The sequence below is a fragment of the Roseovarius sp. genome, from assembly GCF_040223625.1.
Taxonomy (GTDB): Bacteria; Pseudomonadota; Alphaproteobacteria; order Rhodobacterales; family Rhodobacteraceae; genus Roseovarius.
The window spans coordinates 1-41,987 of the sequence record NZ_JAVKFX010000052.1; the positions used below are offsets into that span (position 1 = coordinate 1).

34 protein-coding genes are annotated in these 41,987 nt (G+C 67.5%); 16 read left to right on the forward strand and 18 right to left on the reverse strand.

Annotation, left to right across the window (positions count from 1 at the left end):
• Positions 1-30 precede the first annotated feature (30 nt).
• From RLN94_RS16175 to RLN94_RS16190, 4 genes are all read left to right on the forward strand, one after another.
• Positions 31-777: an acetyl-CoA C-acyltransferase gene (locus tag RLN94_RS16175; protein WP_350158585.1), complete on the forward strand. Its 747-nt coding sequence runs from the start codon at positions 31-33 to the stop codon at positions 775-777.
• The gene (locus tag RLN94_RS16180) at positions 774-2,834 is read left to right on the forward strand and encodes a 3-hydroxyacyl-CoA dehydrogenase NAD-binding domain-containing protein (protein WP_350123857.1); all 2,061 of its coding nucleotides are present in this window, start codon (positions 774-776) and stop codon (positions 2,832-2,834) included. The genes RLN94_RS16175 and RLN94_RS16180 overlap by 4 nt, the downstream gene beginning before the upstream one ends.
• Positions 2,827-4,653 carry an acetyl-CoA hydrolase/transferase C-terminal domain-containing protein gene (locus tag RLN94_RS16185; protein WP_350123854.1) on the forward strand — a complete coding sequence of 609 codons (1,827 nt, stop codon included), beginning with the start codon at positions 2,827-2,829 and terminating at the stop codon, positions 4,651-4,653. The genes RLN94_RS16180 and RLN94_RS16185 overlap by 8 nt, the downstream gene beginning before the upstream one ends.
• A gap of 119 nt (positions 4,654-4,772) precedes the next feature.
• The gene (locus tag RLN94_RS16190) at positions 4,773-5,354 is read left to right on the forward strand and encodes an exopolysaccharide biosynthesis protein (protein ID WP_350123851.1); all 582 of its coding nucleotides are present in this window, start codon (positions 4,773-4,775) and stop codon (positions 5,352-5,354) included.
• A 3-nt stretch (positions 5,355-5,357) separates the two neighbouring features.
• Here RLN94_RS16190 and ligD read toward each other — a convergent pair whose 3' ends face one another.
• The 6 genes from ligD to coxB form a co-directional block, all read right to left on the reverse strand.
• Positions 5,358-7,787, reverse strand: coding sequence for a DNA ligase D (gene ligD / locus RLN94_RS16195; RefSeq protein WP_350123848.1), 2,430 nt, complete (start codon positions 7,785-7,787; stop codon positions 5,358-5,360).
• A gap of 113 nt (positions 7,788-7,900) precedes the next feature.
• The gene (locus tag RLN94_RS16200) at positions 7,901-8,902 is read right to left on the reverse strand and encodes a c-type cytochrome (protein ID WP_350123845.1); all 1,002 of its coding nucleotides are present in this window, start codon (positions 8,900-8,902) and stop codon (positions 7,901-7,903) included.
• Positions 8,899-9,471, reverse strand: coding sequence for a cytochrome c oxidase assembly protein (locus tag RLN94_RS16205; protein WP_350123842.1), 573 nt, complete (start codon positions 9,469-9,471; stop codon positions 8,899-8,901). The genes RLN94_RS16200 and RLN94_RS16205 overlap by 4 nt, the downstream gene beginning before the upstream one ends.
• Complete coding sequence (locus RLN94_RS16210; RefSeq protein ID WP_350123838.1) at positions 9,468-9,872, reverse strand: hypothetical protein; 405 nt, start codon at positions 9,870-9,872, stop codon at positions 9,468-9,470. Before RLN94_RS16210 ends, RLN94_RS16205 begins: the two co-directional genes overlap by 4 nt.
• Complete coding sequence (gene ctaD, locus RLN94_RS16215; protein WP_350123835.1) at positions 9,869-12,442, reverse strand: cytochrome c oxidase subunit I; 2,574 nt, start codon at positions 12,440-12,442, stop codon at positions 9,869-9,871. Before ctaD ends, RLN94_RS16210 begins: the two co-directional genes overlap by 4 nt.
• A complete protein-coding gene (gene coxB, locus RLN94_RS16220) occupies positions 12,439-13,386 on the reverse strand; it encodes a cytochrome c oxidase subunit II (RefSeq protein WP_502949400.1) in 948 nt (315 codons plus the stop codon). The genes ctaD and coxB overlap by 4 nt, the downstream gene beginning before the upstream one ends.
• A gap of 195 nt (positions 13,387-13,581) precedes the next feature.
• Here coxB and RLN94_RS16225 point away from each other — a divergent pair, with 195 nt between their 5' ends.
• Positions 13,582-14,466 carry an alpha/beta fold hydrolase gene (locus RLN94_RS16225; RefSeq protein WP_350123829.1) on the forward strand — a complete coding sequence of 295 codons (885 nt, stop codon included), beginning with the start codon at positions 13,582-13,584 and terminating at the stop codon, positions 14,464-14,466.
• Between the two features lie 5 nt (positions 14,467-14,471).
• On the opposite strand, the gene RLN94_RS16230 is transcribed toward RLN94_RS16225, so the two are convergent.
• Positions 14,472-16,094, reverse strand: a complete 1,623-nt coding sequence (locus tag RLN94_RS16230) for a class I adenylate-forming enzyme family protein (RefSeq protein ID WP_350123826.1) — start codon at positions 16,092-16,094, stop codon at positions 14,472-14,474.
• Between the two features lie 190 nt (positions 16,095-16,284).
• Between RLN94_RS16230 and RLN94_RS16235 the strand changes: the two genes are divergently transcribed.
• Positions 16,285-17,661 carry an aminotransferase-like domain-containing protein gene (locus RLN94_RS16235; protein ID WP_350123823.1) on the forward strand — a complete coding sequence of 459 codons (1,377 nt, stop codon included), beginning with the start codon at positions 16,285-16,287 and terminating at the stop codon, positions 17,659-17,661.
• A gap of 17 nt (positions 17,662-17,678) precedes the next feature.
• On the opposite strand, the gene RLN94_RS16240 is transcribed toward RLN94_RS16235, so the two are convergent.
• Genes RLN94_RS16240 through RLN94_RS16260 form a run of 5 tightly spaced genes read right to left on the reverse strand, consistent with a single transcriptional unit; the run spans position 17,679 to position 23,541 of the window.
• Positions 17,679-18,881 carry an acetyl-CoA acetyltransferase gene (locus RLN94_RS16240; RefSeq protein ID WP_350123820.1) on the reverse strand — a complete coding sequence of 401 codons (1,203 nt, stop codon included), beginning with the start codon at positions 18,879-18,881 and terminating at the stop codon, positions 17,679-17,681.
• Between the two features lie 2 nt (positions 18,882-18,883).
• A complete protein-coding gene (locus RLN94_RS16245; protein ID WP_350123817.1) occupies positions 18,884-20,332 on the reverse strand; it encodes a 3-oxoacyl-[acyl-carrier-protein] synthase III C-terminal domain-containing protein in 1,449 nt (482 codons plus the stop codon).
• Positions 20,329-21,909, reverse strand: a complete 1,581-nt coding sequence (locus RLN94_RS16250; protein ID WP_350123814.1) for a rhodanese-like domain-containing protein — start codon at positions 21,907-21,909, stop codon at positions 20,329-20,331. The genes RLN94_RS16245 and RLN94_RS16250 overlap by 4 nt, the downstream gene beginning before the upstream one ends.
• Complete coding sequence (locus RLN94_RS16255; protein WP_350123811.1) at positions 21,909-22,370, reverse strand: FAS1-like dehydratase domain-containing protein; 462 nt, start codon at positions 22,368-22,370, stop codon at positions 21,909-21,911. The genes RLN94_RS16250 and RLN94_RS16255 overlap by 1 nt, the downstream gene beginning before the upstream one ends.
• 13 nt (positions 22,371-22,383) lie before the next feature.
• Positions 22,384-23,541, reverse strand: coding sequence for an acyl-CoA dehydrogenase family protein (locus tag RLN94_RS16260; protein WP_350123808.1), 1,158 nt, complete (start codon positions 23,539-23,541; stop codon positions 22,384-22,386).
• 186 nt (positions 23,542-23,727) lie between these two features.
• Here RLN94_RS16260 and RLN94_RS16265 point away from each other — a divergent pair, with 186 nt between their 5' ends.
• On the forward strand, positions 23,728-24,237 hold the full coding sequence (locus RLN94_RS16265) for a flavin reductase family protein (RefSeq protein WP_350123805.1): 510 nt from the start codon (positions 23,728-23,730) through the stop codon (positions 24,235-24,237).
• A 19-nt stretch (positions 24,238-24,256) separates the two neighbouring features.
• On the opposite strand, the gene RLN94_RS16270 is transcribed toward RLN94_RS16265, so the two are convergent.
• On the reverse strand, positions 24,257-24,478 hold the full coding sequence (locus RLN94_RS16270) for a biotin/lipoyl-containing protein (protein WP_350123802.1): 222 nt from the start codon (positions 24,476-24,478) through the stop codon (positions 24,257-24,259).
• 104 nt (positions 24,479-24,582) lie between these two features.
• Between RLN94_RS16270 and RLN94_RS16275 the strand changes: the two genes are divergently transcribed.
• The 6 genes from RLN94_RS16275 to RLN94_RS16300 all read left to right on the forward strand — a co-directional run bounded on the left by RLN94_RS16275 (position 24,583) and on the right by RLN94_RS16300 (position 31,603).
• On the forward strand, positions 24,583-26,121 hold the full coding sequence (locus RLN94_RS16275; protein WP_350123799.1) for an acyl-CoA carboxylase subunit beta: 1,539 nt from the start codon (positions 24,583-24,585) through the stop codon (positions 26,119-26,121).
• Positions 26,118-27,695 carry an FAD-dependent oxidoreductase gene (locus RLN94_RS16280; RefSeq protein ID WP_350123797.1) on the forward strand — a complete coding sequence of 526 codons (1,578 nt, stop codon included), beginning with the start codon at positions 26,118-26,120 and terminating at the stop codon, positions 27,693-27,695. Before RLN94_RS16275 ends, RLN94_RS16280 begins: the two co-directional genes overlap by 4 nt.
• On the forward strand, positions 27,692-28,396 hold the full coding sequence (locus tag RLN94_RS16285; protein WP_350123794.1) for an enoyl-CoA hydratase/isomerase family protein: 705 nt from the start codon (positions 27,692-27,694) through the stop codon (positions 28,394-28,396). Before RLN94_RS16280 ends, RLN94_RS16285 begins: the two co-directional genes overlap by 4 nt.
• Before the next feature lie 170 nt (positions 28,397-28,566).
• Positions 28,567-29,103: a TRAP transporter small permease subunit gene (locus RLN94_RS16290; protein ID WP_350123791.1), complete on the forward strand. Its 537-nt coding sequence runs from the start codon at positions 28,567-28,569 to the stop codon at positions 29,101-29,103.
• Positions 29,103-30,410: a TRAP transporter large permease gene (locus tag RLN94_RS16295; protein ID WP_350123788.1), complete on the forward strand. Its 1,308-nt coding sequence runs from the start codon at positions 29,103-29,105 to the stop codon at positions 30,408-30,410. The genes RLN94_RS16290 and RLN94_RS16295 overlap by 1 nt, the downstream gene beginning before the upstream one ends.
• A 77-nt stretch (positions 30,411-30,487) precedes the next feature.
• Positions 30,488-31,603: a C4-dicarboxylate TRAP transporter substrate-binding protein gene (locus RLN94_RS16300; RefSeq protein WP_350123785.1), complete on the forward strand. Its 1,116-nt coding sequence runs from the start codon at positions 30,488-30,490 to the stop codon at positions 31,601-31,603.
• A gap of 91 nt (positions 31,604-31,694) precedes the next feature.
• On the opposite strand, the gene RLN94_RS16305 is transcribed toward RLN94_RS16300, so the two are convergent.
• From RLN94_RS16305 to RLN94_RS16320, 4 genes are all read right to left on the reverse strand, one after another.
• On the reverse strand, positions 31,695-33,074 hold the full coding sequence (locus tag RLN94_RS16305; RefSeq protein WP_350123782.1) for an acetyl-CoA carboxylase biotin carboxylase subunit: 1,380 nt from the start codon (positions 33,072-33,074) through the stop codon (positions 31,695-31,697).
• A gap of 85 nt (positions 33,075-33,159) precedes the next feature.
• Positions 33,160-33,564: a MaoC/PaaZ C-terminal domain-containing protein gene (locus RLN94_RS16310; protein ID WP_350123778.1), complete on the reverse strand. Its 405-nt coding sequence runs from the start codon at positions 33,562-33,564 to the stop codon at positions 33,160-33,162.
• A gap of 10 nt (positions 33,565-33,574) precedes the next feature.
• Complete coding sequence (locus RLN94_RS16315) at positions 33,575-34,777, reverse strand: acyl-CoA dehydrogenase family protein (protein WP_350123775.1); 1,203 nt, start codon at positions 34,775-34,777, stop codon at positions 33,575-33,577.
• Positions 34,778-34,781: 4 nt separating this feature from the next.
• The gene (locus RLN94_RS16320) at positions 34,782-35,555 is read right to left on the reverse strand and encodes an SDR family NAD(P)-dependent oxidoreductase (RefSeq protein WP_350123772.1); all 774 of its coding nucleotides are present in this window, start codon (positions 35,553-35,555) and stop codon (positions 34,782-34,784) included.
• A 445-nt stretch (positions 35,556-36,000) separates the two neighbouring features.
• On the opposite strand from RLN94_RS16320, the gene RLN94_RS16325 reads away from it, so the two are divergent.
• The 3 genes from RLN94_RS16325 to RLN94_RS16335 all read left to right on the forward strand — a co-directional run bounded on the left by RLN94_RS16325 (position 36,001) and on the right by RLN94_RS16335 (position 40,994).
• Complete coding sequence (locus RLN94_RS16325; protein WP_350123769.1) at positions 36,001-37,260, forward strand: MFS transporter; 1,260 nt, start codon at positions 36,001-36,003, stop codon at positions 37,258-37,260.
• 99 nt (positions 37,261-37,359) lie between these two features.
• Positions 37,360-38,466 (forward strand): 3,4-dihydroxy-2-butanone-4-phosphate synthase, encoded by a 1,107-nt coding sequence (gene ribB, locus RLN94_RS16330; RefSeq protein WP_350123766.1) that lies wholly within the window; start codon positions 37,360-37,362, stop codon positions 38,464-38,466.
• Between the two features lie 188 nt (positions 38,467-38,654).
• Complete coding sequence (locus tag RLN94_RS16335) at positions 38,655-40,994, forward strand: mechanosensitive ion channel domain-containing protein (RefSeq protein WP_350123763.1); 2,340 nt, start codon at positions 38,655-38,657, stop codon at positions 40,992-40,994.
• 18 nt (positions 40,995-41,012) lie between these two features.
• On the opposite strand, the gene eda is transcribed toward RLN94_RS16335, so the two are convergent.
• Positions 41,013-41,654, reverse strand: coding sequence for a bifunctional 4-hydroxy-2-oxoglutarate aldolase/2-dehydro-3-deoxy-phosphogluconate aldolase (eda, locus tag RLN94_RS16340; protein ID WP_350123760.1), 642 nt, complete (start codon positions 41,652-41,654; stop codon positions 41,013-41,015).
• Between the last annotated feature and the right edge of the window lie 333 nt (positions 41,655-41,987).

A 41,987-nucleotide genomic window follows, 5' to 3' on the forward strand; every position in this document is an offset into this window, starting at 1 on the left:
CCCAGATTGCTGGCAAATTGAGGCCAAAGGATACGGCACGGGGGCCGAAAATCTCGGACCCTTGTTGACGAGCGAAGCGCGCATTCACCCCAGAGGCAGAACAACGTTCCTGAGCGCCGACTAATTCAGCGGCCTGTTAAGGGTGAGGTCTTCCCCGCCTTCGACAAGGACGGCACGGCGCATGAGCACGATGATGGCGTTCGCCCCGACAGCTCCATCGACAAGCTCGCCAAGCTGAACCCGGCCTTCGAGAAACCCTACGGCAAGGTCACCCCCGGCAATTCCAGCCAGATCACCGACGGCGCCTCCTGGACGATCCTCGCCTCCGAAACGGCGGTCGAGGCGCATGGCCTGACCCCCATCGCGAAGATCGTCGACAGCGAATGGGCCGCTCTCGACCCCGGCATCATGGGCCTCGGCCCGGTGCTGGCCTCGACCCCGCTGGCCCAGCGCCACGGCCTCTCCGTCGACGATGTCGACCTGTGGGAAATCAACGAGGCTTTCGCCGCGCAGGTTCTGGCCTGCCTCGCGGCTTGGCAGGATGACGATTTCTGCCGCGATGTGCTTGGATACGACAACGCCTTCGGCCGCATCGACCACGACAGGCTCAACGTCGACGGCGGGGCGATCAGCCTCGGCCATCCCGTGGGCACCAGCGGCAACCGCATCGTGCTTCACCTCGCCAACGCCCTCAAGGCCCGCGGCGCAAAACGCGGCATCGCCACCGAATGCATCGGCGGCGGACAGGGCGGCGCCATGCTTCTGGAGGCCGCATGACCGACGTACTCGACAAGATCACCCCCGACGAGACCACCGATGCTCCCACCGCGCCCGATGCCCGCCACTGGCGCAAGGAGGCGAAGGGCGACCTGACCGTCCTCTGGCTCGACTGCGCCGATACGGGCACCAACGTCATTTCCGAGGCGGTGCTGCGCGAGCTCGACACGCTGCTCGACCACGTCAAGGCGGCCCAGCCCAAGGCGCTGGTCATCCGCTCCGCCAAGCCCGGCGGATTCGCCGCCGGCGCCGATATTGACGGCTTTGCCGGCCTGCGCGACGACGACGCCGTGCAGATGCTGCAACAGGGCCACGCCGTGCTCGACAAGCTGGCCGGCCTGCCCTTCTCCACCGTGGCCGTGGTCCACGGCGCCACGCTCGGCGGCGGGTTCGAACTGGCTCTCGCCTGCGACTACCGCATCGGCATCGACGGGGTGAAGCTCGGCTTCCCCGAAATCCAGCTCGGCCTGCATCCCGGTCTCGGCGGCACCTTCCGCCTGACCAACCTCATCGACCCGACCGAGGCGATGCAGATGATGCTGACCGGCAAATCCGCCCATGACCGCAAGGCCAAGAAGCTCGGCATCCTCGACGCGCTCGTTCCCGACCGCCATGTCGACGCCGCCATCGACGCCGCCGCCAATGGCAAGATGAAGCGCGAACACGGCGGCTTCCGCGCCTCTGCCATGCGCACCGGCGTCGCCCGCAACCTCGCCGCCACCCGCATGCGCTCGGAAAGCGAGAAGAAAGCCCCCCGCGCCCATTTCCCCGCCCCCTTCGCCCTGATCGACCTGTGGGAAGACCACGGGGACGACGCGGACGACATGCAGAAGGCCGAGATCACCTCCTTCGCCAACCTGCTCGGCACCCCCACCGCCCAGAACCTGATCCGCGTCTTCTTCCTGCGCCGGACCCTGAAATCCGCCGGCAAGGGCGAGGAAGGCATCGCCCATGTCCACGTCATCGGCGCCGGCGCCATGGGTGCGGAGATCGCCGCCTGGTCCGCCATGCAGGGCAAGCGTGTCACCCTCGAGGACGTCAAGCTCGACCCGCTCGGCTCTGCCATCAAGTCCGCCGCCCGCATCTACGACAAGAAGCACCTCAGCGGGATCGAGAAGCGCGACGCGCTCGACCGGCTGATGCCCGACCCCGAGGGGCTCGGCCGGGCCCGCGCCGACCTGGTGATCGAGGCCGCCCCCGAGAAGCTGGACCTGAAGGAGAAGATTTACGCCTCCCTCGTCGACGTGATGAAGCCCGGCGCGATCCTCGCCACCAACACCTCCAGCCTCAAGCTGTCCAACCTCGTCGATGCCGCTCCCGACCCCGCGCGTTTCGCCGGGCTGCACTTCTTCAACCCGGTCAGCCAGATGCCCCTCGTGGAAGTGGTCTCGCACGAGATGGCCTCGTCCGACACGCTCGACCGCCTTGCCGCCTTCACCACCGGCATCGACCGCCTGCCCGCCCGGGTGAAGGATTATCCCGGCTTCCTCGTCAACCGCATCCTCGCCCCCTACCTGATGGAGGCGATGGTCATGCTCGACGAGGGCTATGCGAAGGAAGACATCGACCGCGCGGCGCTCGCCTTCGGCATGCCCATGGGCCCGGTCACGCTTGCCGACCAGGTCGGCCTCGACATCTGCCTCGAAGTAGCCAACTCGATGCAGGAGGGCCTCGAAACCCCCGTCGCCGACACCCCCGCCTGGCTGCGCGAGAAGGTTGAGAAGGGCGAAACCGGCAAGAAGGCCGGCAAGGGCCTCTACGACTACAACAGCGAGGAGGCCCCCGATACCCCCGCCGACGATCCCGATCAGCAGATCATCGACCGGCTGATCCTGCCCATGTGCAACGCCGCCGTCGAATGCCTGCGCAAGGGCGTGGCGCCCGACGCCGACACCATCGACGGCGCCGTGATCTTCGGCACCGGCTGGGCCCCCTTCCGCGGCGGCCCGCTGCACTACGCCAAGACCCGCCGCGACGTGCCCAGGGTGCTCGAACAACTGGCCGACCGGCACGGCCCCCGCTTCACCCCCGACCCGGGCTGGAGCGACCTTGCCTGACACCGCCCGGTCCGCCGACGCCATCGCGCAGGAGATCATCACGCGCACCGGCGGCGACATCCGGCTTGCCCTGCCCCTCGGCCTGGGCAAACCGGTCACGCTGGTCAACGCCCTCACGCGCGCCGTCGCCGACCGCCCCGACACGCGCCTGTCGATCCTCACCGCCCTGACGCTCGAACGCCCCGACATGTCGGAAGGCATGGCGCAGCGCTTTCTCGAACCGGCCGCCGACCGCCTCTTCGGCCGCTACCCTCCGCTTGCCTACGCCGACATGCTGCGCGACGGCACCCTGCCCGACAATATCGAGGTGTCCGAGTTCTTCATGCAGGCCGGCCGCTGGATCGGCGTCCGCGACGCCCAGCGCCGCTACATCCCCGCCAACTACACCCACGCCTACGACGTGCTGGCCAACTGGCGCCCGAATGTCCTGATGCAACTTCTGGCCCCGCTCGACGATGCCGCCTACAGCCTGTCCTGCAACACCGACATCTCCGCCGACCTGCTGCGCGAACGCCGCGAGGGGCGCCAGGATTTCCTGGTCGGGGGCGAGATCAACGACAAGCTTCCCCCGATGGATGGCCCCGAGGCCCGCCTCCCCCGTGACGAAGTCCAACTCCACTGCGACTCGCCTGCCGATTTCGACCTCTTCTCGGTCGTCAAACGCCCCGTCGGCCAGCCCGAACACGCCATCGGCCTCCACGTCGCCCGCACCATCCCCGACGGCGGCACGCTGCAGATCGGCATCGGCGCCATCGGCGATGCGGTGGCCCATGCGCTCATCCTCCGCCAGTCCGGTCAGCTTTCGAACATCACCGAATCCTCCCCCTTCGCCCCCGACGCCTTCGCCGAGCACGGTCCCTTCGACACCGGCCTCTACGCCGTCACCGAGATGCTGGTCGACGGCCTTCTCCAACTCTTCGAACGCGGCATCATCAAGCGCCAGGTCGACGGCGCCGCCATCCACGCCGGCTTCTTCGTCGATTGCCGCGACTTTTACGAGCGCCTCCGCGCCCTCCCCGCCGACCAGCGCGCACAGATCCACATGGTGCCCGTCTCCTTCACCAACCAGCTCTACGGCGACGAGCCCGCCAAGCGCGCCGCCCGCACCGATGCCCGCTTCGTCAACTCCGCCATGAAAGCCACCCTCCTCGGCGGCATCGTCAGCGACATCACCACCGGCGCGCAGGAGGTCAGCGGCATCGGCGGCCAGTTCAACTTCGTCGAACAGGCCTTCGCCCTCAAGGACGGCCGCGCCCTCATCACCCTGCCCTCGACCCGCACCAAGAAAGGCGAGACCGTCTCCAACATCGTCTGGGAACAGCCGCATGAAAGCGTCCCCCGCCCCTATCGCGACATCATCGTCACCGAGTACGGCATCGCCGACCTCCGCGGGCAACGCGACGAGGTGGCCATAGCTCGCATGCTCGCCATCACTGACAGCCGCTTCCAGAACGACCTGCTGGACAAGGCCAAATCCGCCGGCAAGGTGGCGAAGGATTTCGCCATCGACCCCGCCTGGCGCGCCAACACGCCCGACACCCTCGCCCGATGGCTCGCCCCCCACGATCTGCCCGATTTTCCCTTCGGGACCGATTTCGATGCCGTCGAGCGCCGCATCCTTCCCGCCCTCGGCCGCCTCTCGGAAACGCAAGGCCACAAGGCCGGCATGGCCCGGCTCATCCTCGCCGGCATGACCGCCCCTAAGCCGCCGGAAGAAATGGCCCGCATGGGTCTCGACAGGCCCGGCTCGCTGAAGGACCGGCTCGAAGCCTGGGCGCTCGCCGGTGCATTGCAAGCGGTGGCCCCACACCCCAAGTAAGATGGCAGGGCCGCGCCAGCCGTGACAGGCCACCCGCCCGCAAGGGCCGGAACCTCGGGCGAGCCGCGGGGGTTGACCACCCGACAGGCCACAGCGAAATCAAAAGGGTTGCAGAACACGTGTCCAAACCCCGCACACACGCCCTCAGCGATCTGCTCGACGAGCTCGAAGGCACCGTCGAAGGCGAGTCCGTCCGCGTGGAAGAGGTGATCGACGCGCTCGGGCACTCCTCCTTCGCCTCGCTCATGCTGGTCTTCTCGCTGATCTGCACCTCCCCGGCCAGCGCCATCCCCGGCGTCACCGCGCTTCTCGCCCTGATGGTCTTCATCCTCGTCGCCCAGATGATGGTGGGGCGGGAAAGCCTCTGGCTGCCCGGTTTCATCACCCGCCGCCGCCTCTCCTCCGAAAAGCTCTGCAAGGGCATCAAGTGGCTGCGCAAGCCGGTGCGCTTCGTCGAACGCTTCCTCAAGCCGCGCTTCACGTGGTTCTTTCACCGGCCCTGGATCTGGGTGCCCCTGATCCTTGTCATGGCGCTCACCCTCTTCATGCCGTTCATGGAATTCGTGCCCACCTCGGGGTCCATCGCCTCGGCCGTCATCGCCCTCTTCGCGGCGAGCCTGCTCACCCGCGACGGCGTACTGGCGCTGTTATCGCTCCCGCTGCTGGCGGTCATTCCCGTCACGATCTACTACTGGATCTGAGCGCTACCCGCCGGCCCAGTCCTCGAGCGCATCCATCGACCCCTTGCCAAGCCCCTGCGCCTTGACGCGGCCAAGCGGACAGGCGCGCGATAGGCGGTCCTCCATATCCTCAACATGAAACCCGTCCGGGCGGTCCAGACCCTCCAGCTCATCCCAGCTCACCGGCACGGCCACCGCCGCCCCGGGCCGCGCCCGCAACGAATAGGGCGCAATCGCCGTCGCCCCCCGCTCGTTCCTCAGCCAGTCGAGGAACAGCTTCCCCTTGCGCTTCTCCTTAGACATCGTCGCGGTGTATTGTTCCGGCGCCTTCTCGGCCAAGGCCTGAGCGAACCCCTTGGCGAAGTCCTTCACCCGGTCCCATTCGGCGATCCGTCTCAGCGGCACGATCACGTGAACGCCCTTGCCGCCCGTCACCATCGGCGCCGAGTCGAACCCGCAGGCCTCGAGACCCTCGCGCACCTCCAACGCGGCCCGCTTCACCTCGTCGAAGCCCAACCCCTCGTCGGGGTCGAGGTCGAACACCATCCGGTCGGGCCGCTCCAGCTTGTCCCGCCGCGCGCCCCAGATATGATACTCCACCGCGCCCATCTGCGCCGCCCCGATCAGGCCCTCGGGCGTGGTGACATACATGTAATCCTCGGTGCGGCCGTCCTTCTCCTTGATGGGCACCGCCTTTATATCCTCCGGAAACCCCTTCCCGGCATGCTTCTGGAAAAAGCAGTCTTCCGCGATCCCGTCCGGACAACGCAACAGAGACAGCGGCCGATCGGCCACATGCTCAAGCATCCGATCCGCCACCCGCGCGTTATGCCGGGCCACGTCGCCCTTGGTCAGCCCCGCATCGGGGAAGATGACGCGCCCCGTGCTCGACACCCGCACACCGCCGATCTCCTGATCGCCACTGTCGGTTTCCGCTTCCGCCTTCGCACTCACGTCCTTTGCCTCCTTGTCCTCGCGCAGCCCCTTGAAGGCGCCGTGCCTGATCCGTCCTTCGCTGGTGAACTCGGTATACTCGACCTGCGCCACAAGCTCCGGCGTCACCCAATGCGCGCCCTTCGCCTCCGACGGCAGCTCGCCCTCGAACGGCGCCGTCTTCCGGCCCAGCCGCTTCAGCTCCTTGGCCAGCGCCTTGAAATCATCATCGTCGAAGCCGGTGCCGACCCGCCCGCGATAGACGAACCCCTCGTCCTCGTAGCTCCCCAAAAGCAGCGAGGAAAACGCCCGCCCCTTCTTGTCAGAAGGCGACCAGCCGCCGACCACGAACTCCGCCTCCTGCACGCATTTCGCCTTGATCCACGCCTTGCTGCGCTTGCCGCTATAGGGCGCGTCGATCTTCTTCGACACGATCCCCTCGCCGCCCGCCTTGCACATCGCCGCCAGCGCCTCGGCGCCATCTCCCCCCAGCACCGGGCTCAGCCGCAAGGGCCCGCGCGGCGGCAGATCCCCGAACAGCCCCTCCAGCGCCTTCCGCCGCTTCTTCAACGGCTTGCCGGTCAGGTCCTCGCCATCCAGCTGCAGGCAGTCGAACGCATAGAACACCAACGGGTCGCCCCCCTTCAGCGCTTTCTGCAAATCCGAGAACCCGCCACGCTCGGCCACCACCTCGCCATCGATCAGCGCGGCATCGCAGCCCAGCGCATCCGCCGGCCCGCACAACGCGCCGAACCGGTCGGACCAGTCCTTGCCGTTGCGCGTGTAAAGCCGCACTCCACCCTTGCCCACGGCCATCAGGCAGCGATACCCGTCGAACTTCACCTCATGCTGCCAGCCCTTGCCCTCGGGCGGTTCATCCTTCAGCGTCGCCAGCTGCACCTTCCGAAACCGCGGCAACGCCTTCTTGTGTTTCGCCGCCTCGAAAGCGGTCTTCTCCTTCGCGATCTGCCGCATCGTCCGCCCGGTCGCGACACTGCGCTTGTGCTTGTTGATCAGCGCATCGGCACTCCGCCCGGCCAGATCGTCGCGCTCCTTGATCAGCAGCCAGTTCTCGCGATCCCCCTTGCCGCCGCCCATCTTCACCAGCACCCAGCCGCCTTCCATCCGCGCGCCGTGCAGCCGGAAATGCAGCTTGCCCTCCTCCAGTCCTTTCTCCACGTCATGCAGCGGCTCCCACGTTCCGCTGTCCCACAGCATCACGGTGCCGCCACCATACTGGTCCTCGGGAATGGTGCCTTCGAAACGGCCATAGTCGATCGGATGATCCTCCGTCCTGACCGCCAGCCGCTTCTCCGACGGGTCGTCAGACGGGCCCTTGGTCACCGCCCATGACAGCAGCACGCCCTCCCATTCCAGCCGGAAATCGAAATACATCCGGCTCGCATCATGCTTCTGCACCACGAAGGAAATCTGCGATCCCCCGGCCGCCGCCGCCTCGCCGCGCGGCTCGGGGGTGGTGTCGAAATCGCGTTTCTCGCTGTACCGGTCGAGCTTGTTCATGGGGCGTTTCCTGACATCATCGGCGCAATTCGTGGGCCGACGCGGGCTCCCCCGACGTCAGGCCACATCCGCAAAACGCACATGCCCCTCGAAAGTTTCCGCGAAGCCCTCCCTCACCGGCGCGCGAAATAGGCCGCCAGCGCCTCGATATCCTCGTTGCTCAGGTCCCGCGCGGCCGCATGCATCAGCGGATCGTAGGCATACACCCCGTCCCGCCACAGCGTCAGCTGCACCTCCAGGAACCCCCGCCGCTGCCCGTCCAGCACCGGGCCTTTCCGCCGCCCGTCCTCGCGCTCGCCATGACAGGCCAGGCAGGTCGGCACGTCCCGCGTCCCCTCCCGCGCCAGCGCCTCACCCTTCACCACCAGTTCGGCACTCGCCACCGGCGCATCCCCCGCCTCGTCCGCCGTTTCCGCGAAATGCGTTGCCAATTCGGACAGCCGCTCCTCCGGCACCGAGGTCACCGCCTGCGCCATGATCCCGCTCGGCCGCTTGCCCGAACGGTAGGCCTGCAACTGCGCCTCAAGGTATTCCGCCGACAGGAGGTCCAGCCGCGGCACCTGCCCGCCGACCTCGCCGTGGCAGCTCGCGCAATATTCCTCCGGCTCGCTGCCGCCGGTCTGCAACTCCAGCTCCGGCGCCACCTCCCCCTGTACCGACACAAGGTAGGCCACCACCGCCCACACCTCGTCATCCCGCCCCTCGGCGGGCCAGCCCGGCATCCCGGTCATCTTGATCCCGTTCTCGACGATCCAGAACAGCTCGTTCGCCTCCCAATGGGCGACCGCCTCCTCGATCTGCGGCGGCTCCGGCACCATCGCCTGCATCGTTGCGCTCGCCTCCTGGCCGGGCGCGCCGTGGCACGGCACGCAGGCCGTCGCGTAATGCCCCGCCCCCAGCGCGATCAGCTCCGCATCGTCCAGCTCCGGCACCTCCTCCTCCGACGGCGCCCGAAGCCACACCGAATTCCGGAACGTGGTGTGCAGCACCCAGCTCACCCCGGGCAGATGCCCCGCAACGGCCGACACGTTGTAAAGCCCCAGCGCCACCACCGCCACGGCCCCGGTCAGGCCCAACGCCGCCAGCGCGGCCATTGTCAGCAACACCGCCCTCATGCCGCCCCCCTTTCGCGCAGGGACAGCCCGGTCAGCGCCAGCCCCGCGATCAGGTAGACCGGCGTCCCGATCGCCAGCATCAGCATACCGCCGATCTGCTGCCCCGACAGGTCCGGCGCCGTCCCACAGATCTCGGCATAAAGATCCCTCGGCGCCAGCACGATCAGCGCCCCCAGCAACGTCATGTGCATCGATGTCAGCAAAAGCCCCCCGGCCCCCGCCAACGGCCTGTCCCGCCGCAGGCACCCGGCCCAGACCATCAGGCCGACGATCAGGAAACTCGCCTGCTCCGCCACGAAGCCCAGCGCCATGGTCCGCCCAAGCCCATGCGCCACCGGCAGATGCCAGGCCCAGACCACTACGAACTCCGCCGCCGCCGCGGCCAGCGGCGGCACCGCCAGCCGCTCCGCAACCTGCGGCAATCCCAGCACGATCAGCGGCGCCGCCACCGCCACCAGCACCATGTGCCGCAGCATATGCGCCGCAAAGACCGGCATCACCGCCTCCAGCGGCACCACCCACACGGCCGCCAACAGCGCGAGGCCCGGCAGAAGGAAGCGCTCGCTCATTGGCACCCCCCCAGCATCACCAGCGGCAACGAGGTGAACACCACCCCCAGGAACGAGATGATCGCCAGAAGGAACGCCGCGTGCCCAAGGAAGTGATGCCGATCCTCGGCCCGCCCCCAGCTATTGAAGTAATCTCCCGTCTCGTGCGGGTTCCACTGCCGCCAGCTGTTCCAGCCGACCCACAGGATCGCGCCGAGCGACGCGATACTGAATACCACGAGCCCGGCCCGTGCCAACTCGATGTCCCAGCCCTTGGCACAGGTCACCGCCGCCAGCCCGTAACAGATCACGAAATGCGCCGCCCAGATCAGCGGCCCCATCGTGATCTTCATCAGGCTCGCCCGCTCCTCGGCGAACTCCTCCAGTTCGTCCTTCTGCGGCGTATGCTTCGGATCGGTCATAGCACCCCCGGGGCAAGGCCCATCACCGCGCATGTCACCAGCGCCGCCAGTACCTGGAAATGCCAGAACAGCGAGACGTTCCAGATATCCGCGTCATAGCGCGGCGTCAGCTTGCCGAAGACAGACCCGGCCAGGCAATAAAGCTGCATGATCACGCCGGCCCCCGCATGCACCGTGATCCAGATCGCCAGCGCCCAAAGCACCGCCGGATAGACATGGCTCGACGGCTGCAATTCCATCACCGACAGCATCAGCGCCGCAGCCCCGCCGGCCGCCGCCAGCGGCGCCAGCGCCAGACAGGCCCGCGCGGCACCCACTGCCCAGCGCCGGTTCAACTCCCGCGCGCCGACCGTCAACGCCCAGGACATCGCCAGCGCCACCGCCGCCAGCCCGACCAGCCACGCCTCCGCATGCATCGCCCCCTCGGGCGGGAAATCCGCCTGCGAAGTCCAGTAGAAGAAGAACCCGAAGACCAGCGAGGCGAACGCCGTGGCATCCCCCAGCATGGTGATCCACATCGCCCACCACCCGACAGAGGCCGGCCCCGACGCGTAGGTCGGCAGGGTCAGCCCCAGCCCGGCATCCTTGCTCGGCGCCTCCGGCACCCGCGCGGTCGAAGTCCAGAGCCAGTAGATGATGCAGCATACCGCCAGCGCCGCGCAGATGATCGCGGGCGGATACCAGTGGAACGTGGGGAAGATGAATGCGCCCCCGGTGAACCCCGCCGCCATATGGGTGATCCAGGCGGGGCCCGTGACCCTCTGCACCTGGATCGGCTCGGCATCGATCACCGAGGTGACCAGCGTCTCCCGCCGCCCTTCTTCGGCATCCGGCAGATAATAGCGCCCGGCGTCGATCCGCTCCAGTATCTTCGGATCATCCCAAAGCGGATACCGGCTCGTCACATGCGGGATCGACCGCACGCCCCACGCCTCTTCCGGCACATCATGGGTCCATTCCAGCGTCCCCCCCTCCCACGGGTTGCGCGCGATCTGCGGCTGGCGATGCTTCGGCCGGATCAGGTCCCACACGAACACGGCGAACCCGGCGGCGATGATGAACGCGCCCACGGTCGAGATCAGGTTCAGCCCGTCCCAGCCAAGCCCCGTCGGATAGGTATAGATCCGCCGCGGCATCCCCCACAGCCCGGTCAGGTGCATCGGCAGGAAGGTCAGGTTGAACCCCGAGAAGATCAGCCAGAACGCCCAGCGCCCCAGCCGCTCCGACAGCTTCTTCTTCTGGATGAAGGGGAAGAAGTAATAGACCCCCGCGATCACCGGGAACACCATCCCCCCGAACAGCGTGTAATGCAGGTGCGCCACCACGAAATACGTGTCATGCGCCTGGAAATCGAACGGCGCCAGCGCCAGCATCACGCCGGTCAGCCCGCCCATGGTGAAGATCGCCAAGGCCCCCGCGATCCACAGCATCGGCAGCGTCATCTTCACCCGCCCCACCATCAGCGTCGCCAGGAAGGCGAAAATCTGCACCCCGGTCGGGATCACCACCGCCTCCGACGCCGCCGAGAAGAACCCCAGCGAGATCGTCGGCAGGCCTGTGGTGAACATGTGGTGCACCCACAGCCCGAAGCTCAGGAACCCGGTGCCCACCGCCGACAGCACGATCCACGAATACCCCACGATGGGCCGCCGTGCGACCGTGGGAATGATCATCGCCGCAATGGCGATCGACGGCAGAAAGATGATGTAGACCTCCGGATGCCCGAAGATCCAGAACAGGTGCTGCCACAGCATCGGATCGCCGCCCCGCTCGGGGTCGAAGAACGGCCAGTCGAAGCTCCGTTCCAGCTCGAACAGGAAATCCCCGGCAATGAGCGGCGGAAAGGCGAACAGGATCATGCCGCCCACGACCATCACGTACCACGCGTAAAGCGGCATGATGTTCACGCGCATCCCCGGCGGGCGGCACTTGAGCGACCCGACGATCAGCTCGACCGCCGCCGCGATCGACGCCACCTCGATGAAACTCAGCCCCAGCAGCCAGATGTCGCTGCCCGGCCCCTCGTCCTCTGTCGCCAGCGGCGGGTACATGAACCACCCCGCCCTTGGCGCCGCATCGAAGAAGATCGACCCGATCACGAAGCACCCGCCGATCAGGAAGCACCAGTAGCCGAACGCCGACAGCCGCGGGAACGGCATATCCCGCGCCCCCAGCATCCCCGGCAGGATCAGGATCGAAATCGCCTCGAACAGCGGCACGGCGAACAGAAACATCATCGCCGAGCCGTGCATGGTGAAAAGCTGGTTGAACCGGTCGGCCGGGATCAGCTCGTTCTCCGGCACCGCAAGCTGCGCCCGGATCAAAAGCGCCATCACACCGGCCAGCAGCATGAAGCACAACGCCGTCATGCAATACCACTTGCCGACCTCGGTGTTGTTCACCGCCGTGATGTAACGGAACCCCTTCGGCGTGGCCCACGCGGCCCGAAGCCGCTCGGCCTGCGCCGCCTGCACCTCCTCCGGCACCGGCTCGGCCAGCATCTCCTCGGTCGGCGGATAGGGGCCCGAGGGTGTCGGCAATGCTGATCGGTCCTGCCGGTGATCGGTCATTTCAGCCCCTTCAGATAAGCCGCCAGATCGGCGATTTCTGCCTCGCCAAGGTGATCATAGGTCGGCATCTTCACCTCCGGCTTCAGCTCGCCGGTATGCGCGATCCACCGCTCGAAATCCTTCAGCGTCGTGCCCAGCCGCCCCGCGCCCAACGTTTCGCGGCTGCCCACATGCGTCAGGTCCGGCCCGACCTGCCCGACGGCCTCCGTCCCCCGCACCGCGTGACAGGCGCCGCAACCCTCCGACCGGAACAGCGCTTCGCCCCGCATCGCCTCGGCACCTTCCGGCGCCACGGCATCGGCCGCCTCACGTTCAAGCCACGCGTCGAACTCTTCCTCCGGCATGACCACCGCGGCAAAGGCCATCCACGCATGGCTCGCCCCGCAGAACTCGGCACATTGCCCGCGATACCGCCCCGGCCGCTCCGGATGCAGGCTCACCCGCGTCTCGCGCCCCGGAAACATGTCCATCTTGCCGCCCAGCGACGGGATCCAGAACGAGTGTATCACCCGGTCCGCTGCCAACACGAACTCCGTCCGCTGGTCCGCCGGAAGCCGGATCTCGTTGGCGGTGACGACAGGCGCCTCGGCCCCTTCCGGCCAGTACTCCACCCGCCACCACCATTGTTCACCCGTGACCCGCACCTGCAGCCCGTCGCCAGGCGCCCGCTGGTCCGGCAGGAGGTTCAGCGCCCAGACCAGCAACCCCACCAGCAGCACCGTTGGGGCAACGATGCCGCCCCCGATCAGAAGCGGCCGAACGAACTTGGGATCGACCGGCCCGGTGCGCAGCCGGGTCAGCGTATAGAACGCCCCGTTCACCAGCAGCCACAGGATGCAGGCGCCCACCAGCGTCACCAGGAAGATGTTGCGCACCGCCACCGCGTCGACCCCGGCGGCGTCCAGCGCCGATTGCTCCTTGCCGCAGCCCGACACAAGCGCCAATGTCAAAAATCCCGCCAGCTTCACGCCGGCGGGACCCAACAGCCAGTGATGCCCTCGGTCACGCTGTCTTGAGCTCATGTGGCTCAACGCGGCGAATCCCGGTCCGGTTCCCGGCGTACAAAGCCGCAATGCGGATCGACGCCGCGGGCCCGCTCCTGTATCGAAGGCCCGAACCGATCAGCCGAGGGCCGCGCCATGAAGGACCACGACCAGCCATCCCCCCAAAAACACTGCTGGTCCCTCGACGGCCTGACCTACGCGAGCCTCGCCTGGGGCCCCGCGGATGGCCGCCCGGTCCTCGCCACGCACGGCTGGATGGACCACGCCGACAGCTTCCGCGAACTCGGCCCCCGATTGACCGATTGCCGCGTCGTGGCCCTCGACCTCAGCGGGCAGGGCCTCAGCGACCACCGCTCCCCCGATGCCACCTACAACCTCTGGGATGACCTGCCGCAGATGGCCGCCCTGCTCGACACGCTCGGCTGGGAAAAATGCACGCTCGTCGGCCATTCCCGCGGCGCCAACATCAACTCCCTCTTCGCCGCCGCCCAGCCGAACCGCGTCAACGCCGTCATCGCCCTCGACGCCCTTGTCCCCGACCCGGTCGCCGACACTGCCGTGGTCGACACCCTCCGCGCCTTCATCGAGGACACCCGCCAGCAAACCACGCGCCCCCGCCGCAGCTTCACCTCGAAGGAGGATTACATCACCCGCCGCAGCGAACGCCGCAACAGCCGCCAGACCGCCGAGGCCCTCGTCGACCGCGCCGTGGTGGAAACCCCCGACGGGTTCCGCACCCGCGCCGACGCCCGCCTTTTCGCCAGTTCCGCCATGAAACTCACCCGGCCGCAGGTCGAGGCGGTGCTTAGGTCGCTGACCATGCCGGTGCTGAATATCTGGGCCGACAAGGGCCTCCCGGCCTATACCGATTGGCCGGCCGAGGCGCGCCGCCTTGCCGAAAGCCTCGCCCCCGATTACGAGGCGCTCGAGATCCCCGGCGACCACCACGCTCACCTCGACCCGGCCGGCGCCCAGCGCATCGCCACGGCCATCCTCGACTTCCTCGCCCGCAAGACCTGACCGGCCTAATCCGCCGTCAGCTTCATCCGCGCCATCGCATCCTCGCGCAGCTTGAACTTCTGCACCTTGCCCGTCCCCGACGTCATCGGCAGCTCGTCGACTATGAACGCCTCCCCCGGCATCTTGTAGCTGGCCAGCTTCGGCTTCAGCACCCGCAGGATCTCCGCCCCCTCCAGCCGCGCGCCCTCTTCCGGCACGATATAGGCCACGCCCACATTATCGTCATTGCCCGCCGGTATCCCCACCACCGCGCATTGCCGAACACCCTCGATCCGGGCGATCACATGCTCGATCTCCTGCGGCGCCACGTTGAACCCGCGCGACTTGTACGCATCGCCCAGCCGCCCGGTGTAGGTCAGCCGCCCGGTCTCATCCAGCCACCCGGTATCGCCGGTCCGGAACCACCCGTCATCCCGCAGCACCCGCGCCGTCTCCTCCGGCTTGTTGTAATACCCCAGCATGTTGCAATACCCGCGCGACCAGATCTCCCCCTGCTCGCCCGCCGGCACCGCCTCCAGCGTCTGCGGATCGACGATCTTCAGCTCGATATCGGGCAGCGCGAAGCCTTGCGTCGCATGCCGCACCTCGCGCGGGTCGTCCCACCGGTTCCGGGTCAGCACCGTGGTCGTCTCGGTCATGCCATAGCCCGTCATCACGCCGGGGATCTTCAGCACGTCCGCCACCTTGTCGAGGATTTCCGGCGCGATCGACAGCACGAACCCGATCCTCAACGAACCGGTATCGCGCCGTTCGAGGTCCGGATGCTCGGCCAATTGCGACACGATCGGCGGGAGCAGGTGAATGGCCGTCACGCGCTCCGTCTCTATCGCCTCCAGACACGCGCCCGCGTCGAACTGCTCCCCAAGCACGACCTTCGCGCCCCGCGTCCAGAACGGCAGAACCCCGTTCATCGTCGCCATCGACCCGAACAGCGGAATGGACATGTAAAGACAATCGTCCTCGTCGAAATCGACCCGGATCCCGATATCCCAGCCCTTGCGCCACACGTGATGCCCGATCATCGCCCCTTTCGGCAGCGCCGTCGTGCCAGAGCTGTAGGCGATGATCCCCGGCTGATCGATATCGCCCTCCATCACCGGCATCTCCAGCCCCTCCGGCGCCGGGCCCGACCAGTCGGTCAGCCCGGAAAACCCCTCGGGCGGCGCATCCGCCACGATCACCCAGCGCAGTCGCGGCAGCTTCTCGGATGCCACCTCGCCCGGCCGTCCATCCCGCACGGCCGGCGCAAGCCCGGCCAGTTCGCCCGCGAAATCGCGGAACGCGCCCTGTCCGGGGATGAACACCGCGTCGCTCTCCGACTGGGCAAGCTGATAGGCGATCTCGTCGGGTCTCAGCCGGGTGTTGATCATCACCGCCGTCACGCCCATCTGCGCCGCGCCCAGCCACATGAACAGGAACTCCGGCCGGTTCGGCATCAGGATCGCCACCTTGTCGCCCCGCCGCATGCCCAACGCCGCCAGACGTGCCGACACCTTGTCGGCCTCCGCCTTCAGATCGGCGAAACAGTACCGCCTGTCGCGGAACACCAGCGCCTCGCGACCCGGGTATCGACCGGCGATCAGTGCAAGGCTCTCTGCGTAGGTCTTGCCGAGAAAGGGATTACCCATGATGCGACACCTCCTTCAATGGCCATGTCTTTCGGCCGATTTGTCGCCGTGTGCCCGCGGTGATTGTCCGCGAAATTCGAGACATTGGGAAAATTGTGGCTTTATTTGACCCCAGTGTATCGTCTACTATCGAGACAATGACAGAGGCAATACCCGCTCCGGGTAGGCAACAAACCGAGGGATGACAACTATGTGGGTACCTGAAATCGCCGACAGCGAAGGGCCGCGCTATCTTGCCCTGGCCAGCGCCATTTCTCAAGCCATCGAAAGCGGCGAGCTTCAGCCCGGCGCCCAGCTTCCGCCCCAGCGCGACCTCGCCCGCGAGCTGAAGGTCACCGTCGGCACCGTCGGCCGCGCCTACAACATCGTCCGCGAGCGCCAGCTTCTCAGCAGCCAGGTCGGCCGCGGCACCTTCGTCCGCGAGGCGGCGATGGAAGAGGGCATGCTCAGCCCCCTGCCCGAACGCCAGCCCGGCACCATCGACTTCGCCTGTTTCAGCCTCTCGGTCCCCGGCCTGGTCGACTCGATCTCCAGCGCCATGATCAACGTGGGCCACCGCTCCAGCCTCATGCCGCTGCAGAAATACGCCCCCGCCGTGGGCTTCCTGCCGCATCGCACCGCCGGCGCCACCTGGATCTCCCGCACCGGATTTAAACCCGCGCCCGAGCTCACCATGGTCACCAACGGCACGCAGCAGGCGCTGATGCTCGCCATCACCGCGCTCAGCAAGGCCGGCGAAACCGTCCTGGTCGAGGATCTCGCCTATTCCGGCATCAAGGCGCTCGGCTCGCTTCTCGAACGCAACCTCGAAGGCGTGGCGATCGACGACAAGGGCGTCATCCCCGAAGACCTCGACCGCCGCATCGCCGAGACGGGCGTGCGCCTCGTCTACATGCAACCCACCTGCCACAACCCCACCGGCGCGGTCATGCCCGACTCCCGCCGCCGCGAGATCGCCGAGATCATCACCCGCCACGGCGTCATCGCCATCGAGGATGACGGCGCCATCGGCGGCCTGCGCGACCGGCCCCTGCCGCTGGCCCACTACGCCCCCGACAACGTGATCTACGTCACCGGTCTGTCGAAATCCGTCAGCCCCGCCATGCGCGTCGGCTACCTCGTCAGCCCGCCGCAGCTTTTCGAACAGCTCGGCACCACGCTGCACGCCCTGACGCTCGCCAACCCGCCGCTCATGGCCGAGGTCGCGACCGCCCTGATCAACGAGGGCACCGCCGAAACCGTCGCCCAGCGCAACCTCGAGGCGCTGGCCGCCCGGCACGAGCTGATGAGCCGCCGCCTGAAGAGCGCCCCCCACAGCAGCCACCCGGCCGCCTTCTTCATCTGGCTTCACCTGCCCGAGCACTGGACCTCGCTGGAATATAACGAGGCCGCCCGCCGCGCCGGCGTCTCGACCGTCCCGGCCGACAATTTCATGATCCGCCCCGGCGCGAAGCCAGCCGTCCGCATCTCCGTCAACCCGTGGCAAAAGCCCGAGTTGGTGGAAAAGGGCATCGACATCCTGACCGGCCTGATGGCCGAGCGGAACGCCCCGCCGATGATGGTCTGACCAAACGGGCATCCCGGTCACACCCCGTGATGCCCGATGATCGACACCGAACAGACATTCTGATGCGGCGCCCCGCCAAGGTTGTGCGTCAGGCCCAGCCGCGGGTCGGCCACCTGCCGCGCGCCCGCGCGCCCGTGCAATTGCAGGTACAGCTCGTAGATCATCCGCAGCCCCGACGCCCCGATCGGATGGCCGAAACATTTCAGCCCCCCGTCGATCTGGCAGGGCACGGCACCACCCGCGTCGAACACCCCGTCCAGCACGTCGCGCCACGCCTCGCCCTCGCCCGACAGGCCAAGATCCTCCATCGTCACCAGCTCGGTGATCGAGAAACAGTCATGCACTTCCGTAAGATCGATCTCCTTGCGCGGCTCCCTGACCCCGGCCTCCTCGTAGGCCCGCCGGCTGGCCAGCCGCGCGGTCATCACGTGGCTGCCGTCCCAGTCGCTGAACCCCGATTCCGACCCGTTCGACACCGCGATCTGCAACGCCTTCACCGTCACGAGGTCGGTCTTGCCCAGCGATCTGGCGATCTCCGGCGTCGTCACGATGGCGCAGGCCGCCCCGTCCGACACGCCGCAGCAATCGAACAGGCCCAACGGCTCGGCCACCATCGGCGCGTTCAGCACCTTCTCCTCGGTGATGATGTTCTGCAAATGCGCCTTGGGGTTCTTCGATCCGTTCTGGTGGCTCTTGACCGAGACATGCGCCATCGCCCGCTTGAGATCCTCCGCCCCGATCCCGTGCTTGCGCCGATAGGCCGAAGCGAGCTGCGCAAACGCGCCGGGCGCCGAGTAATTCGCCCACCACATCTGGTTGAGCATCCCCCGGCTTCGCTGCGGCAACCCGCCATAGCCCGTGTCCTTGAGCTTCTCCACCCCCAGCGCCAGCGCAATGTCACACGCCCCCGAGGCGACCGCATAGGTGGCCCCGCGCAACGCCTCCGACCCGCTGGCACAGAAATTCTCGACCCGCGTCACCGGGATGTTCGGCAGCCGCAGCGCGAAGGACAGCGGCAACGCCCCCTTCCCGCCATGGATCTCCTCGATCGCCGTCGACAGCCATGCCGCGCCGATATCCTCCATCCCGATCCCGGCATCGGCGATGCACTCCTGGTAGGCCTCGACGATCAGGTCCTCGACATCCGCCTCCCAGCGCTCGCCGAACTTGGAACATCCCATGCCGATGATGGCGACCTTGTCCTTGATCCCGCTTGCCATGATCACGCCCCTCCCGTGTCGTCCGCCCCGCCCGCAACAGGCGTGGCCTTCCAGAAATAGCGGCGGAAGCCGCGCTTGCGGTCGAACTCCTTGATCCGGAACACCATCCGCATTTCGCTGCCCACATCCACCTCGGGGCCGGCCACGTCGGTGAAATTGGCGAACATCCGGCCGCCCCCCTCGAACTGGATCAGCCCGTAGCGCGCCGGCGGCTCGGGCGTATAGGTCAGGTGATCGGCCGACCAGCTCACCACCTTCGCGGTCCTGTCCGCAAACGGATAGGCCTCCTGCTCGGCAAACGACCCACAGGCCGGGTTCACGCAAACGCGGGCGCGCGGAAACTGCGGCGTGCCGCACTCGGTACAGCGCCCGCCGACCAGCCCCAGCAGCATGTCGCGCCGCCGATAGATCTGCGTCATCGCCGACTGGTAATCCACCTCGGCCCGCATCCCCTCGTCGCGCTCGACCAGCTCGTTGCGCGCCATGTAGCGGTAATAGCTGGCCTCCTCGGCCCGCCGCGCCAGCGGCCCGCTGAACCAGTCTCGCGTCCGCCGCTTGGCCAGCAGTTCCGTCGCCCGCAGCACGATCACATCACAGCCCTGCCCGAACCCCACCAGCACGATCACCTGCCCCGGCTCGGCCTTTTCCAGCACCGCCGCCAGCATCATCAGCGGATGCGCCGTGCCGGTCTCGCCCACCCGGTCCTGCAGACTGTCCGCCAGCGCCTCGGTCGGCAACCCCACCGCCTTGCATTTCCCCTGCGCCGCCTTCGGCACACCCTGCGGCAACACCGCATGCGCCACGTCGCCCGGCGCGACCCCGGCCGCCTCAAGCGCCGCCGTCACGACCCCCGGCACCAGCTTCAGATACCCCTCGTCGCGGATCCAGCGCTCTTCCCAGTAATAGTCGAACCGCCGGCCCTGCCCGCGGTAATGGTCGATGAAATCCACCGCCCGCGACCGCGTCGCAAGGACCTCGGCAATCCCGTCTCCGGGTCCGACACAAACCGCCGCCGCCCCGTCACCAAAGCTCAGCTCCTGCGGCGAGCCCGGCTTGGCCTCCCGCTTGTCCGACGCCACCACCAGCCGGTCACCGCCCGCCCCCGCCGCCGCGACCGCCTCGATCAGCGCCGAGGTGCCCGCCCGCTGCGTCCCCCCGGTATCCAGCGTCCGGATATCCTCGCCAAGGGTCAGCGCACTCGCCAGGATCGTTGCGTTCTGCCGCTCCTCGAACGGCATCGTGGTCGAGGCCAGCGTGATACCTCCCACCGTCACATCCGCATCCCTCAAACACCCCCGCGCGGCCTCCACCGCCATGGTCAGCGCATCCTCGTCCCAGCCACAGACGGCCCGCTCGCCCTTGCCGCCCCGCTTCCCCTGACCCTCCAGGATGGTCTTCCGCGCCAGTCTCAGGCGCGGCACATAGGTTCCGATCGCGGTCAAGGCGGTCATGTCAGGCTCCCTTCCCTTTCGTTCACGTCCCCGGCCGTCAGCCGGATTTCCCACTCCAGGTATTCCCGCATCGCCGCCTCCCCCTTGGCATAGGGCGGCTCGACCACGTCCATCGCGTGCGCCGGCACCGGCCCGGTCTCCACAGCCCCGCCCATCGCCTGCCACTCATCCAGCCCCGCATCGAGCGCCACCGCCCGCCGATAACCCGCCCGCAGCAACACCTCCGCCCCCAGCTTCGCCTGCACGGGATCACCAGCCGTCACCACGATCTCATCACCGGGCGAGGCATGGCGCCTTATCTCGTGCTCCAGCCAGCCCCGCGAAATCCAGATCGCCTCCGGCAGATGGCCCTTCGCATAGGCCCGGCTCGACCCGACATCGATCACCACCGGCGCCGCGCCCCGTTTCCTCAGCGCGTCGCAGCTCACCACCGGCACATCTGCCACCAGCCGATCAATCACCGCCGGGCGCACCCGCCCCCGGCCCGCCTCCACGTCCAGCCCCGCTGCACGCCACGCAGGCATCCCGCCCTCGAGCACGGCAACCCCGGCAAAGCCCATCCGCTTCAGCCACCACGCCGCCAGCCACGCCCGCGCATCGCCATCATCCACGACAGCCACCGGCGCCCCCGGCACCGCCAGGAAATCATCCGTCCGTTGGATCGCCTGCCCGCCCGGCAAATGTATCGCCCCCGGCACATGCCCCGCTTCGAACGCCTCCCGCGTCCGCACGTCCAGCACGTAGGGCCGCGCCACGCCGGCCTCCGCCCGACACCCGGCCAGCTCATTCGCCGGAACCGCCACCACGCCCATCGACACCGCCAGCTCCCGCGCCCTTGCCGTCACGCCCGCCACGTCAGCCTCCACCGCGTCCGGCACATCACCACCCGCGCCGCGCTCCACCTCGCCGCCGGCCAGCCGCCAGCCCATCGTGCCGTTCTCCAGCGCCGCGCAGTCATAGCCCAGCGCCCGCGCCGTTGCCGCCGCGATGATCGACCTTGTCCGCCCGGCACAGTTCAGCACGATCCGGCCATGCCGCCGCGCCAGCCCCGGCAGATGCCCGGCCAGCTCGAACCCCGGCAACGACAGCGCGCCGCCCAGGTGATGATCCGCAAACTCCCCCGCCGTCCGCACATCGCAAAGCACCTCCACGCCCTCGCGCATCAGCGCCTCCGGCGCGACGAGCGTCACCTCGCCCCCCTCCAGAACCTCTTCCCCGAACCGCTTGCACGGCACGTTGACGCCCTTGGCCAGCGCCCGGCCCTCCGCCGTCCAGCCCAGCTGGCCACGGGCCAGCACCTCGACCCGGCCATACCCCATCTCGCCCAGCCGCTCCGCCGCCAGCATCGCCCGCAGATCGCCCGGCCGCCCGCTGTCATAGACCACAACCGGCCAGCCACGATCGGGCATCACCTCGCCCGCCCGGAACTCCAGCATCCGCCGCGGCAGCGACGTCGCCCCCGGCACATGCCCGCGCTCGTACTCGCCCACGTCCCGCACATCCAGCAGCGCCCAGTCCCGCCGCGGCCACTCCATGCCCCGCGCCACAAGTGCCGCCGCTTCAACCGCCTCCGCCATCACGAGCCGCGCACCGTGCTGCCGACTCCCCGATAGACCGTCGTCCGCCGGTGGGCGAAGACATCGGCTCCCGCCGAGTCGACCCCGCGCACCTCCTGCAGCATCAGGTCCATCGACCCCGACCGCCCCTCCTTCCGCTCCACGTCCAGCAGCGTCATCCGAAGGGTCAGCACATCGCCCACGGTGATCGCCCGCTCATAGGCAAACCCGTGCTCGCCGGCCAGGAACCGCTTCCGGTCCAGCCCTTCCCACCACGGCGGTATCCCCGGCATCACGAAGCTCACCGGGAAGGTCGGCGGCGCGATCACATCCCGGTACCCCTGCGCCCGCGCATGGTCCGCATCGCGCCACAGCGGGTTGTCATCCCCGATCGCCTCGGCAAACCGCCGGATCGCCCCGCGCTCCACCTCCACGACCCAAGGCGCGCTCGACGTCCCGATCAGTTCCCTGTCGATCTCCATGACCCCTGCCTTCCTAGCTGCGCTTCCACTGGCTCGAGGACTGGCCAAGGATGGCGCCCGCGATCATGTTCTTGTGGATCTGCATCGTCCCGCCATAGATCGAGCCGCCCCGCACCTCGGCATAGCGATGCACCAGCGGGTATTCTTTGGTATAGCCATTGGCCCCCATGATCTGGATCGCGTCGTCGCAGACCTCCTTGGCGGCCTTCGCGGTGAACACCTTGGCAATCGACGTCTCCGTGGGAGAGGGCAGCCCCGTCTTCACCGCCGTCGCCGCCGCCCGCCATGTCAAAAGCGCCGCCGCGTCCAGCTTCACCCGCATGTCGGCCAGCATCCACTGGATCCCCTGGAAATCGGCCAGCTCGCGATTGAACTGCTTGCGCTCCTTGGCATAGGCCAGCGCCATCTCGTAGGCCGCCTCGGCCGAGCCGATCATCCGCGCGATCGAGCCCAGCCGCTCGGCATTGTAGACGCTGATCAGCTTGCCGAAGGCCCCGCCATCGACAAGAATGTTCTCCTTCGGCACCCGGCAGTCGTCGAAATAAAGCTCGAACAGCAGTTCGTCGGCCATGTTGAGCGTGCCTTCGGAATGGTTGAACCCCGGCGCGTCATGCGGCACGATCACGGCGCCGATATCGCCCGGCCGTCCCGTCGTGCCGAACCGGCAATAGACCAGCGTGTAATGGTTGTTGTTGACGAAGCTCACGAACTGCTTCGACCCGTTCAGGATCACCTCGTCCCCCTCGATGGTCGCGCGCGTCTTCATCGCCGTCGCGGCCGACCCGGCATCGGGCTCGGTGATCCCGATGGAAATCCCGATCTCTCCCCTGCAGGACGGAATGACAAAGGCCTCCTTCTGCGCCTGGGTCCCGTACTCTGCCACCGCACCAACGGCGCCGGTCGAGCTGCGATGCGCGATCCCGCCCAACAGCGGCGCCGCCTTCTGCAACGCCCGCGTCACCAGCAGCGTATCGAGCAGCGGCACACCCATGCCGCCCAGCGCCTCGGGCAGGTTCAGCCCAAGCAGCCCCTGCTCCGCCATCGTCCGGCGCAGCGCATTGACCCCCGCGGGCGTGTCGGCATCCTTCAGCATCGGTACAAGCTTGCGCTCGGCCACTTCCTCTGCCGCGCGCACCAGCTCGGCCTGCCGCTCGTTCAGGTCAAAATCCATGCTTTGCGCCTCCCTCCACAGGACATGCCGGCCCGGGCCGGCGACCTGCCTTGCATTCAATCATGTGCACAATCATCACGTATTGTCATCTTGATAGCAAGAACAATATGTGCATAATGTATCGTGATAATCAAGCCGCCGCGCCGGACACCCGGCACCCAAGGTAGGAACGACCCGGAGGAACGCATGAACATGAGCCCAACGTCCTTTACCGCCGCCGGACCGGAGGATTTCCGCATGGGCATGCGCCGGCTCGCGGCCGCCGTCAACGTGATCACCACCGAATCGGACGGCACCCGCTACGGCATGCTTGCCACCGCGGTCTGCTCGGTCAGCGCCGAGCCGCCCACGCTGCTGGTCTGCGTCAACAACACCGCCTCGGCCTGCGAGCCCATCAGTAAGAGCGGCCGCTTCTGCGTCAATGTCCTCAGTGAAAAGCAACAGGATCTCGCCCGCGATTTCCTCAGCGTCGACAGCACCAAACGCCTCGACCTCTGCGACTGGTCCCGCCTCGCCACCGGCGCCCCGGCCATCGACGGCTCGCTTGTCAGCTTCGATTGCGAAGTCGATCAGGTCATTGCCTCGGGCACGCACTCGATCTTTATCGGCCGCGTCGTCGTGGCCTCTCTGCCCGAGGCGGATGCGCCGCTGCTCTATTTCGACGGCGCCTACAAGGGGATGACGGCCGTTGCCTGAGACGCGCCGTGCCGCGCCTTCAGCTCTCGATGACCGCGATCACCGCGCCCTCCTCGATCTCGTCATCCTTGGCCACCCGCAGCTCGACCACCGTGCCCGCCACCGTCGCCGCGATGGCAATCTCCATCTTCATGGCCTCCGCCACCACCAGCTCGTCCCCCTCGAGAACGCTGTCGCCGACAGACACCGGCACCTCCCATACAGACCCGGTGACAGTTGCAGTGATCTCGGTACGCGCCATGGAGAACTTCCTTCTTTAGACTAAATGCAACCATAGTTATTGGCACAATGCTGGTCAATTGTTATAGTCAATCCCAAACAAAAATGAAGACGGACAGCGACGGAATGGACAAGAAGACACTGGAAGAGCTCGAAGCGCGCCGCGCCGCCTCACGTCGGATGGGCGGCCCCGAACGGCTCGATCGCCTGGCCAGGCAGAACAAGCTCGACGCCCGCACCCGCCTCGACATCCTGCTCGACCCGGGCTCCTTTTCCGAACTCGGCCTGCTCGGGCGCAGCCCCCATCCCGACCTGCATGACCGCACCCCCGCCGACGGGCTGATCGCCGGCAAGGGCACGATCGACGGCAAGCTGGTCTATGTCTGCTCCGAAGACGCCTCCGTCGTCGGCGGCACCCGCGGCCGCACCGCCGAGGCCAAGATCTCCCGCCTCCGCGAACTTGCCCTCAAGCACGCCGCCCCCTACATCGCCCTGATGGAAGCGGGCGCCGGGCGCTTCCAGGAAAACAACGGCGCCGCCGCGGCCGCCATCGGCAACCGCTTCCGCGAGCACATGCAGCTCTCGGGCCGCGTGCCGCAGGTCGCCGCCATCATGGGCGCCTGCTTCGGCGGCCCCTCCTTCACCGCCGCACAATCCGATTTCGTCCCGATGACCCGCAACAGCGGCTTCATGGGCATGTCCGGCCCCGCCGTCGTCCGCGTCGGCATCCGCAAGACCGTCACCCCGGACGAGCTCGGCGGCTGGCAGATGTCCTCGGAAACCACAGGCCAGGCCGATTACGTCGGCGAGGATGACCGCGACGTGCTGCTCTCGATCCGCGAATTCCTCTCCTATTTCCCGGCGAACTGCGACAGCCTTCCGCCCCGGCGCACGCCCGAACCCGCCCTCTGCGACAGCGAAGACGGCGCCGAGGAGCTCAACGCCCTCGTCCCAGACAACCACCGCCGCGCCTATGACATGCACCGCCTCGTCGAGCTCATCGTCGACGGCGGCCGCACCTTCCCCTTCCGCCCGGCCTACGGCAAGGGGCTGCTCACCCATTTCGCCCGGTTCGACGGCCACACCGTCGGCCTCGTCGCCAACAACCCGATGCACTGGGCCGGCGCCATGGACGACAAGGCCGCCGTCAAGCTGCGCAAGTTCGTCGACACCTGCAACGCCTTCCACATCCCCCTCGTCTTCCTCACCGATTGCCCCGGCTTCATCGTCGGCCCGGAAATCGAGGAAAAGCGCATGGTCTCGCTCGCCGCGCGCATCCTCAACAGCGTCGCCGCCAGCGAGGTGCCCAAGATCACCGTGGTGATCCGCAAGGCCATCGGGCTGGCCTACCTCGCCCTTGGCGGCAAGACGATGGGCCCCGACCGCCTCGTCGCCTGGCCCACTGCGCAGTTCGACGTGATGGGCCCCGCCGCCGGGGTCGAGCTCACCTACGGCCAGCAGATCCGCGAGGCCGAATCCCCCGACGACAAGCGCCGCGAACTGATGGCCCAGGCCGAGGAAGAGGCCTCCGCCTACATCGCCGCCGAGCTTGGCCTGATCGACGACATCATCCGCCCCGACGAAACCCGCGCCACCATCATCGAGGCGCTGGAAAGCGCCCAAGCCACCCGCCGCACCGGCTTCGTCTCGCGGATCGACCCATGAGCGGCTGGACCCAAGAGGCCGACATCGTCGTCGTGGGCTTCGGCGCCGCCGGCGCCACCGCCGCCTACGAGGCCACGGCCAACGGCGCCGACACGCTCCTGCTTGAGAAAATGCCCTTCCCCGGCGGCCTCTCCATCGCCTCGGCCGGCGGCATCCGCGTGAGCCATCAGCCCGAGAAGGCCCTCGACTACCTCCGCGCCACCTGCGGCGGCAACACGCCTGACGACATCCTGCAGGCCTTCGCCACCGGCATGGCCGAGGCCCCCGCCTACCTGCAAACCCTCGCCGACCGCGGCGGCGCCGAGATGCGCGTCACCGACGCCCTCGGCAACTACCCCTATCCCGGCTACGACGCGCTGGCCTATGTCGAGATCACCGCCCTCCCCGAGATCGACGGCGCCCCGGGCTACCACGCCATGTCCCCCGTCAAGAACGGCACCCGCCTTTTCCGCGTCCTCGAACACGCCGCCCAATCCGCCGGCGTCCGCATCGAGATGAATGCCCCCGCCCACCGCCTCGTCACCGATGAAACCGGCGCCGTCACCGGCCTCACCGCCACCATCGACGGCACCGAACACCGCATCCGCGCCCGCCACGGCGTCATCCTCACCTGCGGCGGGTTCGAGCACGCCCCAGAAATGCAGGCGCAATACTTCCAGGGCGGCCCGCTCATCCCCGGCGCCTTTCTCGGCAACACCGGCGACGGCATCCGCATGGCCCAGGCCGTCGGCGCCGATCTCTGGCACATGTGGCATTACCACGGCCCCTACGGCCTCAGGCACCCCGACCCCGACTACCCGTTCGGCCTCTTCCTCAAGGCCGTCCCGATGTGGACGCCCGGCCGCCTCGACATGCTGGCCGATCTCGGCCTCGAAGGCAGCGACCCGCCGCAAACCCGCGCCAGCACCCGCTCGCTGGCCCCGCTCGCCTGGATCGTGGTCGACTCGACCGGACAGCGGTTCATGGATGAATACCCGCCCTACCCGGGCGATTCCGGCGCCCGCCCCTTCGACGTCTTCGACTTCGGCACCCAGACCTTCCCCCGCAAACCCGCCTTCATGATCTTCGACGAGGCCGGCCGCCAGATGTACCCGATGGGCCGCGTCGTCCATAACGACCCCCACCCCCGCCACGATTGGAGCGCCGACAACCTGGCGGAAGTCGAGATGGGTATCTTCAGGAAGGCCGACACGCTGGAAGAACTGGCCCACCTCACCGGCACCCCGCCCGACACCCTCCGCACCACCATCGAGACCTGGAACGCCGCCTGCGACTCCGGCACCGACACGCAATTCAACCGCCAGCCCGACACCATGCGCCCCATCGCAACCCCGCCCTTCTACGCGGGCGAGGTGCAGCCCATCGTCATCAACACCCAAGGGGGCCCCCGCCGAAACGTGCACCAGCAGGTCGTCGACCCCTTCGGCGCCCCCATCCCCGGCCTCTACGCCGCGGGCGAGCTGGGCAGCATATTCGGCCATGTCTACATGAGCGGCGGCAACCTCACCGAATGCCTCGTCGGCGGCTGGACAGCGGCCCGCCACGCCCTCACCCGCGAAAAGGTGCCTTCATGAGCCTCGTGAAACTCGACATCACCGACGGCGTCGCCCGTCTTACCCTGAACTGGCCCGACAAGCGCAACGCGCTGAACGCCGAGCTGATCGACGCCCTCACCGACGCCCTGAAGACGGCCGAGGTCGAGGCCCGCGTCGTCACCCTCTCCGGCGAAGGCCCCGCCTTCTGCGCCGGCGCCGATCTCAAATCCGTCGGCGCCATGACCACCGAGGCCCAGTTCCGCGCCCATGCCGACCGCCTCGGCGGCCTCTTCGCCACCCTCGCCGATCTCTCCATCCCCAGCATCTGTGCCGTCAACGGCCCCGCCCTCGGCGCAGGTTGCGGCATCGTCTGCTCGGCCACTTTGGCCATCGCTGGCCCCGCGGCGCACTTCGGCTTCCCCGAACTCAGCAAGGGCGTGCTCCCCGCCCTCGTCGTGCCGCCGCTTGTGAACGTGATCGGCGAACGTCGCGCGCTCCACGTGCTCTGCACCGAAATACCCTTCGACGCCGCCGAAGCCTTCGACCTCGGCATCGTCACCCAGCTGTCCGACACGCCCGAGGAGACGGCCGCGGCCCTGGCCCGCCACCTCGCCTCCCTCCCGCCCGATCGGCTGGCCCGCATCCGCCAGCTCATCCGAACCGCGGCGACGGAACCCACCGCCGAGGCCCGCCGCCAGGCGACCGAGGCCAACGTCGCCGACCGGCTTGCGGGAAAATGAGAACGGGAAATTCAATTCCTAAATGTGTCGATGCAATTACAGATACAATTCCGCAATTGAACCAATATAAAGCAGATAATTTGCTTGCATTAATATTAATCAATTTCCTAAGTTGAGTCAGCGGAGACCGAGTCCCAAACCCACGGACCCGGCCCGCAAGGGAGGATACAATGTCGGCGATCCGCCGCGTCATAACCCTGCTGTGCCAGGTGCAGATCTGCCTCGGCGGCATCGCGATGATCCTGATGATGGTTCAGATCTGCGCCGACGCCGCCCTGCGCACGATGTTCAACTCGTCCGTGCCCGGCACGCTCGAGATCGTCTCCTTCTATTACATGGTCTCGGTCGTGTTCCTGCCGCTGGCCTATATCCAGCTCCATCGCGGCCACGTCATCATCGAGCTCTTCACCAGCGGCCTCAGCGACCGCACCAACGCCCTGATCGACGCCATCGTCTACACGCTCGCCGCCGTCGCCATGGGCTACTTCACCATGGCCGCCTTCGAAAAGGCCATGAAGATGACCGCGCTCGGCGAATTCGTCCTCGGCGTGATCCTCGTCTACACCTGGCCCGCCCGCTGGCTGGTCGTTGCCGGCACCGGGCTGATGAGCCTCGTCTACGCCTTCACCGCGATCGAGGAATTAGCACGTGCCTTCGGCCGCGGCGACCCTGACTCCGACACGCCAGAACACGGGACGGCCCACTGATGTCTTCCATCGCCATAGGCGCCCTCGGGCTCGCCGCCCTGCTCGTCCTGCTGGCCCTGCGCGTGCCCATCGCGCTGGCGCTGGCCGGCGTTTCCGTGGCCGGTGTCGCCGCCATCCGCGGGCCCAGCGCGGCCTTCGCCGTGCTCACCGAACAACCCTACAACTTCATCGCCCACTGGTCGCTCTCGGCGGTACCGATGTTCCTGCTGATGGGCGCCGTCGCCTATAACAGCGGCCTCACCCAAAGCCTCTTCGCCGCCGCCCGCCTCTGGCTCAGCCGCCTGCCCGGCGGGCTGGCCGTGGCCTCGACCATGGCCAGCGCGGGCTTCGCCGCGGCCTCCGGTTCCAGCGTGGCCACCGCCGCCGCCATGGGCCGCATCGCCATCCCCGAGATGATGCGCTTCAAGTACGACCCCGGCCTCGCCGCGGGCTCCGTCGCGGTCGCCGGCACACTGGGCTCCCTCATCCCGCCCAGCATCCTGATGGTGCTCTACGCCATCTTCGCCGAGGTCTCGGTCGGCCAGGCCCTGCTCGCCGGCATCCTGCCCGGCATCCTGTCGGCCTTCATGTTCATGGCGCTCATCGTCCTGCGCTGCGGCCTGAAACCCTCGCTCGCCCCGGCGGTCGAGGAAACCGTCACATGGCGCGCCCGCTTCGCCATCCTGCTCGAGGTCTGGCCCCTGCCCCTTCTCGTGCTCGCGGTCATCGGCGGCATGTATTCCGGCGTCTTCACCGCCACCGAATCCGCCGCCGGCGGCGCGCTCATGGCCTTCGTCATCGCCGCCGCCCAGCGCCGGCTGACCCTCGCGGTCATGATCAACTCGCTGCTCGACGCGCTCAAGGGCACGGCCACCATCCTCTTCATCGCCATGGGCGGCTTCCTTCTGGCCCGCTTCATGGCCTTCAGCGGCCTGCCCACCTTCCTGTCCGACATCGTCGAACAGATGGCCGTCGACCCGCTGCTCTTCATGCTGGGCATCTCGGTCATCTACATCCTGCTCGGCATGTTCCTCGACTCGATGGGCATCATGCTGCTCACCATCCCGATCATGGTGCCGATCCTGCACGCCCTCGACATGGACCTGATCTGGTTCGGCGTCATCATGATCAAGTATCTCGAGATCGGGCTGATCACCCCGCCCGTCGGGCTGAACTGTTTCATCATCAAGGGGGTCGTGGGCAACGCCATCTCGCTCACCACGATCTTCCGCGGGGTCCTGTGGTTCCTGCTGGCCGACCTGGTCACGCTCGCCCTGCTGATCCTGTTCCCGCAAATCTCGCTCTTCATCCCGGGCCTCATGCGATGACCCGCGCCCGGGCAACGGCATTACCCCAAAGGCGGTGGAGGAGCCGCCAACCGACGACCAACAGAGGAGGACCAACAATGAAACTTGGAACACTAGCGATTGCCGCCACCGCGGCCCTGACCGCCACGGCGGCCATGGCCCAGGAGACGACCAAGATCGTCTATGCCAGCTATCTCAACCCGCTGCATATCACCAACCCGGTGCTGAACGAGTTCGCCGAGAACGTGAAGGAGGATTCCAACGGCACCATCGAATACGAGATGCACGTGGGCGGCTCGCTGCTCTCGGGCCGCGACATCCCCGGCGGGGTGCGCGACGGGCTGGCCGACGCGGGCTATTTCGTGGGCGCCTACGTGCCCTCCGAAATGCCGGTCGACACCTACCTGGGCGAATTCAGCCTGCTCAACGACAAGCCGCTCGTCATGACCGGCGTCCTGAACGAGCTGGTGCTCTTCAACTGCCCCGACTGCGAACAGGAATACCGCGACTTCAACACCCGGCCGCTGGCGACCTACGCGCTCACACCTTACGTCTACCACTGCCGGGAAGAGCTGAAGACGCTCGAGGACTTCAAGGGCAAGCGCGTCCGCGGCATCGCCGCCTATGCCGAGCTTGCCACCGCCCTCGGCGCCACCCCGGTCAATGTCAGCCCGGATGAAGCCTACGAGGCGCTCGACCGCGGTATCCTCGACTGCGCCCTGCACTCGGTCGCCGCGCAAAAGGCCCGCTCCTACGGCGAGGCCGCCAAATACGTGATCCTCGATCCCCTCGGCGGCTTCTTCGGTGCCTCGACCATGAACATGCGCATCGACAAGTGGAACGCGCTCACCCCCGATCAGCGCAAGGCCATCACCGGCAACCTCGCCGAGCTGGTGACCGGGGCGATCTTCAACTACCTCAAGGAAGATGAAGACGTGATCGAGGAATACACCGCCTCCGGCACCAAGTTCTACAACGCCGAACCCGAGTTCGCCGAGTTCGTCGCCAACTTCGCCGAGAATTACCAGGACCAGGCCGTCGCCAAGGGCGAGGAAAAGGGCATCGCCCACCCGCAGGAGATCGCCGACGAGATCAGCCGCCTGCGTGAAAAGTGGACCAAGCTGCTGGAAGAGCACGGCTCCGACCGCGAGACCTACCAGCGCCTGCTCGAGGAAGAGATCTTCTCGAAGATCGAGACCGAGGCCGAATACTGATTGCGGTCATTCTTCTCCCGACCGCATAAACTGAAAGAGCCGGCGCGATGCCGGCTCTTTTTTGGTTTCGGGGCAGGAAGAGCGCGGCAGCTCAGGCGGGCGCCGCCTCCCCGGCCAGCAACTCGGGCAACCTCGTATCGACATACTGGGTATCCACCTCCGCCGCCGCGAAATCCGGCAGCGCCAGAAGCCGCCGAACGAACCCGGCATTGGTCACAACCCCCTCGATCCTGACCGCCGCCAGCGCCTCCTCCAGCCGCTGCATCGCCGCCTCCCGGCTCGGGCCACAGGCCACCAGCTTGCCGATCATCGAGTCGTAATGCGGCGACACCGCATCGCCTGCCCGCAGCCCGCAATCCACCACCAGCGTCTCGTCCGCCCGCGGCAGGTCCAGCCGCTCCAGCTTGCCCGGACGCGGCAGGAAATTCTTCTCCGGGTCCTCGGCACACAGCCGCGCCTCGATCGCCCAGCGCCCGCCAAGCACCCCGTATTCCTCCGCCAAATCGTCCAGCCCGCCCAGCGCCAGCCGCAACTGCATCCCCACAAGATCGGTCCCCGTGACCATCTCCGTCACCCGGTGCTCGACCTGGATGCGCGTGTTCATCTCCAGGAAGAACCAGTCCCCCTTCTCCGCGTCATAGACGAATTCCACCGTCCCCGCGCTGCGATACCGCCGCGCCTGCGCCAGCCGCCGTGCGGCCGCCTTCATCGCGGCCCGCACCTCCTCGGACAGGTCCGGCGCCGGCGACTCCTCCAGGATCTTCTGGTAGCGCCGCTGCAACGTGCAGTCCCGCTCGGGGAACACGGCCACATGGCCTGCCCCATCGCCGAACACCTGTATCTCGATATGCCGCGCCCGCCGGATGAACCGCTCGAGGTAGACCGCCCCGTCGCCGAAGGTCCGCTCGGCATGGGCCTGCACATTGGCCACCGCATCGGCCAGCGCCTCCGGTGCCTCCACCCGGCGCATCCCGATGCCGCCGCCCCCCGCCGTGGCCTTCACCAAAAGCGGAAACCCGATCTCTTCGCCCAGCGCATCGACATCGGCCCCGTCCCCAGGCCCGAACGGCGCGGTCCCCGGCAACACCGGCACACCGGCCTCGATCGCCGCCTGCCTTGCCGCCCCCTTGTCGCCCATGATGGCAATCGTGTCGGCATCCGGCCCCAGCCAGATCAGCCCGGCCGCCTCCACCATCCGCGCGAATTCGGCACTCTCCGACAGGAATCCGTATCCCGGATGCACCGCATCCGCCCCGGTCCGCCTTGCCGCCTCCAGCACCGCCGCGCGGTCGAGGTAACTTTTCCGCGCCGGCGCCGGGCCCACCGCCACCGCCTCGTCGGCCAGCTCCACATGCAACGCCCCGGCATCCGCCTCGGAATACACCGCCACCGTGCTCAGCCCCAGCGACCGGCAGGCCGCGATGACCCGACAGGCAATTTCCCCCCGGTTGGCGATCAATACCTTCTTCATGCCGCTCCGCCTTTCCTATCGATCATGAAAATCGCGCGGCCCGTCACCGAACCGCGCGCCGCCGGTCGGAACCGGCCGTCTCACATCACCCCCGGCCACCGCCAGAGACACGCGCCGTGCCCTTGAACACCTGCGTCTCGCCGACATGGCCGGTCAGGTCCATCTCCACGGCCTCGCCGACCCCGGTCACCTCCAGCGCGAAGGTCACCCGGTCGCCCGGCTTCACCGGATGCAGGAACCGCCCCCGGACATCCTCGACGAACCGCCCGGGCCCGGCCCAGTCGGTCACGCACCGCCCGGCCATGCCCATGGTCAGCATCCCATGCGCGATCACCCCGCCCAGCCCCGCGGATTCCGCGTAAGCCTGGTCATAATGGATCGGGTTGAAGTCGCCCGAGGCGCCGGCATACATCACGATCTGCTTCGTGGTGACCGGCTCGGTCGTGTAACTCGACCGCTCCCCGATATCCGGCGCGAACTCCTGGCTCACGGCCCCGCCCTCAGCGCTGCAGGGTCGAGTCGAACGTCTGCTTCAACTCCGACTGCCCGATGATCTGCGCCGTCTTGTCGTGGCCCGCGTGCAGCACGTGGGTCTCGAGGTCGCGCAGGTACCGGCTCAGCGGGAACTCGTCGAACAGCGCCGTCGACCCGGCCGCGTGAATGATCTTGTGCGACAACTCGAACGCCACGTCCGCGGCAATCGACTTCGCCGCCATCGCCAGAAGCTCCGCCTCGACGATCGGCTTCGTCCGATACGCCCTTATCGCGTCATGAAAGATCGACGCCGCGGCATCCAGCTTGATCTTCATCTCGCCGGTCCGCATCTGGATCAGCTCGGCCTCGCCCTTCCCTTTGTTCACGATATAATCGAGGAACCAGCCATACATCCCCTCGGTCGCGCCAAGATAGTTGGCGGTGAAGCCAAGGTGGAACTTGCCCTGCCAGCGCTTGCGCGGGTAATCCCCCGGCGCGCCCAGCACGTGGCTGTCCGGCACGAACACGTCGTTCAGCGTGATCACCGGGCTGTCGGCACAGCGCATCCCGTTCGGCCGATACCAGCTCGTGTCGATCGACACCCCCTCCATGTCCGGCGTGACGATCAGCATCTGGTGGTTGTCGAGGAAATTCTCCACCCCCTCGATCGCCGCGAAGATGATCGCGAAACCCAGCGCGCTGCCGTTGGTGGCATAGTTCTTCTCGCCCCGCAGGATATAGCCGCCATCGACCCGCTTGGCCGAGGTGTTCATCATGTACATGTGCTTGCGCTTGGCTTCCGAGCCCACGAACGTGCCCAGATACGGCTCGCTCAGCATCGGCTTCAGGAACAGCTCGTGCTGCTCTTCCGTGCCAAGATCATGCACCGCCCAGCCGCAATGGTTCGTCACCTGGTAGCAATGCGCCGTCCCCGGACAGCCCCGCGCGATCATCCGCAGGCCCTGCAGGAAGGTCCCCGGGTCCTCGTCGCTGTCCACGTTGCTGTTCATGCCGTCCCATTCATGCGGCAGCGTCGCTCGAAGCCACCCGGCCTCGTGCAGCTCGCGGATATTCTCCATCGGCATCACGCTCTGCGCGTCATACTCCCGCCCCCTCGGGCGGAAATTCTCGATCGCCATGCGCTCGAGCTCGCGCATCTTCTCGGTTTCCAGGGCCTCCACCGGGTCCAGCATCTTGGTCTCTCCCTTCACGGGGCTGAATGTATTCATGATCTCACCGCCGGGTTTCCGGCCCTCCGCTCACGTAAATGATCTGTCCGTTGACGAACGACGCCTCGTCGCTCGCCAGGAAATTTGCCACGTTGGCCACGTCCTCGGGCACGCCCACGCGCCCGATGGCGATCTTCTCGGCCTTCATCTTCTTGTAATCCTCGGGGTCGATCCCCTGCCGCTCGGCGGTCGACCGGGTCATCTCGGTATCGATGAACCCCGGCGCGATGCAATTGACGTTGATGCTGAACTTGCCGAGATCCAGCGCCAGCGTCCTTGTGAACCCCTGCAGCCCCGCCTTGGCGGTCGAGTAGTTCAGCTGCCCCCGGTTTCCCAGCGACGAGGTCGAGGACAGGTTCACGATCTTCCCGTAGCGCTTCGGCACCATGTAGGTCTGCGCCGCCTTGGCACACAGGTAGGCGCCCTTCAGGTGCACCCCCATGACCGTGTCCCAGTCATCCTCCGACATCTTGTGGATCAGGTTGTCGCGCAGCACGCCGGCATTGTTGATCAGCACATCGACCGAGCCGAACTCATCGGCAATCGCCGCGAAGGCCTCCTTTACCGCGCTGCCATCGGTCACGTCGCATGTGACGCCCTTCACCGCGACGCCGGTCTCCTCCGCCATCGCCTTGCCGGCCTCCGTCACACCGGGATCGAGGTCGATCAGAACCACGCTGTCACCGTTCCGCGCGAACCGCCGGCCAATCGCCAGGCCGATTCCGCGACCGCCTCCGGTCACCACGGCCGTTCTCCCCGTTCTTGCCTCGGCCACCATGTCCTCCCATGCCGTTGCAACTGCTTGTACCTGTCATAATGATTTTAATCTGATCACATTGCAACCCCTCTTTGCGATACTTTGTACCCCTGCCCCAGGTCCAAACGCAGGATGATGCGCACGAACCGGCGACACCCCGCCGCCGAGTACCGACTCCGACCTGCCGTGGCGCAGTGGCCATTGGAAGCATCTCAAACCCTTGTTTTAACGAAATTTTCCGAACCACCAAGCGTCGCGCACGCCCGGCCTTCGCCATCCACCACACGTTCGGGCCCGCTTCACAGACAGGCACACAACCCGCATCTTGTATCGGTTTTCGCCGGATTGCCCGCTTATGCCCTTGCGCTTTCCGGCTCAATACGGAACACTACCGCAAATTGAACCCGTACAATTTGGCACGGCACCAACCCCCGATTGGCGGCTCTGCCCCCGGAAGTGAGCCCCCATGGCGTGCAACCCCTCCCCGACCACCAAGATCCCCGCCCGGTCGGCCCGCTTCCTCGCCGCCTTCATCCTCGCCTCCCTGCTCTTCGCCCTCGGCCAGTTCCACCGCACCTCGGGCAGCGTTCTCTCCTCCGTCTTCGCCACGGAATTCACCCTGCGCTCGCACCAGATCGGCGTGGTCATCGGCATCATGTTCCTCGCCCAGGGCCTCGGCCAGATCCCCTCCGGCATCCTGCTCGACCGCTACGGCGCCCGCCGCGCGCTCACCGCCATGGGCGTGGTCGCGGCCACCGGCTGCGCCATCGTCGCCGCCTCCGGCAACTGGGGCGTGCTGATGCTGGGCCGCGCGCTGATCGGCTTCGGCTTCTCCGCCGCCGTCATGGGCGGGTTCAAGCTCTTCGCCGCCTGGGTCTCTGAGGACGCCACCACCGCCATCACCGGGCGCTACCTGTTCTTCGGCATGCTGGGCGGGCTGCTCGCCACCACCCCGCTCACCCTCATGCTGGAAGAATACGGCTGGCGCATGGTCTTCGTCTTCTTCGCCGCCGGCACGGCCACCGTCGCCCTGCTCTTCTACCTCGTCGTGCGCGACGCGCCCCCGGGCACCCAGATCCTGCCGCTGCGCAAGCCCGAAAGCCTGAAAGACAGCCTCCGCGGCGTCGCCTCCGTCTTCGCCACCCGCAAGGTCTGGCCGCTGCTCCTCGCCGCACCCATGCTCTATACCCCCGTCCAGATCCTCGCCGGCCTCTGGGCCCTGCCCTACCTCGCCGACGTGCACGGGCTGAACCCGCTCGAGCGCAGCTACTGCCTCGTCGTGCTCATCATCTTCCTCAGCCTCGGGCCCCTGATCTACGGCACGCTCGACCGCCGCCTGCGCTCGCGCCGCACCCTCATCGTCATCGGCGCGATGCTCATGGGCCTCGACTTCCTGCTCCTCGCCCTCTTCGGCCATGTCCACTGGATGCTCGCCACCGCGCTCTGCGCCTTCGCCTGCGGGCTGTCGACCTTCTTCATGCTGATCATGGCCCACGCCCAAAGCCTCTTCCCCGCCAGCTATTCCGGCCGGGTGATCTCGACCATCGGCGTGCTCTCCCTCGGCGGCGTCTTCCTCACCCAATCCGCCTCCGCCGTCCTCCTCGGCGCCTTCCCCGAACCCGGCGCCACCGCCTCCGTCACGGGCTACAGCGTGCTCTTCGCCTGCGTCGGCGTCATCGGCCTCGGCGTCAGCCTGATCTGCCGCCGCATCCCCCGGGCCGACTGACCCCGAAATTGGCACCGCTACAATTTTTCGGTTTTGTTTCGCAACAATATGACACAATATAGGGTCCAACCCGCAATATCGCCCAAGGGAGCCCGTGACATGCCCGACACCACCATCCCCGGCCTCAGCCCGATCGAGGACATCATCGCCGACGCAATGGCGGGCCGCATGTCCATCCTCGTTGACGACGAGGACCGCGAGAACGAGGGCGATCTTTTCATCCCCGCCCGCCATGCCGACGCGGCGGCGGTCAACTACATGGCCCTCCACGGCCGCGGCCTGATCTGCCTCGCCCTCTCCCGCGAAAAGACCGAACAGCTGGCCCTCCCCCTCATGGCCCGCGGCAACGAAAGCCGCATGGGCACCGCCTTCACCGTCTCGATCGAGGCGCGCGAAGGCGTCACCACTGGCATCTCCGCCGCCGACCGCGCCCGCACCATCGCCGCCGCCGTGGCCGAGGGCGCCCGGCCCTCCGATATCGTCTCGCCCGGCCATGTCTTCCCGCTGGTCGCCCGCGACGGCGGCGTTCTGGTCCGCTCCGGCCATACCGAGGCCGCGGTCGACATCAGCCGCCTCGCCGGGGCCGGAGACGCCGGCGTCATCTGCGAGATCATGAACCCCGACGGCACCATGGCCCGCCTACCCCAGCTCCTCGACTTCGCCGCCCGCGAGAACCTCAAGGTCGCCACCATCGCCGACCTCATCACCTACCGCCGCAACCGCGAGCAACTGGTCGAGAAGGTCTGCGAGGAAACCATCGAAAGCCGCCACGGCGGCACCTTCACCGCCATCGTCTTCCGCAACCTGATCGACGGGGTGGAACACGTGGCGCTGGTCAAGGGCGACGTGGCCGACGGCAAACCCGCCCTCGTCCGCGTCCATGCCGTGAACCTCTTCGACGATATCGTCGGCGACCGCTTCTACTCCCACGGCTCGGCCGTCTTCGGCGCGATGGAGGAGATCGGCAAGGCCGGCCGCGGCGTCATCGTGCTGATGCGCGAAACCCACCGCAGCAGCCCCTCCGATGTCCTCCTGTCGCGCAAGGCCAGCCCGCAGCCCTCGGGCAGCACGATCCGCGACTACGGCACCGGCGCCCAGATCCTCCGCGCCCTCGGCATCCGCGAGATGATCCTGCTCAACAACTCCGTCCACCCCCTCGTGGCGCTCCGCGGCTACGGCCTCCAGGTGGTCGAGACCGACCGCTAACCCATTGCCAAACCGGGACAATCCACCGGCATAACCCTGCCGGTCCCCGCCGCCGCCCGGCCCCTTCCTTGACCTTGCCCCACTTCCCGATAGGTAAACGGCAAGGTCGGGGCAGGTTCCAGGGGGACCGGCCTTGACGGGCGTGTGCCGCGCCCCAAGGCAACAAAGACATGCGGAGACAGTGAAACATGCTGCGTTTGGTTGCGAGTTTTCTCGTTCTGGTATTCATGACCCTGGCGCCCGTCGCGGCTCAGGAAACCCCGCCCGAGGGCACCACCCCCGAAGACACCCCCTCCAGCGTCGATCTCCTCATCGACGTCATCGAGAATGACGCCACCCGCGCCGAGCTGATCGACCGGCTCAGGGCCGCGGGCCTGCCGGAGGAGGAAACCACCCCCGACGAGATCGTCGACAACCTCGCCAACGGCAATCCCCCGCCCGAAGACCTCTCCTTCGGCCGCCGCGTCGCCCTCGTCACACAGGAAGCGGCGGAAGACATCGCCAGCTTCGCCACCACCTTCTGGCGCCAGCTCACCCGCGCCCCGGCCGTCTTCTCCGGCCTCAGCGGCGGCGAGGCGGGCGTCCTGCTCGACGCGCTGGCCGATCTCGCCCTCGTCATCGCCGGCACCGTCCTGTCGTTCATCGTCCTGCGCTGGTTCGGCAAGTCCGCCTATGCAAGGATGAGCGCCTCGGCCCGCGACGGCGGCATCGCCCGCACCATCGTGCTCTTCGTCATGTCCGGGGTGATCGACATCCTGATCGTCATCCTCGCATGGGCGGCAGGCTACGCGCTGGCCATCCTCGCCCTCGGCGACTTCGGCCAGATCGGCATCCGCCAGACCCTGTACCTCAACGCCTTCCTTCTGGTCGAGATGGCCAAGGTCGCCGTGCGCCTCGTCCTGTCGCCCTCCGCCACCTCGCTGCGGCCGCTGCCCATCGGCGACCGGGCGGCCTCCTACCTCTCGACCTGCATCAATCTGATCGTCGGCGTCGTGGGCTATGGCCAGCTTCTCGTCGTGCCGCTCATCAACGGCAACGTCTCCTTCGCGGCGGGCCGTGCCGTCTCGGCACTCATCGCCTTCGCGGTGCTGGCCTTCGCCATCTGGCTCGTGCTGCGCAACCGCAAGCCGGTGACCGACTGGATGCTCGGCACCGACGAGCCCGACACCACGCCGCACCACCCCGATCCGGAACCCCCGCAGCAGGAAGCCCTCGACGAGATCGGCGCCCCCATGGTCACCGCCACCGCCGACCCGGCCCCGGTGATGGACCCGGCCGCCACGCCGCCCCGCCGCCGCAGACGCCGGCGCGGCGCCCTGCACTACCTCGCGCGGCACTGGCACTGGCCGGCACTGGCCTACCTGCTGGCGATGTTCGTGATCGTCCTGCTGAGCCCCGGCAACGCGGTCTTCCAGACCTTCATCGCCTCGGGCCAGGTGCTCGTGGTGGGCCTCGTGGGCTTCGCCGTCGCCGGCTTCCTCAGCCGCTCCATCGCCCGCGGCGTCAGCCTGCCGGCCAACATCTCCGAACGGGTCCCGCTCCTGCAGGGCCGGCTCAACGCCTTCGTGCCCAAGGTCCTGACGGTCCTGCGCGCCCTGATCTTCGTCGCCGTCGTGCTGCTGGCCATCAATGCCATCGGCCTCATCGACCTGCGCGCCTGGATGGTCAGCCAGTTCGGCCTGCGCCTGACCGGCACGATCCTCTCGGTCGCGGCGGTGCTGCTGGTGGCCTTCGGCATCTGGCTCGCGCTCACCTCCTGGGTCGACTACCGCCTCAACCCCGAATTCGGCAAGGTCGCCACCGCCCGCGAACAGACCCTCCTGACCCTCCTGAGGAACGCCGCCACCATCGCCCTCATCATCATCACGCTGATGTTCGTGCTGGCGGAAATCGGCCTCGACATCGCGCCGCTCTTGGCCTCCGCCGGGGTGCTCGGCCTCGCCATCGGTTTCGGCGCCCAGAAGATGGTGCAGGACATCATCACCGGCATCTTCATCCAGTTCGAGAACGCGATGAACGTGGGCGACGTGGTCACCGTGGGCGGCACCACCGGCATCGTCGAACGCCTCACCATCCGCTCGGTCAGCCTGCGCGACCTGCACGGCGTCTACCACATCATCCCGTTCTCCTCCGTCGACATGGTGTCGAACTACGTCAAGGATTACGGCTATTTCGTCTGCGACATGGGCGTCGCCTACCGCGAGAACGTGGACGAGGTGAAACAGGCCATGATGGACGCTTTCGCCGAGCTCAAGGGCGACCCCGACCAGGCCGACGGCATCCTCGACGATCTCGAATGGTTCGGCCTCAACAGCTTCGGCGACAGTGCCGTAATGCTCCGCGCCCGCATCAAATGCGTGCCGGGGCGGCAATGGGGCATCGGACGCGCCTACAACGCCGTGCTCAAGCGGGTCTTCGATGCCCGCAACATCGAGATCCCGTTCCCCCACCAGACGATCTATTTCGGCGAATCGAAGGACGGCAAGACCCAGCCCATCACGGTCGACGCCGACCTCAACCCCGCCTGACCGCGGCCCGCCGACCGGTCACCCCGACAGGCCGGCGGCCTCCCGCGCCTTCGCCTCGATCGCGCCCCAGTCGTCCGCCGCCAGCAGGTCGGCGGGCGCAATCCAGCTCCCTCCGACACAGGGCACCGTCGAAAGCTTCAGGTACTCCCCCGCATTCGCCGGGCTCACACCCCCCGTGGGGCAAAACGAGACCTGAGGCAGCGGCCCGCCCAGCGCCTTCAGCGCCGCCGCCCCGCCCGACGCCTCGGCCGGGAAGAACTTCAGCATGTCATACCCCCTTGCCAGAAGCCGCATCGCCTCGCTCGCCGTCGCGGCACCGGCCAACAGCGGCAAGCCCTCCGCCTCGCACGCCTCCAACAGCGCATCCGTCGCCCCCGGCGACACCCCGAACGTGGCCCCCGCCGCCTTCGCCGACCGCACATCCTCGGCTGTGATCAAAGTCCCGGCCCCCACATGCCCGCCCGGCACATCCGCCATCGCCCGGATCGCCTCCAGCGCCGCCGGCGTACGCAACGTCACCTCCAGCACCGGCAGCCCGCCCGCCACCAGCGCCTCGGCCAGCGACCTCGCCTTTGCGGCCTCCTCGATCACAAGCACCGGGACCACCGGCGCCAGCCCGCACAAGTCCCGCGTCTGGCGGCTTGCCTCCTGAGGTGTCATCGCCCGTCCTTCTCCCTGCTCTCACCTTGCGATCGACCCTAAGCCAGCCACCGCGACCCCGACAACCACCCCGCTGCATCCGCAGGCCAAAATCCCGACGCCGAGAAGCCGCGCATCGACGGGCCGTGGTACGGCGATCCAACGGAGGTGGCTTGACGCTTTATGGTCGCCAAGGACATCCGACATCCGCGACGTAGCACTCCGACTGCCAAATCGCCGTGCCGTCCGGACGGCCCGGCGATGCGCGGCGGGCGGGAGCCCGTTATTACGCGCCGCGCCCACCCAAACCCCAACCCCACCCCCAACCATTAAACAAAAACAAACCCCCCAAAA

Bases quoted from the DNA above. Each gene is read 5' to 3' on its own strand.
- ligD (WP_350123848.1), bottom strand. From the start codon at position 7,787: ATGAACAAGCTCGACCGGTACAGCGAGAAACGCGATTTCGACACCACC.
- RLN94_RS16260 (WP_350123808.1), bottom strand. From the start codon at position 23,541: ATGGATTTTGACCTGAACGAGCGGCAGGCCGAGCTGGTGCGCGCGGCA.
- RLN94_RS16245 (WP_350123817.1), bottom strand. From the start codon at position 20,332: ATGACCGCCTTGACCGCGATCGGAACCTATGTGCCGCGCCTGAGACTG.
- RLN94_RS16300 (WP_350123785.1), top strand. From the start codon at position 30,488: ATGAAACTTGGAACACTAGCGATTGCCGCCACCGCGGCCCTGACCGCC.
- RLN94_RS16305 (WP_350123782.1), bottom strand. From the start codon at position 33,074: ATGAAGAAGGTATTGATCGCCAACCGGGGGGAAATTGCCTGTCGGGTC.
- RLN94_RS16285 (WP_350123794.1), top strand. From the start codon at position 27,692: ATGAGCCTCGTGAAACTCGACATCACCGACGGCGTCGCCCGTCTTACC.
- RLN94_RS16275 (WP_350123799.1), top strand. From the start codon at position 24,583: ATGGACAAGAAGACACTGGAAGAGCTCGAAGCGCGCCGCGCCGCCTCA.
- RLN94_RS16325 (WP_350123769.1), top strand. From the start codon at position 36,001: ATGGCGTGCAACCCCTCCCCGACCACCAAGATCCCCGCCCGGTCGGCC.
- RLN94_RS16180 (WP_350123857.1), top strand. From the start codon at position 774: ATGACCGACGTACTCGACAAGATCACCCCCGACGAGACCACCGATGCT.
- RLN94_RS16240 (WP_350123820.1), bottom strand. From the start codon at position 18,881: ATGGCAAGCGGGATCAAGGACAAGGTCGCCATCATCGGCATGGGATGT.
- RLN94_RS16205 (WP_350123842.1), bottom strand. From the start codon at position 9,471: ATGAGCGAGCGCTTCCTTCTGCCGGGCCTCGCGCTGTTGGCGGCCGTG.
- RLN94_RS16200 (WP_350123845.1), bottom strand. From the start codon at position 8,902: ATGAGGGCGGTGTTGCTGACAATGGCCGCGCTGGCGGCGTTGGGCCTG.
- RLN94_RS16315 (WP_350123775.1), bottom strand. From the start codon at position 34,777: ATGAATACATTCAGCCCCGTGAAGGGAGAGACCAAGATGCTGGACCCG.
- RLN94_RS16290 (WP_350123791.1), top strand. From the start codon at position 28,567: ATGTCGGCGATCCGCCGCGTCATAACCCTGCTGTGCCAGGTGCAGATC.
- RLN94_RS16225 (WP_350123829.1), top strand. From the start codon at position 13,582: ATGAAGGACCACGACCAGCCATCCCCCCAAAAACACTGCTGGTCCCTC.
- RLN94_RS16255 (WP_350123811.1), bottom strand. From the start codon at position 22,370: ATGGAGATCGACAGGGAACTGATCGGGACGTCGAGCGCGCCTTGGGTC.
- eda (WP_350123760.1), bottom strand. From the start codon at position 41,654: ATGACACCTCAGGAGGCAAGCCGCCAGACGCGGGACTTGTGCGGGCTG.
- RLN94_RS16280 (WP_350123797.1), top strand. From the start codon at position 26,118: ATGAGCGGCTGGACCCAAGAGGCCGACATCGTCGTCGTGGGCTTCGGC.
- RLN94_RS16270 (WP_350123802.1), bottom strand. From the start codon at position 24,478: ATGGCGCGTACCGAGATCACTGCAACTGTCACCGGGTCTGTATGGGAG.
- ctaD (WP_350123835.1), bottom strand. From the start codon at position 12,442: ATGACCGATCACCGGCAGGACCGATCAGCATTGCCGACACCCTCGGGC.
- RLN94_RS16295 (WP_350123788.1), top strand. From the start codon at position 29,103: ATGTCTTCCATCGCCATAGGCGCCCTCGGGCTCGCCGCCCTGCTCGTC.
- RLN94_RS16230 (WP_350123826.1), bottom strand. From the start codon at position 16,094: ATGGGTAATCCCTTTCTCGGCAAGACCTACGCAGAGAGCCTTGCACTG.
- RLN94_RS16265 (WP_350123805.1), top strand. From the start codon at position 23,728: ATGAACATGAGCCCAACGTCCTTTACCGCCGCCGGACCGGAGGATTTC.
- RLN94_RS16320 (WP_350123772.1), bottom strand. From the start codon at position 35,555: ATGGTGGCCGAGGCAAGAACGGGGAGAACGGCCGTGGTGACCGGAGGC.
- RLN94_RS16250 (WP_350123814.1), bottom strand. From the start codon at position 21,909: ATGGCGGAGGCGGTTGAAGCGGCGGCACTTGTGGCGCGGGGCATGGAG.
- ribB (WP_350123766.1), top strand. From the start codon at position 37,360: ATGCCCGACACCACCATCCCCGGCCTCAGCCCGATCGAGGACATCATC.
- RLN94_RS16210 (WP_350123838.1), bottom strand. From the start codon at position 9,872: ATGACCGATCCGAAGCATACGCCGCAGAAGGACGAACTGGAGGAGTTC.
- RLN94_RS16235 (WP_350123823.1), top strand. From the start codon at position 16,285: ATGTGGGTACCTGAAATCGCCGACAGCGAAGGGCCGCGCTATCTTGCC.
- RLN94_RS16335 (WP_350123763.1), top strand. From the start codon at position 38,655: ATGCTGCGTTTGGTTGCGAGTTTTCTCGTTCTGGTATTCATGACCCTG.